This window comes from Streptomyces sp. DSM 118878 (assembly GCF_052936595.1).
The window spans coordinates 1145159-1201466 of sequence record NZ_CP193622.1 but is presented as its reverse complement, the minus strand read 5'-3'; the positions used below and the strand labels follow the sequence as shown (position 1 = coordinate 1201466).

Below are 56308 nucleotides of genomic sequence, written 5' to 3'. Positions count from 1 at the left end.
GTCTCCCCGGAGGACCTCGCGCGGCTGACGAACTACGTCGCCGACGGCGGGGTCGCCGCCAGCACGGCCGGCCCGGTTCCCGAGGACCCCGCCCGGGGAGTGCGCAGCGCGAACCTGTGGGTCCGCGGTGACGGAGCCCAGTTGGCCGAGCTGGTCGCCAAGGTGGATGCCGGCAAGCTCCGGCTCCACGTCGACGCCCACCGCCCGGTGGCCGAGCTGGCCGCCGTGCATGAGGATGCCGGTGCCGGGCGGCTGCCCGGCAAGGTGGTCGTGCTCGCTCCCTGACCGCACCCGACCGGGCCGGCCCGCCGTTCGCCCACCCGGTTCGCCCACCCGCCGGTGGGCCGCCCATTCGTGGCGCCAGCGCACCACGCGGGCCCCGGCGCGGACGGTCCGGTCCGGTCGGCTCCGGTCCGGTCCGGTCGCCGGCGGGCCCTGGCCGCAGGCGGCGGACAGCAAGCCCGCCGCAGGTCAGGCCGTAGTCGGCGCGGCCAGCAGATTACCCATCGCGGCCAGCACGGACGGCTCGACGCGGTAGTAGACCCAGGTGCCGCGCCGCTCGGAGGTCAGCAGTCCGGCCTCCTTGAGCTTCTTCAGGTGGTGGGACACGGTCGGCTGGGAGACGCCGACATCGGAGATGTCGCACACGCACGCCTCGCCGCCCTTGTGCGAGGCCACCGCGGAGAACAGCCGCAGGCGGACCGGGTCGCCGAGTGCCTTGAACATCCGCGCGGCCCGTTCGGCCTCTTCGGCGTTCATGGGGCGTTCGGTCAGCGGCGGGCAGCACGGCACCACACCCTGGACGTCGGGATCGAGCAGCGGCAACACCCTGGCATTCGACATACATCTATGTTGACACATGTCGAACCAGTCGAACCAGTAGGGGGGGCGGGAGTCCAGATGTGCGGCCGGACATGGTGAACACGCCCCAAGGAGGACGATAGAGATAGCACCCGTACCCGGACCCGTACACGGACGGACCGGTACACGGACCCGGATACGGACGCGGCTCTCGAAGGAGGTCACCGTGATGGCCGAATCCCTCTCCACCCCGCCGCGCGGGCTGGTCCTGGTGGTCGCGACGGCCGGTGCCGGACATGCCGTACTCACTCTTGGGGGAGATGTGGGGTCCGACTGCCTTCGTGAGCTGGAGGGGCGACTCTGCGCGCCGCCGGTGAGCGAGGCCGTCGAGTGGACCGTGGACATGAGCGGCGTCACCCGCTTCGACCTCGCCTGCGCGTATGCCCTGCTGCGCGCGGCCACCCTGCGGCCGCATACGGCAGTACTGAGAATCCGCGGGGCACGGCGCCCCGTTCAGCGCACCTTGCGGCACGCCGGGCTCGAAGCGGTGGCGGTGTTCGAAGGCTGATCCGGATGGTGACCGGCTGGGTGACCGGCTGGGTGGCGGGCTGGATGGCGGGCGGAGCCGGGGCGACGGGTGTCTGGCAGACGTAGACTCGGTACCCGATATCGGTTTCGTCACTGCCCGGAGGGGCGGGGAGGCGGGGTAAGGGTGCGGGAGTTCCAGCGGGGAGCGGTGCGGCTGCACATCCTGCATCACGCGGCCGAGGAGGAGATCCACGGCGCGTGGATGACCGAGGAGTTGGCCTCCCACGGCTACAAGATCAGCCCCGGCACCCTGTACCCGACGCTGCACCGCCTGGAGACGGACGGCCTGCTGACCTCCGAGCAGCGGGTGGTCGACGGCCGTACCCGGCGGGTCTACAAGGCGACCGAGGCCGGGAAGAAGGCCCTCGCCGAGGACCGTCAGGCGCTCAAGGAACTGGCCCGCGAAATCCTGGGCGGGCACGCCCTGTAGAGCGGCCGGGGCGCCACCCGCCCGGGGCCGGCGCGCGTCGGGTCTAGGAGCGCCGCGCGGCCACGGTGCGGCGCACCCCGTAGGCGGCGGCGCCGACGGCCAGGACCGCGATGCCCCAGACCACCGAGGACACCGGCAGGGCGAAGGCCAGGGCCAGGCAGCCCGCCAGCCCGACGACCGGGACGGCCCGGGCCGGGCGGCCCTCTTCGGGTGTGAGGGTCCAGGCGGAAGCATTGGCGACGGCGTAGTACGCGAGCACGCCGAAGGAGGAGAAGCCGATCATCCCGCGCACGTCCGTCGTCGCGGCCAGGACCGCTACCACGGCGCCCACCGCGAGTTCAGCACGGTGCGGCACCTTGAACTTCGGGTGGACCGCGGCCAGGGCGTGCGGCAGGTGCCGGTCGCGGGCCATGGCCAGCGTGGTGCGGGAGACGCCGAGGATCAGCGCGAGCAGCGAGCCGAGCGCGGCCAACGCCGCACCGACGCGCACCACCGGGGCGAGCCGGTCGGCGCCCGCCGCCCGGACCGCGTCGGACAAGGGTGCGGCACTCTCCGCCAGCCCCTTCGGGCCCAGCACCGTCAGCACGGAGACGGCGACGGCGGCGTAGACGACCAGGGTGATGCCGAGGGCGATGGGAATGGCCCTCGGGATGGTGCGCTGCGGGTCGCGTACCTCCTCGCCGAGGGTGGCGATGCGCGCGTACCCGGCGAAGGCGAAGAACAGCAGCCCCGCCGCCTGGAGCACTCCGCCGAAGCCGGCGTCGTCCCCGACGTCGAGCCGGGCCGCGTCCGATGCCGAGGAGGTGAGGGAGGCCACCGTCACGGCGGCGAGCACTGCCAGGACGACGGCCACGATCACCCGGGTCAGCAGCGCCGACTTCCGCACCCCCGAGTAGTTCACCGCCGTCAGCGCCACCACCGCGGCGACCGCGACGGCATGGGCCTGCCCGGGCCAGACGTACCAGCCGGCCGTGAGCGCCATCGCCGCGCAGGAGGCCGTCTTGCCGACCACGAAGGCCCAGCCCGCCAGGTAGCCCCAGAAGTCCCCCAGCCGCTCGCGGCCGTAGACGTACGTGCCGCCCGACGCCGGGTACCGGGCCGCGAGCCGGGCCGAGGAGGTGGCGTTGCAATACGCGACCACCGCGGCCAGGCCCAGGCCGATCAGCAGCCCGGAGCCTGCGGCGAGAGCCGCCGGGGCGAGCGCGGCGAAAATCCCGGCGCCGATCATCGACCCCAGACCGATCACCACGGCGTCGGACACCCCTAGCCGCCGCCGCAGCTCATCCGGCACCCCGGCGGCGATCGATGACTTGCCCATGGCCCCACTCCTCTGGCGGCACGCCCGCGCACCCTACGAAACTCGATATCGGCAGACGATACGGGACTGCGCGAACCGCTTCGACCGAACCTCGGCCGCCGCCCCCTCTCACGGGCAACCTCCTGGGCTGACCATCTCCCGGGTCGTCACGTAGCGCCGTCGGCTCCTGGGATGGCGCAACCTGGCCCAAGGTTTGCGGCCAAAGATTGTGGATTCAGTCTGTTTAGAGACATTCGATCAGCATGTAGGACGTGTGGGCGTTCCGTTCCCCCTACGTTGGAACCGTCAGACGGAGTATCTCTCCGCCTGAACAATCGAAGGAAGTAACACCATGCGCACCATGCGCACAACCACTGCCAGGACCTTCCTGATCGCGACGATCGCCGTAGCCGGCCTTACGGTGTCGCCCGCCCTCGCCTCCGCCCAACCGGGTACGGGCAGCGCCCGGGCCCACAGCGCTGCCGGGGCCCCCGGCAGTAACGGGACGAACGGCGTCGGGGTCCTCGGGGGTATCGGTGGCCTCGGCGGCACTGGTGGCGCCGCAGGTGCCAACGGCAACGGCGGCAACGGAGGGGCCGGAGGCAATGCCAGCGGCCTCGCAAGTGTCGGCGGACTCGGCGGCACGGGCGGGGCCGGCGGCGCCAACGGCAACGGCGGCAACGGCGGATACGGTGGCGGCGCCATGCTCGGTGGCACCGGCGGCGAGGGCGGCGTGGGCGGCGTCGGCAACGCCGGAGCCGGAATCAACGGCGGCAAGGGCGGCAACGGCGGCGCAGCCATCGTCAGTGGCGGCCACACAGGCGGCAAGGGCGGCGCCGGTGGCGCGGCCAGCCCGGTCTGCCCGGGTAAGCCCGGCGGCAATGGAACCGCGGCCACGATGTTCGCCGACGGCACCACCGGCGCCACGGGCGCTGCCGGCAAGACGACTCTTCCCTGCTGAACCTCCCGGTGAGCGGGTTGAGCGGGTTGAGCGGGTTGCAGTCAGCATCTCGCGCCACGATGGGCGGTGTGGCTGCACGCGGCGCCAGGTGTCCCGCAACCCGCGGAAGGTGCCACCACGCTCAGTGGGGACGCGTTCGCCAGGCCCGGGTGAAGAGTTCGGGCAGAGGGCCGGCGACGGGCCGTGAGTAGACCTTGGCCCCGATGACCCGGACTCCGAGCAGCTCGGCCTTCCAGGTCTCCATCGGAGGGTGGAACGTGTCCCCGCCCGCCCAGTCACCGGGCAGGAACACCCCCCGCCCGGCCCGGGCCCTGCGGTCGGCGACCACCAGACCGGCCTCGACGAGTTCGGCCACAACAGTCTTGTGGTGTGCGGGAGTCCACCGGTTGAAGCGGCGGATACGGCGATCGGTGGGCGCGGGCAGGGCGAGTAGCTGTAGATACAACGTGGCGGCGTCCGTATCCAGGCCGGTGGTGGCTGCCGCCTCCTTGACCACCTGTGGTGCGGACAGCCGCGGATCGCTCTCGTAGCCGCCCGGCGGCAGCGATCCCTCGGTTATGCGCTGCACGATCCGCTCGAACTCCGGACCGCGCAGCCGGCGGACCAGCGCCAGATGCGAGTCCTCCATGTCGACCACGGTCTCCAGGCGCCGCGAGCGCTCGTCGGTCCCGTAGCGGCCGGGCCGGAAGTACACACCGGGCGCCTCGCGTTCACCGCGCCGGTCGAACCCTGCCTCGGAGACGACGACCAGGCCGTCATCGAGCGTGGGGTGGGCGAGCGGCTCGGCGGCGTCCAAGTAGGGCAGGGCGCCGGGGAAGCCCGGCAGCAGTTCCGCCACGGTGCGGCCGCGCAGGCTGCGGCCGCGGGCGGAGAGCAGCAACTCCGGGTGGGCCAGACGTTCCCGCAGCAGCCGTACGGTCTCGGGGACACCCCGGCGTACGGGATCTCCTTCGGGAAGCTCGGCATACACCCAGTCGACGGCGTCGCACACCACGGCGAGCAGCTCTCTGAATCGGAAACCCTCGTCGCCCTCCCAGCCGCCGCCGCTGATGCTGTTCACCCGCAGCCGGGTGTCCGGGTCGCGGGTCAGCCGCGGCTCGCGCGCGGGATCGGCGAACACGGCGCACACGGCTGCCGGGGCCATCCGAACATCGCTGTGCTCGGCGGCGACGGCGAGCGTCGACTCGGGCACGGCGGGGCGTACGCCCTGTTGCCTGCGCCAGGCCCCGGCGATCCGCTCGGCGAGCGCCCGCTGCCCGCCCTCCAGCCACAGCTCCTCGGGGTCCGCGGGCAGCACGTCGGCCAGCAGGTCGAGGCGCTCGGCCACCGGCAGGGCCGCCAACTCCCGCTCACCGGCCTCGGCTTCGGACTGCTTGAGTCCCATCACCTTGCGCGCCTCGGCATCGAGGCCCCAATACCCGTACTTCACATCGGGCATTCCCGCGAGCAGCAGCGCGGCACCGGCACGGCTCAGCCCGGTCCGCTCGGCGAGCATCGCGGCCGCCGCGCGGTCCCAGGGTGCGGGGCCCTTCTGCCGTACGAGGTGCACGAGGCGCCGCAGCCGGTCAGGTGTGTCCCAACCAGCCGCGGGCACCGGCTCGGCGGCCGTGATCCGGCCTGGCGCCGGCGGCTGGGCGCTCCCGGTGCGCAACTCGACGAAGCGCTGCCCCTCCCGGCCGGCCCCGAGGCCGTGCAGAGCGACCACCGCGCCATCGCGGGTCCGAGCGGCACGTGTGTCCTTGTCGGCGAGTTCGAGGACGCCCGTACGCATCCGGACGCGAACCTCCGGTTCGGCGAAGGGAGTTTCCGCCCATACCTCCAGCATGGCCAGCTGGACCGCGCGCAGATGGTCCTGCACGTGGAAGGAGCTCGCCCGCAGGGCCACGGCGCCGCACCGGCCGATGAACCGGTACCAGTTCCAGCCCTGGTACCGCGCGGGCGCCTCCTCGCCGCTCCCGGTCAAGTAGCCGCCGACCTCGGTGAACACGGTGAGCGTGCCGGGCCCCCAGTGGCCGGAACCTTCGATGAAACCGTTGAGGGCCTGGGCGATCCACTTCTCGTCGAAGGGCTGTGCGGGACGTATCGCGGTGTGGGACATGCGGCCATCCTGCCGGATCACGTGCCTGCCTTTCGCCGCCGCCGGAGCACGCGCTTCACCCGGCTGACCCGGTACTCCCTCGGGGGAGGGCACACCGGCGACCGCGTGGCTCGCGACTCACCTTTTTCTGCTCCGCCCGCGCCTGCGGCCCGCACGACGTAACGTCGAGTCCATGATCGTATGGCTCAACGGCACCCATGGCTCGGGCAAGACGACGACCAGTGCTCTCGTGCAGCGGCTGATCCCGGACTCACGGGTGTTCGACGCCGAGAAGGTCGGCGAGACGCTCATGGACATCACGCCGCGGTTGCCCTGGACGGGCAACTTCCAGGACTGGCCGCCGTGGCGGCCGCTCGTGGTCGACACCGCCCGACGCGTCCTCGACTACACCGGCGGCACGCTGGTCGTTCCCATGACCGTCCTGGTCGAGGCGGGCGCATCGCGGGCGACACCGTTCTCGGCCCCGACTCCCCGTTCCGTCTGCGATACCTCAAGCCCTACGCCGAGGCGGCCGACACGTGGCTGCACGCCGAGGCCGAGGTCGTCGACACCACGCACCTCACACCCGCCCAGGCCGCCCAGCAGATCGCGGAGGCCGTCAAGACGTGACGATCGGGAAGCGGGTGTCGGGCCGGTCGGTGAGTGATCCGAAGGTGAGCAGGGTCCGTACGTCGCCCTCGACCGTGGCATCACCTCGGGCGATCGCGTCGGCGAAGGTGGTGGTCCTGCTCATCACGGCGTCGAGGACGGTTCGCGGCAGCCTCAGCGTCACATCCGGGTCCTCGCCGCGCGGTGCGCCGCCGCGCATCGGGGTGAGCGCGCCGTTGGACAGCAGAACGGTCCAGGTCTCGGCCGCGCTGGAACTTTCCGGCTGCGCGGGCTCCGGTGCGGTGATCTCCCAGCGCAGGAGCATCCGGCCGGCCGCCGCCGCTCGGGGGCCGTTGATCCGGACGGCCATGGACCGGAAGATCTGCTCGACCGTCAGGGCGGCGATGATGTCGGGTGCTCCTCGGGTGGGGGTGCCGCGTACGCCTTCACGCAGCTCCATGGCGCCCATGAGGTAGAAGTTGCGCCACGGACCGCACTCCGCCCCGTGGCCCAGGTGCTCGAAGGCCGAGGCCTGCAAGGCGCGGGCCGCCACGTGCCCGGGCTCGGCGAGCAGCACATGGCTGAGCACCTCCGCGGTCCAGCGCAGGTCACCGGCTTCGAACGACGCGCGGGCCTTGTCGACCACCGCGTCCGCCCCGCCCATGAACGCGACGTACCGCTCTGCCCCCTCCCGCGGCGGGTGCTGCCACAGGTGCGCGGGGTTGCCGTCGAACCAGCCCATGTACCGCTGGTAGACCGCTTTGGCGTTGTGGCTGAGCGAGCCGTAGTAGCCGCGGACGTGCCAGGCGCGCTCCAACGCGGGCGGGTAGCGCAGCTCCTCCGCGATCTCCGCGCCCGTACGGCCCGCGTTGATCAGCCGTACGCACTGGTCATGCAGGTAGGCGTAGGCGTCGCGTTGCTCCTCCAGGAACCGTACCGCCCGGTCCTGTCCCCAGGTGGGCCAGTGGTGGGAGGCGAACACCACGTCGGTGTCGTCGGCGAACAGGGCGAGCGTCTCGGTCAGATAGCGGGCCCAGGCGCTGGGGTCGCGGACCAGGGCGCCGCGCAGGGTCAGCACGTTGTGCAGGGTGTGGCAGGCGTTCTCCGCCACACACAGGACGCGCGGCCCGGGCAGGTGGAAGTTCATCTCGGCCGGGGCTTCGGTGCCGGGGGTGAGCTGGAAGACCAGGCGTACGCCGTCGACGGTCTCCGTCTGGCCGGTGGTGGTGATGTCGAGGGTGGGTGCGATCAGCGAGATGCTGCCGAGCGAGGTGGTCTGCCCGAGGCCGCAGCCGATCTGCCCCGCGGGCCCCTTGGGCAGAGCGGCCCCGTACATGTATCCGGACCGGCGTCCCATGGCCGGGCCCGTCATCACGTTCTCGCCGGCGGCGTGCTCCAGGAATCCGGCGGGCGCGATGACCGGTACCCGGCCGGAGGCGGCTTCGGCCGGGTCGATGATGCCGCGTACCCCGCCGAAGTGGTCCACGTGGCAGTGCGTGTAGATGACGCCCGTCACGGGGCGCTCACCCCGGTGGGTGCGGTACAGGGAGAGGGCGGCGGCGGCCACCTCCGTGCTGATCAGCGGGTCGACGACGATCACTCCGCGTCGTCCCTCGATGAAGGTGATGTTGGAGAGGTCCAGGCCCCGCACCTGGTAGACGCCCGGTACCACCTCGAACAGGCCCTGCCGGGCCACCAGCCCGCTCTGCCTCCACAGCGACGGGTGCGCCGTGGGCGGGCAGTCCTCCTTCAGGAAGGCATAGGCGTCGGCGTCCCAGACGAGGCGCCCGGCGGCGTCGTGAACGGTGCCCGGTTCGAGCCGGGCGATGAACCCCCGGGCGGCGTCCGCGAAGTCCTCCTCGTCGTCGGGGCCGTGGGAAGGGGAGGTGTGGTCCTGCGAGGCGTGGGTCATGGGTGCTGTCTCGTCTCGGTGCGGGGCCGGCTTCGGCCTCATCAGGCGAGCGTCACCAGCGACTTGGCGATGCCGTTGCGCTGGATCTCGGAGGTTCCGGTCAGGACACGGAACATGCGCATCTTGCGGAAGAGGTACTCGATCTCGTTGCCCTGGGTGAGCCCGTCCTTGCCGTGGATCTGGACGGCATGGTCAAGGATGCGGAACGCCGATTCCGCGACGAACAGCTTGCACATGAACGCTTCCGTGCGGACGTCGGATCCGCTGTCCAGGGCGCCGAGAGCGGCGTAGGTCATCGAACGGGCCGCGTAGAGATCGGTCGCCATGTCGGCCAGCTTGTGCTGGATGGACTGCATCTCCATCAGGAGCCGCCCGCCCGCGGCCTTGCGCGTCAGGGCCCGGTCGCGGGTCAGCTGGAGGGCGCGGCGGGCGGCGCCGATGGCGGTGGGACAGTGCAGCAGCCGGTTGTTCGTCACCCGGCCCAGCGCGATCTTCAGGCCCTGGCCTTCTTCCCCCAGGAGGTTGGCGGCCGGGACGTGGCAGTCTTCGAGGATGATGTCGCTCTCGATGTGCTCGCCGGACATCGGGGTGGCGCCCTCCACCACACGGCAACCGGGGCTGTCCAGGTCGACCAGGAACGCGGAGAAGGAGTTCTCCGTGCCTGCCGTCCGCGCCACGACGATCGCGAAGTCGGCGAAGGGCCCCGCCGAGCTGAACACCTTGTGGCCGGTCAGGCGGTATCCGTCGCCGTCCCCGTCCGGTGTGGCGGTGGTGGTCATGGACCGTACGTCGGAGCCGGCGTCGGCCTCGGTGAGGGAGAAGCAGCAGGCCCTTTCACCGCGTACGAGGGGCAGCAGATAGGTGGTGAGCTGGTGCTCCGTGGCGTACTTCAGGATGTCCCCGGCCCGGAGTGGTCCGCCCATGTCGCCGAGCACCGAGTGTCCGAGGACTCGTCCGCAGGCGCCGATCTCTTCCTTGAGCGCGGCGAGCCGGACGTTGCTGAGGGCCTGGCCCCCGTACTCCTCGGGGAGGTGGATGCCGTAGAAGCCCAGTTCGCGACTGCGCTGCCAGACGGGTTCGAGGTCGGCTCGGGTGAGGCGGGTCTCACGCGTGATGCCCCGTTCCCGCTCGTAGTCGGCGAGTTCACCGTCCAGGTAGGTGCGCAGCCGGTCGACGAGTCCGGCGAGGTGCGGGTCGTCGTAGGTGGGGCGGAACGAGAAAGTCATGTGCGGTCTCTCTTGATGAGCCTGATGAGGGTGGTGAGCCTGATGGGGGTGATGGGGTGATGGGGTGATGGGGTGATGGGGGTGTATCAGTGCACGCGTCGGTCGGCGCCGGCCCAGTAGGGCTCGCGCACGGCCTTGCGGTCGAGCTTGCCGTTGCGGTTGTGGGGGAGCGCGGTCACGAACTCCACCGAGCGGGGCTTCTTGAAGCGGTCGAGGCGCATGGCGCAGAAGTCGGCCAGTTCCTGTTCGCCGACGTGCTGTCCGGGGCGGGTCACGACGACGGCCTTGACCGCCTCGCCCCACTTCTCGTCGGGCACACCGACCACACAGGCCTCCTGTACGGCGGGATGCTCGTACAGGGCGGTCTCGACCTCGGTGCTGTAGATGTTGAAACCACCGGAGATGATCATGTCCTTCTTGCGGTCGACGAGGAACAGATAGCCGTCCTCGCGCATGAAGGCCAGGTCACCGGTGTGGACCCAGCCGTCGCGGAAGGTCTCCGCCGACAATTCGGGAGCGTGCCAGTACTCACGCACGCAGTCGGGGCCGCGCACGATGACCTCCCCGATCTCACGTGGCGGCAGTTCGCTGCCGCGCTCGTCGACGACACGGACCTCGGAGTCGTACGCGGGGCGCCCGCACGACCGGAGGAGTTCCTCGTCCTCGGTCACTCCCCGCAGGACCTCCGCGCTGGAGAGGCCGGCGACCACGCTGGTGGTCTCCGCGAGACCGTAGCCCTGGGCCACGACAGGACCGAACAGGGCGACGGCGTCGCGCAGCCGCTGAGGCGAGACCGGGGCCCCGCCGACGCGTACGCTCGCGAGGCTCGACAGGTCGCGCTCCGCCGCGCTCGGGTGGGCCAGCACCATGTTGAGCATGGCCGGCACGAGGAACGTGGCGGTGATCCGCTCCCGTTCGACGGCATCGAGGAAGGCCTCCGCGCTCCACGTCGGCAGGATGTGGGTGGTGGCGCCACCGAACACACCGGCCAACAGCACCATGCCGGTGGCGTGGGTGATGGGCCCGCAGGCCAGATAGCGGGTGTCGGGGCCGGGCCGGGACTCCTCGCTCATCAGGGTCTTCCGCATGTTCGCGAGGCGGTTGCCGAACGTCTGCACCGCCGCTTTGAGAGCGCCGGTCGAACCCGAGGTGAAGTTGAGTACGGCCGGGTCGTGTTCGGTGGTCTCGACGGCGACGACGCTGTCATCGCCCTCGGCCAGCAGGTCGGCGTACGGGACCGGCCGGGGCCCCGCGCCCGGTCCTTCCTCGGCCACGGTGTCGAGCAGCACGGGCAGGCAGCCGGTACCCGCCGCCTCGATGGCGGCCAAGGCGTCCTCGCGGTGCGCCGCGTCGAACACCAGGAAGCGGACGGGTGCGTCCCTGAGGATGTGCTCGATCTCCGCGCGGCCCAGCCGGGCGTTGACCGGCACCCGGATCAACCCTGCCTTGTACAGGGCGAATTCGACCTCCACGAGTTCGGCGCGGTTCCACGCGAGTGACGCCACGGCTTCCCCGGGACGCAGCCCGCGCCGCCGCAGCGCGGAGGCCAGCCGATTGGCGGCGGTCTCCAGCCGGTCGTACGACCAGGTCTGATCCCCGCATACGAGCGCGGGATGAGCGGGCCAGTGGCGGGCGCTGCGTGTGAGGTACGTACCGAGGTTCATCGGGCGGCTCCAGAGGGCCAGGTCACATGGGGGAGTGACGCGGGAGAGACGTACAGCGGGAGAGGCGTACAGCGGCAGGGCGGAGAGGCGGTAGCGCGCACAGTATCGACGGGTTGCAAATTTCCAGACAGTTTGTTCAGTAACGGTGAGGCTGTCAAGGCTTCCGTACACTGAGCTGTCTGAGCTGTCGCCCCACGTCAGGGGGCCACGGCACGGCAAGGAAATGGGGGACGGCGTTGGCCGAGGACAGGCGCGTCCGCAAGACGCGCAAGGCGCTGCGTGACGCTCTGGTGGACCTCGTGATCGAGCGGGGATTCACCGCTCTGAGCGTCGAGGACATCACTCAGCGGGCCGACGTGGGCCGCGCGACCTTCTACAGCCACTTCCGTGACAAGGACGAGCTCTTCGCCCGGGTGACCGCGGACCTCCTGGCCGAACTCGACGTCCGGCTCCGGCCGGCGGTGCAGGACAGCGCGGTGGGCTTCACCGGCAAACCCATCCTGCAGATGCTGCGCCACGCGCGGGAAGAGCGCGACCTCTACCGGATCGTGCTGCGCGGGGAGGGGGACGGCAAACCGCTGCGGATGTTCACGGATGCCTGCGCCCGCGTCGCCGCACAGGAGTTCCGCGGCCGGTCCGAGCGCAACGCGGTCGAACCGAGGATCGATCCCGATCTGCTGGCCAGGGCCTGGGTGGGCGAGCAGGTCGGAGTCCTGCAGTGGTGGGTGGAGCAGGACACGCCCCCCATGCCGGCCGAGGAGGTCGTACGCATGCTGCTCGACCTCGCCCTGCGCGGCCGCTACTGGGCCACGGGCTTCGACACACCCGCCTGACGAGGCGCCGGAACGGGCGGCCCCACGGGATTCAGCCTCCGGGCGTCCCGCTCGGGGTGGATGGCGACGATCGCCAGCAGCCCGCACACGGCCATGACGCCCGCCGACAGCAGGAACGCCACGGTGTAACCGGCCGCCTCCGTGGCCGCGTTGTCGACCAGGTGACCGGTCAGGTACGGCACGAAGAGGCCCGGCAGGGTCCCCGAAGCGGCCACGACACCGAAAACGGCGCCACGGCGGCCGTCCGGCACGACCGTCGCCGTGGTGACGTAGTGCAGCGGAAGGGCGACCGCGTGGCAGCCGAACGCCAACGCGATCAACAGGAGTTGCGCCGGCTCTCCCGCGGCGAAGGGCAGCAGGGCCAGCGCGCCGCCCGCGACCAGGACCGCCATACCCTGCGGGATGCCGTCCGCGCGCCTGCTGGACACGCCCCGGCGCTTGAGACGGTCGACATAGGCGGGCACGGACAGCAGGAGCACCAGGCTGACCACCGACACCCCGCTGACGACGGTCGAGGCGCCGGTCGCGGTCATGTCCATCTGCGTCTGCAGGTAGACCGGCAGCCACGCGCTGGACAGGGCCAGCGCCCAGTGGGACCCGAAGGCGCTGAGGATGCCGCCCGTCACGGTGCCGTTCGTGAGCAGGGCCCGCAGAGGCGGACCCGCCGCGCGCGGCGGACGGCCCGCTCCCCGAGCCGGCTTCCGCTCCCCGCCGTAGGGCCCGTCCTGCCCCACGAAAGGCCAGACCAGGCACCAGGCGGCGCTGATGAGCGTGAGGGCCACGAAAGCCGAACGCCAACCGTGGTCCACGATGAGCCAGGTCAGCAGCGGGGCGGAGACGGCGGTCCCGAGCGCGGCGCCACCGATCTGTAGCGCGGACGGCAGGCCCCGCCGCCCGGTCGGGAACCACTTGTACAGCGCGTGCATGGACATGGAGGCCGCGGGGCCCTCCGCCATGCCGAGCAGGACGCGCCCGGCGATCAGCGAGGGCACGGCGGCCACCAGCAGGACCGGGAGCTGGGCAACGGCCCAGAGCGCGGCCATGGCGAGGAGCAGGGCACGGCTGGAGATCCGTGCCGAGAAGAACCCGACGACGAGCCCGGACAGGCTGAACAGGACGTAGAAGGAACTGGAGATCAGCCCGTACGTGCTCTTGCCGATGCCCAGCTCCTCCATCAGCGGCACCGCCGCGAGGCCGAGGACGGCCTTGTCGGCGTAACTGATCATCATGAAGACCACGATCATCACGAGGACCACCCATGCCCGGCGTTCGGGGCGGGGCGGCACGTGTCCGGGCCGGGGCGACGATTCGGGGGGCGCGGTCTCGGTCTCGGTCTCGGTGGAGCGTGGCACGGGACTCCTTGCGGCGGGTGACGCGTAATCGCGTAACTGAACAACCTGTCTATTAACTTCCTATTGGTTCGGCAACGTAAACGGCTCGCGCGGGAAGGTCAACGGTTCCGACAGGAAGTCGGGGTGCCTGGCCGATGCGCCTTTCGGCGTCACACCCTGGGTCTGAGAAGGGTGATCTTCGAGGCGCCCTGTTCCGTGACGTACAGGGTGCCCTTGGCCGTGTCCTCCGTGACGTCCAGCGGCTGCTGGAATCCGGTGAACCCGGTGATGCCCGTCGTGGGCGCCGACAGCTTCCCCTGCGCGTCGACGCCGAACACCTCGATGTCCTGGCCACTGCTGTAACGGACCACCAGGAGCTTGCCCTTGAGCGCGCCGCCGAAGGCGTTGCCGCGATACTCGACGACCCCGTTGGCGGAGGCGTGCAGCCCGGCGTCGTACATCCCGGCCGCGTCCAGGTTGCGGTCGGGCCGGGTGCCCACCGGGTAGCCGGTGACCTCGAAGGGACTGGTGCCCGACGTGGGGTTGCCCCCGGCCAGCACCCACTCGCAGCGCGCCGGGTTCGGATGCCCGTAGTAGCGGTTCTTCTTCACGTCGAAGACGTAGTCGGTCTCCGCCACGGGGTTGGACGTGATCCCGGGCACGGTCGGACCGGTGTAGGCCCCGGCCGTCGCCGCGTCGATCCGGCGGGAGCAGGCGCCGGGCAGTGGCGTGGGCGTGGCGGGCGTATTGCCCCCGGCCGCTGACCCGTTGGTGGGTGTGTAGAGGTGACCGTTGGTGTGCCACACCAGGTCATAGGCGTTGCGTACACCCGTCGCGTACAGGGTCAGCGGTGCGTCGGCGGCGAACGGGTCGTACGTTCCCGGGCTCTCGGTCCGTACGTCGACGGCACCGGACGCCGGGAGCTTGGCCGGGTCGAGGCGCAGCACGGCGGCGTTGAGCAGGTGCTCGGGGCGGTTGCCCCACGTCGGGTCGGCGGCGCCCATGGCGTTGTTGGCGCCCTGCGACACGTAGAGGGCTCCGTCGGGGCCGAAGGCCAGGGAGTTGGTCTCGTGGTCCTTCACGGACCGGGGCAGACGGCTGATCACCTCGGTATATGTGCCGAGCCCTGGACCGCTCAGTCTGGCGATGCTGCTCGACCAGTCGGGCTCGTTCGGGGTGCCTCCGGCGTACATGGTGTTGGAGGTGATCCACAGGACCGGGGCGGCCGCCGTGGAGGAGGGGTCGAACGCCATCCCGATGACGGAGCGGTTGGGCGCTCCGGGCAGACCGCGGGCCGTCGCGTCCGTGCGTACGGTCGAGATCGTCTCCGCCCCGCTCAGGGTGCCGTCGGCGGCGATGGCGTACCGCAGGATGTATCCGTCGAGCGTGGACGCGTACAGCTTGCCGTCGGGACCCTTCACCACGGAGGCGAAACTCCGGCCCGTCGCCGACGTCGCCACCTTGTCGAAGGCGATGGCGCCAGTGCCGGTGCCCGCCCCGGTGGTGAACACCGAGCTCCATGGCGTGAAGCTCCGCCCGTCCAGGTCCCGGGCGCCGCTGGTGACCGAGAAGCGGTAGCGGGTGTTCGCCTTGAGACCCGTCGTCGGCGACAGGTTGATGACGTCGCCGCCGCCGCTGGTGATCACGCGGGCGGGCACGGCAGCCCCGGTCGCCGACTCCTTGAGGGTGACCGTGCCGCCGGTGAGGGTCGCGGCGTCGACGCCGGGACCCACCAGGCGGAGGTCCGCCACGACGCTGCCGGTCGGTGCCGCGCCGGTCGCCGTGTTCGCCGGGGTCACCGTCCTGACCTCCGGATGAACGGCGGAGTCGGCGAGCGGGGTGATGGTCACGTACGCGATCTTCGTGTTGCTGCCCCCGAGTGGACTGATCGTCAACCGGCCGTCAGCCACGGTCGGTTGCACGGTTCTGGTCTGATACTTGGTGGTGGACGACGTGGGGACGAATCCGTCGACCGCGTTCTGGTTCTCGACCTGGAGCGCGTGGGAGCTGTCCACGCTCGTGGCGTCGCCCACGGCGACCGTCACCGTGTACGTGCCGTCGGGCACGGCGATCTCCCACCGGCCCGGGGTCTTCACACCGGCCGACGAGGCGGGAAGCTGCATGTGCACGAGGGTGGCGAGGAGCCGGTCGGGCTCGGCGGTGCCTCTGTCCCGGCCGTTGCCCGTCAGGTCGAGCGGGGTGGTGTTGGTCAGCCCCACCCAGCCGTAGGTGAGGCCGGTGCCCTGGTCGGCGCCGGTACGGGCGCCGAAAGCCTGCCCGTGGTCGAGTGCGTGGCCGCTCACCGGCACGGTGGCGGCGGTGCCGAAGTCGATCTTCGCTGAGAAGGTGGTGTCCACCCGCGCCTGCGCGGGAGCCACCAGGACGGCCCCTATGAGGGACAGGGCCAGCAGGAAGCCTGCCGTGCGGGGCGATGGTCCGCTCCGTGAGTGACTGCGTCTTCGAAGGCGTAATACGGTCCGTAATACGGTCACGGTCTTCTCCCGTCGAGAGTCGAGCAGGGAACACGCCCCGGGACGTGGCGAACGGTGCCGGATCCGCCGTTGGGCCGGATCCCCCCGTTGGGTAGGCGCTGACCGAGAATGCCCGTCACCGCGCCCGGGGCCTTGCCGTGCCCATGATTGCCCTGGGCGCGGCGGTCCGAGCGGCGACCGCGCCGGGCCCAGGCCCGGTCGGCGGCGCACCTGCCGCGTGGACGCCCGCGACCTGCTGGGTTCCGCTGAACCTCTGCCTCCACAACCGCATGTGGAGTGCTGTGGGCACGACACCTATATGTGTGTCCCCTACTGACGAGGTATCAGTGCGCGTCAGCCTGTGTGCCGATCGGCGTGAGAACGTCCTTTACATCCCTGCACCCTATTGACATGGTCATGGCCATCATCTGCGCATCTGTCGCGCATCCCCGGGGGGACTCCGTGCTGACCCGTCTGTTCACATCCTTTCCGCATGGCAGACTCAGATCCACCGGCCTCATAGCCTTCGCGCTCGCCGCCGTCGTTGCCGCGCTGCTTCCGTTGACCGGAGGCGGCCCAGTCATCGCGGTCACCGGATCCGGCGCCGCCGGAGTTCCCGATCCTCGGCACCCGATGGCGGCGCCGCACGAGCCCGTGGTGCCGGCCGACGCCATGGAACCCACCGCTCCCGTCCTGCCCAGGGACGGCTGGACCGTGTCCGCGAGTGACGAGGAGACCGCGTCCGAGAACGGACGCGCCGTCAACGTGCTCGACGGCAGCAACGCCACCATCTGGCACAGCAAGTGGAGCGGCACCGCCGCGCCGCTGCCGCACACCCTCACCGTCGACATGCACCGAACGGCTGTCGTATCCGCACTCGTCTACCAGCCGCGCACCGACAGCGCCAACGGCAGGGTGGGTTCGTATGCCATCCATCTGAGCGCCGACGGTACGAGTTGGGGTTCCGCCGTCGCCTCCGGCACCCTCGGCGACGACGCGACCGCCAAGACCCTGAGTTTCGCCGCGCAGGGCGCCCGCTACGTGCGGCTCACCGCGACGAGCGAGGCCGGCAACCGCGGCCCCTGGTCGTCCGCGGCCGAGATCAACCTCCTCGGCGACCCCGGCTCACCCGCCTCCGTGGTCGACCTGTCACGGACCGGGTGGACGGCGACGGCGAGCGACGAGGAGGTGAGCGCCTCGGCGAACGCCGCCGCCAACGTCCTCGACGGCGATCCGGACACCCTCTGGCACAGCCGGTACTCCGGTACCGCCGTGCCCCTGCCGCACAGCATCACCATCGACATGAAGAGCGCCCGCGACGTCTCGGCTCTCACCTACCAGCCGCGCAGGTCCGGGGCCAACGGCCGGGTCGGCGCCTACACCGTCAGGACCAGCACGGACGGCACCACGTTCGGGGCGCCCGTCGCGAGCGGAACCTGGAAGGACGACGACACCGTCAAGGGGGCCACCTTCTCCCGCACCGTCAGCGCGCGTTACGTACGCCTGACGGCCACCACGGAGGCGGGCGGGCGCGGGCCCTGGTCCTCGGCGGCGGAGCTCCGTCTCAGCACTCCGGCGAACCCGGCGACCGCCGGCGCCTGGGGCCGGGTCACCGGATTCCCGCTGGTTCCGGTGGCCACCGCCGTGCTGCCGAACAACAAGCTGCTCGCCTGGTCCGCGTACGGCGTCGACCGCTTCGGGGGAAGCAACGGCTACACCCAGACCGCGATCATGGATCTCGGTACCGGAGCCGTCACCCAACGACGGATCGACAACACCCGGCACGACATGTTCTGCCCCGGCATCGCGGTCCTGAAGGACGGCCGGGTGCTGGTCACCGGCGGCAGCAACGCCGAACGGGCCAGTATCTACGATCCGGCCACCGACGCCTGGTCCGCGACCAGCGACATGAACATCGCCCGTGGCTACCAGGCCATGACCCTGCTCTCCAACGGCGACGCCTTCGTCCTCGGCGGCTCCTGGAGCGGCGCCCAGGGCGGCAAGAACGGCGAGGTCTGGTCGCCGTCCACCGGCACCTGGCGCAAGCTGCCCGGCGTGCCGGTGACCAACACCATGACAGCCGACCCGGCGGGCCCCTACCGGGCCGACAACCACCAGTGGCTGCACGCGACGTCGGGCGGCCGACTCCTCCAGCTGGGACCGAGCAGGCAGATGAACTGGATCTCCACCCAGGGGGACGGCTCCGTCACCGCCGCCGGAACGCGGGGCGACAGCGCGGACGCCATGAACGGCAACGCCGTCGCGTACGACATCGGCAAACTCCTCACACTGGGCGGTGCGACCGCGTACGAGAACACGACGGCCACCCGGCGCGCGTACACCGTCGACCTCAACGGGGGCGGAACCCCGGTGGCGGCGCGTACCGGCGACATGGACTTCACCCGCTCCTTCAGCAACAGCGTCGTCATGCCGGACGGCAAGGTCGCCGTGTTCGGCGGGCAGTCCTACCCGGTCCCGTTCAGCGACGCGACCTCCTCGCTCACACCGGAGATCTGGGATCCGGCGACGGGGCAGTTCACCCGCATGGCGAGCATGGCCGTCCCGCGCAACTACCACAGCGTGGCCAATCTGCTGCCCGACGGGCGCATCTTCTCCGGGGGCGGCGGCCTGTGCGGCGACTGCGCCACCAACCACGCCGACGGGTCCGTCTTCACACCGCCCTACCTGCTCAACGCCGACGGCACCGAGCGCACCCGGCCCGTCATCACCGGCACGGTGCCCGCCCACGTGGCCAACGGGGCGGCCGTCCCCGTGACCACCGACTCGGCGGTCACCTCGTTCGCCCTGGTGCGGGCGGGCGCCGCGACCCACTCCACGGACAACGACCAGCGGCGCGTACCGCTCACCTTCACCCGCGACAGCGCGACCTCGTACACCGTCAATATCCCCTCCGACCCGGGGGTGGCGCTGCCCGGCAGCTATCTGCTGTTCGCGCTCGACTCGGCCGGGGTGCCGAGCAAGGCCCGGATGGTCAGCGTGGGCTGACCACGCGCATGCCGAAGCCACCGTCGGATGTGACCCCCGGACAGCTGTTGGCTCTACGTCCACGTAGCGGTGTCCTGACGGGAACGACGCCGCCGTGGGAGGCGGTGTGTGCGTCAGGCGGGAAGAGGCTCGATGCGCGCGGGGACGTGCTTGTGCCAGGGGGTTCCGGCGATGGGATCACGCCAGGCGAGGTCGGTGAGGGTGTTCAGGGCGACGCCGGTACGTTCGGTGCCGCCGTCCTCGGTGGGCAGGTCGAGGCCGAACCCGTTGGGCAGGGCCGCGTGGCCGGGTTGCAGACGGTCGTCGATCTCGACGAGTGCCTGAGCCGTGCCTCGGGCCGTGGTGATCCGGGCGGGGGCGCCGTCGGACAGGCCGAGCCGTTCGGCGTCGTGGGGGCTGACGCGCAGGGCGCCCTGAGGGTCGCGCTTGCGCCAGGCGTTGTCGCGGAAGATCGTGTTCGCGGTGAACGCCCGGCGCTGGCCGGCGGCCAGGACGATCGGGAAGTCCTCGGTGGTATGGACGGCCGGGGTGGAGTCCAGGTCGGCGAGGAGACCGAGGAGTTCGGGGATCGGCAGCGGGATACGGCGGCCGGGATGGGCGACGTAGTTCCAGGCGTCGGCGTACTCGTCCTCGGTGAACGCGATCCCGGACCGGCCCTCCACCATCGCGTCGAACAGGGCGTCGGCGCTCGCGTGTCCGGCCCGGCGCATCGCGGCCGGGTACTCCTTGGCGATGCGCTGCGCGAGCGCCCACAGCACGGCGGCGGAGCGGGCCCCGTCGGGGAGGGTGGGGCCGAGGGTCTCGTACAGCAGGTGCGGGGCCATGGCGACGGTGGACTTGTCGAGGACGGCCAGGGCGGCGAAGGCGAGCTTGTACGGGGTGCGGCCCAGGCGTGCCGCCGCGCGCAGCGCGGTGAGCCTGCCGCGGGGGACGGCGTCCAGTTCACGGACGAGGCGGGCGTAGATCTCGGGCTCGGGCAGGGTGCCGGGCAGCGGGTCGAGGACCGGGGCGCGCAGGTGGAAGGTGTTGTGGGGGAACTCGAAGGTGAAGAACGTCGCCTCCCACTTCTCGAACTGGGAGGCGGCGGGAAGGACGTAGTCGGCCTGGCGGCCGGTCTCGGTCAGGGCGATGTCGATGACGACGACCAGGTCGAGCGAGGCGAGCGCCTTCGCGAAGGCGGCGGAGTCGGCCAGAGAGTGCGCGGGGTTGGACGACTCGATGACCATCGCGCGGAACCGGTCGGGGTGATCGGTGAGGATCTCCTCGGCGATGACGTTGCAGGGCACCAGGCCGCCGGGCATCCGCGCTCCGGTGACGGGAGTGCGGCGCGGCCTTGTGGAGTAGCGGGCCAGCGGGGCGATCCACGAGTGCGGCTGCATGGCGCCGGGCTTGGCGAAGTTCCCGGTCAGCAGCCAGGTCAGCTTGTTGAGGTAGGACACGAGCGTGCTGTTGGGGCCTTGCTGGACGCCCAGGTCCTCGTACGTCGAGACGCTGGAGGCGGTGCCGATGACGCGGGCCGTCCGGCGCAGCAGCTCCTCGTCCACGCCGCAGGTCCGCGCGCAGCGGGCGACGTCCACTGCCTTGAGCCCGGCGATGACGGTGTCGGCTCCGGTGGTGCGGGTGGTGAGGAAGGCGTGGTCGAGGAGGTCCTCCTGGACCAGGACGCCGAGGAGGCCGGCCAGGCACCAGGCGTCGGTGCCGGGCTTGACCTGGAGGTGGATGTCGGCGAGGTCGGCCGTCTCGGTGCGGACCGGGTCGACGACGATCATCGTGCGGGCGGGGTCCTTGGCGATGTCCTTGAGTACGGTGCGGGCTCGCGGGACGCCGTGCGACTGCCACGGGTTCTTGCCGAGGAAGAGCGAGACCTCGGCGCGGGTGAAATCGCCGGTGGTGTGCCCGCCGGTGAGGTGGGCGTCGACGTGTCCCTCGCCGGTCTTCTCCTGGGCGAGGGGATTGGAGCGGTAGCGGGCGCCGAGGGCGCGCAGCAGGGCGCCGCTGTAGGCGCCGCCGAGGTGGTTGCCCTGTCCGCCGCCGCCGTAGAAGAAGATCGACTGGCCGCCGTGGGTGTCGCGCACGGTCTTCAGCCGGGCGGCGATCTCGCGGACGGCGGTGTCCCAGTCGATGGGGGTGAAGCTGCCGTCCGCCTCCCGCCGCAGGGGGGTGGTGAGGCGGGCGCCGCCGTTTTGGTAGTGGTCCAGGCGCAGGGCCTTGTTGCAGGTGTAGCCGGCGGTGGCGACATGGTCCTTGTCGCCACGGATTTTGGTGAAGCGGCGGCCATCGGTCTGGATCTGGATGCCGCAGTTGTTCTCGCACAGGATGCACGCGCTCTTGTGCCAGGCGGTGTCGGTGGTCATCGGCCCTGTCTCCTCATTCGCTGGGCAACTGGGGCTGCCCCGCGCCCCGAAGGAGTGCATCCGGGGAGCGGGGAGGTGCTGGTCAGCCGAGCGGGTTGGTCGTGTCGCGCAGGGTGGCCAGGGCCGGGGCGTACATGCGGGCCTTGATGGTGCCCAGGGTGTCGCCGGCCTTGTTCACCTGTGCCTGGGCGATCTCGATCGCGGTGGAGCGCACAGCGTCCTCGGCGACGGCCTGGTCGACGATGCCGACGGCCGCGGCGTCGGTGCCGCCGTAGCGGTGGGCCGTGAGCATGGCCGTGTGCGCGGTCTGCGGAGCCAGCCGGGACTGGATGAGCGCGGCCATGCCGGGGGTGAAGGGGATGTTGATGTCCGCTTCGGGCAGGCACCAGTAGCCGCGGTCGGCACGCATCACGCGGAAGTCATGGGCCAGGGAGAACATCGCGCCGGCGGCAAAGGCGTGCCCTTGCAGCGCGGCCACCGTGACGACCGGCAGCGACAGCATCCGCGCGAACAGCTCGTGGACGGAGACGACATAGTCCCGGTGCTGGTCGGCGTGGGCGAACAGCCACTCCAGGTCGAGCCCGTTGGAGTAGAACTTGCCGGTGGCTGCGGTGACCAGGGCGCGAGGGCCTTCCGCCTTCTCCACCTCGTCGAGCGCCGCGCCGACGGCGGTGAGCCAGTCGGGGTGGAAGCGGTTTTCTCCGTCTCCGAGGTCGAGGACGAAGACGTTGTCGTGGCGGTCGAGCGAGGGCATGGTGACTCCTTCGTTAATGATCTGACGTGGGTCAAGGTCTGCGAGCTACACCTTGGGCCGGGGCCCGGATTCAGTGCCCGGGCGGTCACGCAGGGCGTAGAGGAGCAGGTCGTGGATCTCGTCGGCGGCTGCCTCGATCGGGGCGGTGCTCTGCTCGGCCCGGCACATGATCACCGCGCCTTCGACCGCGGCGATGATGAAGGCGCCGAGTCGGCGGCTGCGCTCCTCTGCCAGCCCGTGCCGGACGAGGAGTCCTGCGAGGGCTTCCTGCCAGCGGGCGAAGACGGCGGCGGCGGAGCGAGCGAGCTGAGGGGCGTCGTCGTTGGTCTCGACGGCGACCGCCACGATCGGACAGCCGGCCCGGAAACCGCTCTCGACCAGCCGCTCACGCCACAGCACGAAGAACGCGTCGACGGCCGCCACCGGATCGTCCGCCTGCAGCGCGGTGTCGATCAGGCCCGCGATGAAGTCCCCCGCCAGCGCCACCGCCTCGTCGATGAGCTGCGCCCGCCCACCAGGAAAGTGGTGATACACCGAGCCCCGGGGGGCTCCGCTGTGAGCGAGTACCCGGTCGATGCTGGTCGCGCTCGCCCCATACTCACGCAGCAGCGCGGCGGCGCTGAGGATCATCCGGTCACGGCTTTCACTCCTGCGCGGACTCACCTGCCCAGCACCTCCCGACGATGACGTGGCCTCCGCGAACGGATGGGCTACCTGTCGGTAACTTATGGGATCTGTCATAGAACATGCAAGGTGGCGTAGGCGTTCGCCCCGGTTCAGGGCCGGCTCGATGAGGTGGACCCTCATGGCCTCGACGTCACGGGCGAACTCGCTGCTTCTCGGTCGGGGCAGGGGGCAGTTCGCGCTGCTTCTCGGCACTCGGCGCCGGGTTCTTGCCGTGCGCGGCGGTGTCTGTGTCGTTGCGGGCGGTGGCGGCGAGGGCCACACACGCCGCGGCGGCGGCCAGGGAGCCGTTTCGGTGCCGGACCCGGTGCGGGAGTCCGAGCACCCGGCAGGCCGCACGCCAGTGGCGTGCGGCCTGTGGATTGCGGGACTGGTCAGGCTCGGCTCTGAACGGCACTTCCGGGGTCGGTATCAGTCCGCTGTGCCGGACTTGAGTCCGTCCAGGATGAGGTCGAGGAGGCGTTCGGCCTGCTCGCGCTGTTCGGGTTTCCCGGAGGCGAGGGCGACGCCGGTGAGGGCGGCGAACATGTCGGCTGGGCTGATGTCCGTCCGGATGGTCCCGGCGGCGGTCGCGGCGTCCAGGAGCGAGGTGAGGGCGGTCATCATCAGCTCGTGGCTGTGGGCGTAGGGGTTGACGCCGGAGTCGATGACGGCGCGAAGGGCCTCGGCCATCCCAAGTTTCGCGGTGGCGTAGTCGATGAAGCGTCCCATCCAGGCGCGAAGGGCCTCACGCGGCGGCATGGCTGCCAGGAGGTCGGGGGCCGCGTCGCACAGTCGGCTCAGTTCGTTGCGGTAGGCGGCCTCTATCAGCGCCTCCCGGGTCGGGAAGTTCCGGTAGAGGGTGCCGGAGCCTACGCCCGCTTCCTTGGCGATGCGTTCGAGGTGTGCCTCCAGCCCGTCCTCTGCGAAGACGCGCACGGCTGCGGAGAGGATTTTCTCCCGGTTGCGCCGCGCGTCGGCTCGCAGTGGTCGTCCGGTGTCTGTGGTCACGGGGTGGCCCCTTCCTGGGCAGGAGTTTGCCAAGTGGAGGAGCCTCCACTCTTGCTAAGTGGAGGCGTCCCCGCTTACAGTCGCAGAAGCGGCGATGCCTCCACTTACGAGTGTAGAGCAGATGCCGCCGTCGTCCGCATGGTGCGGGCAACTCATGCAGAGGGGAAAACGATGAGCCTCCCGCTCGAAGGTAAAGTCGCCGTGGTCACCGGAGGCGCGTCCGGCGTCGGCTTGGGGATCGCCCAGGAATTCGTGCACCAGGGCGCCCGCGTGGTCATCACCGACCTCCAGCAGAAGCCGCTGGACGAAGCGGTCGCCACGATCGGCCCGAACTCCTCGGGCATCGCGGCCGACGTCACCAAGCTCGCGGACATGGAAGCGGTCTACCGAGAGGTCGTCGCACGGCACGGACACCTTGATGCGGTCGTGGCCAACGCCGGCATCGGCGCGCACGCTCCGCTCGGCGCGATCACGGAAGAGCAGTTCGACCTGACCTTCGGCGTGAACGCGAAGGGCGTCCTGTTCACCGTCCAGCCGGCGATACCGCTGCTGCCGACCGGCGGCACGATCGTCATCATCGGCTCGACCGCGTCCATCCAGCCCCCGGCCGGCATGGGCCTGTACGGCGGCGCCAAGGCCGCGGTGCGCGCCTTCATCCGGTCCTGGATCCAGGACGTCAAGGGCTCCGGCATCCGTATGAATGTCCTCAGCCCCGGCGCCGTGGACACCGAGTCCCTGCGGCGCGCCCTCGGCATGGCGCAGGGCGCCGACGCCGTCCCCGCCGCGGTCCGGAAGATGGGCGAGGGCAATCCCACCGGGCGGATCGCCGACCCCCGCGAGATGGGCAAGGCCGCGGCGTTCCTGTCGAGCGACGCCTCCAGCTTCATCACCGGCGTCGAGCTCTTCGTCGACGGCGGCATGGCGCAGGTCTGAATAACCGGCGGTGGCAGGTGCGCCCAGCGACCGTGCTCGCTGGGCGTCCGGTCGCCCCCGCTGACACCACCACTGGCACCCCACTGACACCCCGCCCACACCCCCGCCCACACCCCCTCCCTCAGCCCGGCCTTGTCGACGCAGCCAGGATCGACCGTCGCTGCGCAGTTGCTCACCCTCTGTCGGCCCATCCAGGGGCCAGAAACAGGACCTCGCCATGTCCACACCTCGCAGCATCCCTGCCGCCCACCCGCAGACTGCGACCGCTGAGTTCCCCGCCAAGGCACTCCGGAATGCCCGCCGGGCGACGATCGGCATCATGATCGTGCTCGTCGCGCAGCTGATGCTCACCCTCGACGGCACCATCGTCAACGTGGCTCTGCCCCGCATCGGCGCCGACCTCGGCCTCGGCCCGGCCTCCCTGTCCTGGGTCGTCAACGCCTACACCCTCGCCTTCGGCGGTCTGATGCTGATGGGTGGCCGGCTCGGAGACACCTACGGCCGACGGCGTGTCTTCCTCATCGGCCTGACCGTCTTCACCGCGTCCTCACTGCTCGGTGGCTTCGCCCAAACCCCCGCAGTGCTGATCGCGGCCCGTGCGGCTCAGGGCATCGGAGCGGCACTCGCAGCACCCAGCGTCCTCGCCCTGGTCACCACCGGCGCCCGCGACGACGCGACACGCAACCGGGCCCTTGCCCTGTTCTCCGCCGTCGGTATCGGCGGCGGCACCCTCGGTCTCCTGCTCGGCGGCGTGGTCACCGAAGTCGGCTCCTGGCGCTGGACCCTGTTCATCAACGTCCCCATCGGCCTCGCCGTACTCGCCCTCGCCCCGCGGTTCGTCACCGAAACCCCGCGCAACCCCGGCCGCTTCGACCTCATCGGCGCGCTCTGCGCCACTGGCGCGGCCATGGCTGTCGTCTGGGCACTGATCGGCGTCCCCGACCACGGCTGGGTCTCCGCGCAGACCATCGGCCGGCTCGCGGGCGGCATTGCGCTCCTGGCCGCACTGGCCGTCACCGAACGCCGAGTCGCCAACCCGATGCTGCTGCCATCCCTGCTGCGTGACCGACGCCGCATCGGTGCTCTCGCCGTGACGACCCTTGTCTTCGGCTCCCAGATCGCGACTTTCTTCCTGGTCGTGCAGTACGTCCAGGGAGTGATGCGCTTCGGTCCCATCGCCGCCGGGGCCGCGTTCTTGCCGATGACCCTCGGCATCTTCGCCATGGCACGCATCGCCCCGAAGCTGGTGGCTCGCTTCGGACAGGCACCGCTGCTCATCACCGGCACCCTCGGCCTGACCGCGAGCTACGTCTGGCTCAGCAACGTCGGCACGACCAGCGGCTACGTTACCGCGGTCCTCGGCCCACTGTTGATCAACGGCGTCTCGGCCGGACTGACCTTCATGCCGGCCGCCTCCCTGGTGATGGGCGGAGTCGAGCCGAAGGACGCCGGATCGGCCTCCGGTCTGCTCCAGACGGTCCAGCAGTTGGGCGGCGCCATCGGACTCGCCGTCATCGTCGCGGTCTACGCCGCCGGGTCCATACCCGGCCAGTTCGTCCCCGGGGCCCGCGCCGCGTTCCTGACCACCGGAGCATTCACACTGCTGGCTTCCACCCTGGCAGCGCTCATGCTGCGGCCCCGTCGACCGGCCCACGCCAAGACCAACTGAAGCACCACACGACGAGTCGGCTTCCCACCATCGTGGGAAGCCGACTCGTCCGCTGTTCACCCGCCCACGGGACGGGCGGCACGGCCAGGGCGCGTGTCCATGCGCCCCTCAAGATCGTCGGCCGGGTCGCCTGGGTATGGCTTGCGAGCGCGCACTACTCCGTCGCCCCGCCGGTGGCCCGGCCGGATCCCGGTACGCCGGTTCCGTCCCGCTCAGTGATCGCTCGGTTCAGGACACTCTGTCGGTGCTCAGGCTGAACGGCCCCGGCCGGCGGGGCGTCGGCGCGTGCGTCGTAGGCCGCGCGGGCGGCGTCGATGTGCGCCAGGTGCTCGACGGTCCACCGCAGGAGCGGGGTAGTGGCTTCGTAGAGGGTCTTGCCCATGGGTGTGAGCCGGTAGGTGACGTGCGGCGGCATGACGTTGTGGACGGTTCGAGTCACGATGCCGTCCCGTTCCAGGCTGCGCAGGGTGACGGTGAGCATGCGCTGGCTGATCCCGTCGACGGCGCGCTTGAGTTCCGTGAAACGGCGGGGGCCCTGGTCGAGATGGCAGACAACCAGCAGGGACCATTTGTCCCCGACCATGCCCAGGACGACGCGGGCCCGGCCCGCATCTTGATGCGGGCGACCGCTGGACGCGGTCATCGTTACCTCCAGGGAACCGGGATACCAGAAAGTGCCTTATTGATCAGGGTGCGGCAGACGAGCCACGATACTCACGGTTCTCAAAGAGAACCAAGGCACGAGAGGGAACCGTGCCTTGCCATCCTGCCGTCCCGTTCCAGGAGCAGTCATGCGTGCCGTCCGTATCACCAGCCACGCCGGTCCCACCGCGGTAGAAGTTGTCGAGGTCGATGAACCGACAGCCGGAGCCGACTCGGTCGTCATCGATGTGCATGTCGCCGGCGTGTCCTACCCGGAGGTCGCGCAGAGCCGCGGGCAGTACCACCTGCGGCGAACGCTGCCCTTCGTCCCGGGTGCTGAGGTCGCGGGGATCGTACGGTCCGCGCCGTCGGACGCCGGCCTGACCGCCGGGCAGCGTGTCGCAGCCTTCCCAGGGGTCGGCGGGTATGCCGAGACGGTGACTGTGTCGCCGGCAGCGGTCTTCCCGCTTCCCGACGACGTTTCCTTCGACACGGGTGCAGCGCTGCCCATGAACTATCTGACCATGCACTTCGGTCTGGTGCGCCGGGGACGTCTGAAGCCGGGCGACACGGTCCTGGTGCACGGGGCCGCGGGCGGCGTCGGCACCGCTGCGGTGCAGTTGGCCGCCGCGCTCGGCGCCAGGGTGATCGCGGTCGTGTCCGGACCGGACAAGATGGATACGGTGAAAGCCTCCGGCAGCGACGAGGTGCTGCTGGCCGGTGACTTCGAGGAAGGCGTGCGGAAGCTGACCGGCGGGCGCGGTGTCGACCTCGTGGTGGACCCGGTCGGCGGCGACCGGCTCACCGGCTCGCTGAACAGCCTTGCCCGCGAGGGCCGCTATCTCGTCGTGGGCGCCGTCGGCGGAGATGTACCCCAGGTCAAGGTCGACAGCCTCATGCGCAAGAATCTCGATGTCTCAGGGATCGGATGGGGCGCGTTCTGGGCGGAGCAGCCCACCTTTCTGCGGGAGCAGTGGGCCGAACTGCTGCCGCTCCTGCTGGCCGGAAAGCTCTCGCCGATACTGGGGCGACGCTTCCCGCTCCATCAGGCATCGCAGGCGCTGCTCGAACTCGACCAGCGCCGGGCGCGCGGGAAGGTGCTACTGGACGTGCGGTGAGCTGAGTGACAGTTGGGCAGCACGGCGACGCTTGCCGTCGCATGCGCCCCGCACGCCCTCAACGAGGTTCCCAAGGGCGGGGTCCGGTGAGCCGCGCTTCGGCATGTCTACGGAAAGCGGTGACCAGGCGGTTGCGGTCGCCGGTGCGCACGGCGAGTACGACCTGGCTGGGTTCGATCCCGTGCAGCGGAATGGTGGTGAGGCTGGGGTGCAGGCCGGTGGCGTGGTCGAGGGGCGGTCCGATGGCCACGGCTTGTCCGGCGGCAATGAGTTCGTGTTTGTCCTCAAGGGCTTCGACCAGGGGGCCGTCGGGCGCGGGTCGCCCGTCGGGCCGGGGGTCGAGCCGCCAGTAGGCGTTGAGTAGCGGGTCGGACTGACGTACGTGGGGGATCGGCTCGTCGGCGATGTCGTCGAGGGTGGCCGACTCCTTGTCGGCCAGAGGGTGATCCCGCGGCACGACCAGCACGCGCGGCTCGTCGTAGAGGACGGTGATGTGCAACTGGTCGGTGGGGAACGGCAGTCGTGTCACCACCGCGTCGACGCGGTGATCCAGCAGCGCGGCGCGCGAGTCGTTCCAGGCGAGCAGGCGGGTGTGGACCTCGGCGTCGGGGGTGTCTTCGCGCAGGGCGCGCACGGCCGGCGTGATGATCAGCCCTCGGGTGTAGCCGATGGTGATGCTGCCGGGCCGGGCCGCGGCCCGGGTGCGGGCCATCGCCTCGACGGCGGCGCGCAGCAGTCCCTTGGCCTGGGGCAGGAAGATCTCGCCGGCCTCGCTGAGCCGGGTCCCGTGTGTCGTGCGGTCGAGTAGACGGGCGCCCACCTGCTGTTCCAGGCGGCGGATCTGCCGGCTCAGCGATGGCTGTGTGGTGTGCAGCGCCTCGGCGGCCCGGCCGAAGTGCTGGTGTTCGGCGACCACCGTGAAGGACTGCACCAGACGCAGGTCGAGGTCCACGGGCGCGGGGAAGGGATCGGACACGACCCCATTCTACCTGGCGTTATGCGCATCTCGTATGACGTGCTGCGCAAGATTCATTGGACCGCGAGCGCAGGGCGGCCGCACCGTGGCAATCATGACGACGAACAGCGTGACACCGTTTCACATCGACATCCCGGACAGCGCCCTTGAGGATCTGAAGGACCGAATCGTCCGGGTACGCCTCCCTGACTGGGAGACCGTGCCGGACAGCAGTCAGGGGGTGCGGCGGGAGCGCCTTGAGGAGCTGCTGGACTACTGGGCCACTCGCTACGACTGGCGCAAGCTCGAGCGGCAGCTCAACGAGCTGGGCCAGTTCCGTACGACCATCGACGGTCTCGGCATCCACTTCCTGCACGTGCGCTCGCCGCGCCCCGACGCCACTGCCCTGTTGCTGCTTCACGGGTGGCCGGGCTCGTTCCTGGAGTTCCTCAAGACCATCGGTCCGCTCACCGAGCACGGCTTCCACCTCGTCATCCCCTCGATGCCCGGCTACGGCTTCTCCGACCACCCCACCACCACCGGCTGGGGCCCGGACCGGATTGCCCGCGCGTACGGCGTGCTCATGCAGCGCCTCGGCTACGACTCCTACCTGGCCCAAGGCGGCGACTGGGGCGGTGTCGTGGCGACCCGTATGGGGGCGCAGCGCCCTGCGGGCCTGCGCGCGATCCACGTCAACTTCCCCGAATTCCTCGCCGCACCACCGGTCGGCGACGACCCGACCCCCGAGGAGAAGGCCGCGCTGGAACAGGGCGGCCGCTTCCTCGCCGTCCAGTCCGGATACCACGTCGTACAGCGCACCCGGCCGCAGACCATCGGCTACGCCCTGGCCGACTCCCCGGCCGGTCAGGCCGCGTGGATCTACGAGAAGTTCCTCGACTGGGCCAGGCCCGACACCCTCACCCGCGACGAGATCCTCGATCACATCTCCCTGTACTGGTTCACCGGCACCGCCGCTTCCGCCGCCCGCCTGTACTGGGAGCAGGCCCGGCAGCCGCTCACTGTGACGCGGCTGGACCTACCCGTGGGCGTCAGCGTCTTCCCCGACGAGCTGACCCGCACCCCGCGCGTCTGGGCCGAACGCGCCTACCGCGACCTGCGCTACTTCAACGAGGACATCCCCGCAGGCGGCCACTTCGCGGCTCTGGAGCAGCCGCAGCTGTTTGTCGAGGAGATCGTCAAGTTCGCGCGGACGGTGACCGCATGAAGAGCGTTGCGATCACCCGGCTTCGCGCGACCGGCAAACCCATGGACCCCCACGCCTCCTCCATCGCCGACGCACGAAGGCTCTACGCCTGTACCCGGGAGGTGTTTGCCCGATGAGGTGGGTCAGCTACCGATCCGCGGACGGCTCCACACGCTGCGGCGTGGTGCATGGCAACAAGATCCACGCCCTGGGTACGGACCTGCTGGAGCTGCTGCGCGCCGACGGCGGGCTTGCGTCCGCCGTATCCGGGGAACCGACCGATATCGTCGAGCTGGCCACGGCCCACCTGCTGGCACCGCTACAAGTGCCCCCGGCCGTCCGGAACTTCGCCGCGTTCGAGCGCCACGTCAGCAACGCGGGCAAGGCAGCCATCGGTGACGGCACGGTCAGCCCGGCCTGGTACGAGTCTCCGCGCTTCTTCTTCTCCAACCCGGCGGCGATCAAGGGGCCGCAGGACGACATCCCCGTCGCCCCGGGTGCGAAGTCGTGGGACTACGAGGTCGAGGTCGCCGCTGTGATCGCCAGTGATTGCTCGAACCTCGACGCCGCTACGGCCGAGCAGCACATCGCCGGCTACCTGGTCTACTGCGACTGGAGCGCACGCGACATCTCCGCAGGCGAGATGGGGTTCGTCTACGGCCCGTCCAAGAGCAAGGACGCCTCGACCAGCCTCGGCCCCTTCCTCATCACCCCCGACGAGCTGGAGACCCACCGCTCGGGCAAGGGCTACGCGCTGCGGATGGATGGATACGTCAACGGCGAGCATTACGGCGGCGGCAGCTGGGACGAGATCCACTGGTCGTTCGGCGAGCTGCTGGCACACGCCTCCCGCGGCACCGAGCTGCGCGCCGGCGACATCCTCGCCAGCGGGCCCGTGGGTACCGGTTGCATCCAGGAGCTTTCCGGCCGGCGCCCCTACCTGGCACCTGGAGACACGGTCCGTATCGAAGTGCAGGAACTCGGCGCCATCTACGCACGGATCACCGAGCCCGAGCAGCCCTGCCCCCCCCGCCCCGCGTGCCCGCGCCCACCCGACGTTGGTCCTTCGACCTGCGAGGAGACACTCAGCAATGCATCTCACCAGCACCCTTGGCCACACCGATAGGGACATGAACGCCGTCCGTGAGGTCAGCCTCACCATCAACGCGGCCCACCTCTTCATCTACTTCATCCCCGAGGCACCGGAAGAGGCCGCCGAACTCGGCGTGAGCGAGGACGGGCCGGCATACTTCGCGTTCCGCTCGGCCCCGATGGGTCCAGCCCCATGGCAGGTCACGCTCGCCGCCTTCTACAACTTCAGCCCACAGGCGGTGCGGGCCATGACAGGCGTGTGGGACACTGCAACGCCCCAGCAGTGGCAGGCCGCCCGCTTCGCAGCCGTCGAGCGTGCGGTGCAGCGCGTCGGCGTCGACCTCACCGCCGATCAGATCGCGGAGGCGCGGTCGCTGATCGACCCAGTCGTCGCGCGCGCCGACTACGCCGGGAAGACGATGGCCGCAGCCAACGCCTCGATCCCTCTCCCCTCCGATCCGCTCGTCGCACTCTGGCAGCAGCTCACAGTGGTGCGCGAGTGGCGTGGCGACGCGCATTTCACCGTGCTCGCCGCCAACGGCATCGGACCGTGCGACTGCAACGTACTACAGAGCGCGACAGGCCATTTCCCGGAAGCGATCGCACGTGCCACCCGGCTGTGGAACGACGAGGAGGTGGCCGCGTCAGTGACCCGTCTCGCCGAACGTGGCTGGCTCAACTCCGACGGCACCGCGACCGACGCGGGCATCGCGGCCCGCGAGCAGATGGAGACCGAGACCGACGAGCACTGCGCCGCACTGTGGACACCGATCGGTGAAGCGAACGTCCGCCGCCTGACCTCGCTCATCTTGCCCATCCATGACGCGTTCGTCGAAGTCGGGACGTACCCCTTCCACGTGGACACGGGAGCCACGCAGTAAGGCCTGTTGCGAAGAGATGAGGGTGGGTAGCGGGCCGACGGTCACCGCCTCCGCCCAGACCGACCACCCCGGTGGTGTCCTCCGGTCGACGAGGAGCCGTCTGCCGGCAGGCGTACTGCTCGCAGGACGGCGTCTTGGGTGTGGTGGGTGTCGGCGGGGGTCGGGGGGGGCACGAGGGCGGGTCTCACACGAGGGCTATCACTGGCTGTACGTCCTTCGGGGCCGCCTGCGCGTCGTGCTCGGCGACAACGACTTCATCCTCACCGACGGCGAAGTCGCCGAATTCGACACCCACCTCCCGCACTGGTTCGGCAACGCCGACGAACACCCTGTGGAATTCCTCAGCATCCTTGGACCCCAGGGCGAACGCGTCCACACCAAAGCCAGCTACCGCCGTTGACATCCGGCGGAGATCTGCCTGGGGTGAGCCTCGCCCCGTGCCCCATGGGGTACGTGCCTGCGGGTTGTTCAGAGGGGACTCGTGCGGCCACCGCACGATCTAGTGATCGAACAGAGTGACTACGCTCTGCGGTGCTTCCCGACCGAAGAAGATCTCCAGGTTCTTCGCCGAGCGGCCGGCGACGTCGCTGCTACGCAGGAACAACCGCTCTTCGTAGGCGGTGAGCGCGACCTCGATGTCGCGTTGCTCAACCAGCTTGCCCGCCAGGTCAGCGCCGTCGTACATGGCGAGGTTCGCACCCTCGCCGGCGAAGGGCGACATCAGATGCGCGGCGTCGCCGACGAGCGTCACGCCGGGCACCCTGTCCCATGTGAGGCCCACCGGCAGGGCATAGATGGGTCGGAGCCACGGTTCCGCGTCGCTCTGGGTCACCAAGGCGGTAAGCAGCGGCGACCAGCCATCGAACTCGTCGGCAAGCTGACGCAGGCCCGCGGACGGGTCGCCGAAGTCGATCGACCTCATCCATCCCTCGGGCTTGTTCAGCGCCACGTATCCGCGCACATGCCCGTCGGCGTAGCGATGGCCGATGATGCCTTTGCCCGGCGCGACCGCCATCAGCGTGCCGCCGCCGATCGCGGCCACGCTCTCCCGACATTCCTGGCGGCCCGGGGCGAGGGCGATCTCGATGAAGCAGGTTCCGCTGTAGAGAGGCTTGGCGGGGGTGAGCAGCGGACGCACCTTCGACCAGGCGCCGTCCGCGCCGATGACGATGTCTGCGCGCGTGGCGGAACCTTCCGCGAAGGTGAGGTCGTAGCCACCCTCCACACGGTGCCGGACCGAGGTGAGCTTGTGCCCCCACTTGATCGTCCCGGGCGCCAGCGAGTCGATGAGCAGGCGCCTGAGTTCGCCACGATCCACCTCTGGACGGGCCGAACCGGGGTCCGCGGGCATATCGAACAGGATCGTGCCGTGGCGGTCGACCACGCGCTTGGCGTCCTCGCCCGGGCGGACCAGAGTGAGGAACTCGTCGTAGAGACCGGCTGCGCGAAGCGCGACCTGTCCGGTCTCTACGTGAATGTCGAGCAGGCCGCCCTGCGCACGGGCCGTCGCCGAAGCCTCACCCTCGTAAATCGTCGTGGTGACACCGTGAGCCTGAAGCACCCGGGCGAGCGTCAGTCCGCCCAGTCCCGCTCCGACGATGACGATGGTCTTCTGCATGCTGAGATCCTTCGTCGCGCCGACGCGCGTCGGCGTCGGCGATGGTCAGCGCCAAGAGCGGACGGGACGTCCGATCTCGGCAAGAAGACGCTCAACGATCAGAACCATCTGCATCGATGTACGAGCGATGTCCGGCGGGTGGGCCCGCGGACATCGTTTTTCGCGACCTGGTGACTATACGCCACCAGGCAACAGCCCGACGGGGCCACTGGCGACGAACACCCCAACCGGCTCGGCTTTGACGGCGATGAACTGTGGACCAGCTGTGGTAGTTCTTTGGAGTGACGAAGAGCCGTGCGCGGGCTCGTAGTGTGCGATGAATGAGAGTGATTGACGACAGATGGCCCAGGTGGAGTGGTGATGCCGGGCTGGTCGTACTGACGTTCCTGCCGCCGCTGCTGTCGCAGCCGTACGTGGACGGTTCAGGACCGGCATGGGTGTCGCTGATGGGGTACGAGGCGGTCGGCGTGGTGGCCCTGACGCTGCGGCGGCGGCTGCCGTCCACCGCCTTCGTCGTGGGCTTCGGGGCCCTCATGGCGGCGCTGGTGGGGAGCGCGGGCGAGGGGGCCAAGCTGTCCCCGCTGGTCTTTCTTCCCCTTGCCGTGCTGCTCTACAACCTGGGTGGGCGGTGCGCCAGTGGGAAACGGACCGTGCTCGCGGTGGTCGGCGGCATCGTGCTGGCCGTGGCCGGTCTGTGGCTGAACCGAATGACGACCGATTCCGGGGAATTCCAGGGCGGTCTGGACGTCCTCGCCGCGCTGGCACCCATGCCCCTGGCGTGGGCGATGGGTTTCGCCGCACGTACCCGGCAGGCGCTGCTCGCCGCGGCGGAGCAGCGGGCGGCCGACGCGAGCCGGGCACGGGCCCTGGAGGCGGAGCAGGCGATCCAGCGGGAGCGGGCACGGATCGCGGGGGAGATGCACGACGTGGTCGCGCACTCGCTCACCCTGCTCGTCGTGCATGCGGAGATACTGCGGGCACGCGGCAACGAGTTGCCGGGTTGGGCCCGTACCCAGGTCGACGGGCTGGCGGCGGCGGCCCGGCAGAGCAGTGGTGAGCTGCGTGACCTGCTGCGGATGCTGCGTGACCCCGCGGAGACGGCCCCGCTCCAGCCGGTGCCCGGGTTCGGTGAGCTGGACGCGTTGCTGGACAGTCACCGTGCCGCGGGCGGAACGGTTGAGGTGCGGGCGGGGACCGGACTGGGGTCGTTGCCGGGGCCGGTGCAGTTGGCGGGCTACCGCGTCGTGCAGGAAGCGCTGGTCAACGCCCGCCGTCACGCGCCTGGGGCGCCGGTCTGGCTGACCCTCGACGCTGTCACCGGAGAGCTGCGGTGCGAGGTGGTGAACGGGCGCGGTACGCGGTGCGGCACGGCCGGTGCGGGGGTCGGGCTCGGCCTGATCAGCATGCGGGAACGGGTGGGTGCGCTGGGCGGAGAGCTCGCCGCAGGGACGACAGGTGACGGCGGTTTCCGCGTCGTGGCCACGATGCCGCTGGAGAACGCCGGTGCCTGAGCAGATCAGTGTGCTCGTCGTGGACGACGAGCCGGTCATCCGCGCCGGACTGAGCGCGATCCTGGCCAGTCAGGCCGACCTCGCTGTGGCAGGCACCGCCGCCGACGGCGAGGAGGCCGTCGACACGTGCGCGCGGTTGCGGCCGGACGTGCTGCTGCTGGACGTCCGTATGCCGCGCCGCGACGGACTGTGGGCGCTGGCCGAGCTGGGCCGCCGGGGACTGCTTGGGCCGGGGCGCAGCCGGGCTCTCATGCTCACGACGTTCGATCTGGATGAGTACGTCGATGACGCGCTGGCCGCCGGAGCCTCCGGATTCCTGCTGAAGAACAGTTCGTATGAAGAGCTGACCGGAGCCGTCCGTGCCGCGGCGGCAGGCCACAGCGCGCTGAGCCCCGCGGTGACCCGGCGGATCATCGAGGGCCACCTCAGCGGCCGGCGGCGGCCCAGTGACCAGGAACTGGCCCGGCTGGAAGGCCTCACCGAACGGGAACGTGATGTGCTGCGGCTGGTCGGGGGCGGGTTGAGCAATGCCGAGATCGCCGACCGGCTCGTCGTGAGCCTGCACACGGTGAAGACGCACGTCAGCCGCATGCTCATGAAGACCGGTTGCCACAGCCGGGCCCAGGCGGCGGTACTTGCCCGGAACACGCTGTCCTGATCGACGGCGGTGGACGGGGCAGCGGATCGCCGCAGCCGTCCCGGTCATTCCTTGGAGTGAGTCGGCGCCCGCGGGAAGCCCGCCATCGAGTGATGTGCCGGGCAGCTCTCGCTGGCTGAATGGTCGCTGTGCGCAGGTCCGGCCGGTACCCACACGACGGGTGAATGTCCGGGGCCCTCGATGCACGAAGCAACCGTCATGCGCCGAAGGGAACTGCCATGTCCGCATACGTCTTGTCCCACCGCCAACGAATCCAGCACAGAGCGCTGGCCGCGGGGTTGGCGGCCTGTATGGGTGCGGTACTCGTGGGCTGCTCGGAGCCGCAGTCGGACGCGGCCAAGCCCCCGACCGGGCAGAACTCGGCGAACGCGACGGCCGGCAAGGAGCTGACCGACCTTGCGCAAAAGGCGGCGGACACGGGCTCCCTGGGAGTGATCGTGCGCGTCGACACCGGCAGAGGGGAGGCCGTGGAGATCGCCCGGCAGGCCGCCTGGACGAAGGACGAGCACCGCCTCGCTGTCGGCGACCAGTTCAGGGTCGGCTCCAACACCAAGACCGTCACCGCCACGCTCGTCCTGCAACAGGTCGCCGACAACAGGATCGGCCTTGACGACTCGGTGGAGAAGTGGCTGCCCGGACTGGTCAAGGGCGGCCGGGACATCACCGTACGGATGTTGCTCAACCACACCAGCGGCCTGGGCGACTTCCTGCTGACGCCGGAGTTCCTGGGATCCCTCACGGGTCGGCAAAAGCGCACCTGGAAGCCGGAGGAACTCCTTGCCATCACCCCCGCGCAGGACCCGCCGGCCGAACCCGGTGAGAAGTATTCCTACAGCAACGCCAATTACGAGGCGCTCGGACTGATCCTGGAGAAGGCCACCGGCAACAGCCTGGCCGAGCTGATCGAGCAGAAGATCATCAAGCCACTCGGCATGAAGAACTCGTTCCTGGCCACGAACGCCGACTGGGAGGACGGCACGCAGCACGTGACCGGCTACGAGCCGAATGCCGAGCGTCTGAAGGCCCTCCTTTCTGGGACCGTGGACCTGCCCGAAGGCGTCGGATTCGTCGGCCCTGAACGTCCCAAGGGCAACATCGACACCGCCGCCATCGACCCGAGTTGGTCCTGGGCGGCAGGCGGCATGGTCTCCACCGCGCAGGACTGGCAGCGCTTCCTCACCGCGTTGGTGTCCGGTGAGCTCCTGCCCAAGGCCCAGATGAAGCAGATGCGCACCACCGTCGATGCCCCTGAGGAAGGGGGCGGATACGGACTGGGCCTGATGAAGGTGAACACCCCCTGCGGCACCGTGTGGGGCCACACCGGGGGCCTGCCCGGTTACTCCAGCGAGATCTACACCGATGTGAGCGGCCGCCGCAGCGTCGCCGTCCTGACGAGCACGAACTTCGGCATCAAGGAGGAGAGGGCCGCGACAGCGAACAAGGCCCTCGTCGAGGCCGGGATCTGCCACATGCTGGGCGAAACAAAGCCCTCGAAGAGCCCGACCGAGTGACGGCCGCGAACGGGAACCGCCGGACGTGGAGTCGCCGGAACCCAAGATCGCGGACCTAATCAGGCAGGAAGCGGATTCTGGACGCCGCGCTGGAGGTGCCGACCATGGAAAGGGTGACGGGGCGAGGCGTTCGGCGGTACGTCGCACGCCGAACCGCCGAGTACGAAGCCTCTTCACCCAGGTGGCGTCGCGCGAGGAAACGCGTGCGGCCACAGACCAGCGCCTCCCACCGGCCTGCGGGCACACCCGCGCCGACGGCGGCGTGGCTGCCGTCACGGGCCGCCCGGTGAGCCGGGACAAGGCGGGCACCATGGACGCCGACCTGCGCAAGGTTTCGGCAACCCGGCACCCGAGCTGTACCAGGCGGCTGGCGGCCACGATGTCTCGCCCGCGTCCACGCCGACATGGATCCGGGCGGTGACGTGGGCGAACTGGCGGCCGACAGCTCCGCTCGACGCGCAGTGGCTTCAGGCGGCACTGGAGGCCCGCGACGGCTAGCTTGGCGCACGGGCACTCAGTTGAAGATGACCGAGCGCACCTTCAGCCGCTCGGACGCTCCGCCGGTGTGTGGTCGGAGGCGGAAGGTGTCGCCTTCGCAGTCAGTGTCGGTGAAGACCGTCGCCCAGGCGTCGGTGCGGTTCTTCGGCGAATGGCCGGGCTGGGGGTTCTCCTGGCCGACACCGTGGAGATTGATGCACCGGCCGTTGGGCGGGTTGCGCAGGAAGCCGCTGGCCTCGTGGCCTTCGACGGTCTCGTAGGAGTAGCGGAACTGCCCGGTTGCCGCGGAAGCGGAACCAGGGACGGCGACCAGGAGCAGGGCGGCGCCGAGCACGGTGGGGAAGGCGGAGTGAAGACGCATCTACGGGTTCCTCTTCAGGTGGGAAGGTTGCCGCAGCTACCTCTGCCCGTCCCGGCGGACGCGCATCCGTCCATCACACTCACGGATGAAGGCAAAACGATCCTGCACTACCCTGAACGGCGCCAGCGGCTGGTTCGCCGAGTCTAGTCACTGAGCGTTAGCTCCTGCGGTGGGGTCTGGTGCCGTGCCGGGATCCAGGTTTCGCGCCAGTTGTGGGTGGTTTCGCCGACGAGACGGCGAGTCATGGGCTCGATCACCGCGAGCTGGTTCACGGTCCGCCCAAGCTCGCAGACCTAAGGGCTGTCCGCAAGCGACCTTCGAGGCCCGCAGTGGGCTATCCCATGACCGCTCGGGCCGCGTCGAGAAAGGCCAGTCTGTTGTCCTCCAGGTAGTCGCGCACGCTCTCACCGTCGGGCAAGCCTTCCCACACGGTCCGGTTGAGGTCGAGGAAGTACTTGCGTGCCGCGTCGTGCACGGGCAGCGGAAACTGGATACGGATCAGCCGTTCCGCGACCCAGAGTCTGTTCATGGTGTCTCGGGTCGTGAGGAACCAAGGGGTCGTGTCGTCCCACTCGTGCGGTCGGCTGAAGGCCGCGCGCTCCGCCTCGGCCCCCACCTCGACGAACCGCTCCAGCAGCGTAAGCCGCTCCGCACGCCGGGCCTCCGACAACTCGGTCTGCTGCCGCCGCTGCTCCGTTCGCTCCGCCGAACGCTGCGTCGTGAACTGGACGAGGAAGGACAGCGCGCCACCGAGCGCGACGCCGCCCAACGATATGAGTGACACCCACACTTGACCAGACATGGTGACTATCGTTCCACGCTGTCGATCTTTAAGTGCCGCCTCTTGGACGATCCTTGAGTCGCTGCGGACACGGTCAGTCGCTGGGTAGTTTGCTCGTCTATCCAGTGAGGGTGAGGTTGTGCAGCCGGGCGATGCCGAGCATGGCGTGGTGGACGCCGTCGCCCTTGAGGCGGCAGTCGCGGAGGATCTTCCATGTCTTCATGCGGGCGAAGGCGTGCTCTACACGGGCCCGGACCTGCTTGTGCGAACGGTTGTGGTCCTGCTTCCAGCCGGGCAGATCCTCACCGGCCCGGCGGCGGCGCGGCATCACGAGTCCGGTGCCCGGATAGCCGCCATCGGCGATCGTCATGGTCTTGCCGACGGCGGCCTTGGCCCCAGATTCCTGCCACGCCCTGCAGTCGTTCCGGTTGCCCGGCAACGGCTGGCCGACCACGACGACCAGACAGGTGTCGGCATCGATGACGACCTGGTGGTTGGTGGAGTGTCGATAGTTCCTGGACTGTTCGGCGATCGTGTGGTCGCGGGTAGGGACGAGGGTGCCGTCCACGATGAGCACCGTGTCCTTGCGGAACCGCTTGCAGGGCCGGAGCGCGAGCGACGGCCCGAGATGGTCGATGATGCGGTCGGCCGCGGACTTCGAGATGCCGAACAGCGGGGCCAGCCGGCGCAGCGTCAAGTCCGTGCGTCGGTACGCCGTCACCAGCAGTACGCGGTCCTCCAGTGGCAGGCTCCAGGGGCGGCCTTTGCGCACCGGCTCCGCGCCTTCGCGGCGCAACGCGGTGATCAGCTTGCGGAAGCAGGACGGGCTCAGCCCGGAGAACGGGGTTATCCAGGAGGGCTCCGACGCCGTGATCACACCAGCCACGGCAAGATCGTCTCACCCGCCGTCCCGCCTCACGGAGGTGCCGGGAAATCCCCGGCCGCGCGTCGCTGCCCGGGCCACAGGTCGTCATACGCAGCGTCCATGAACTGCACCTGCGGACCCCGTAGTGCCGACACGTCGGCTATCTCGCCTCGGGCAGCCTCAGCGAGACGCGCCGCGTAACGATACGTAGCGCCCCGCAGGGGCTCGCTTCTGGCCGCCAGGTCGATCTCCGCCTGCGCAAGCCACAGGTCATCGACGAACTGATCGAGCACGGGATCCGCTGCGGTCCCGCCATTGGACGGGCGCGTGAACGCGGCCTTCTCCACCTGCGAGGCGATGCTCAGGAACTTCAGGATCACGTTCTTCAACTCCGCACGGTGCGCGGCCGACTCCTGTATCTCAAGCTGCCGCGCGCTCGCTCGTGACACCAGGTACTGGCCAAATAGTGACCCGCCCGCGCCGAGCGCAACGCCTGCCAGAGACAGCAGCGCCGGCCCCAAGGTTCCCCAAGATCCCATGAAAGGAGTCTCTCAACTCACCGCTTGAGAGCGACGGGCTACCCATGGACCACCCACGCCGGGGCAGTTACGGGACGGCCCTTAAAGGGTGTTGCAGAAGGCCGTGAACTGGGCATATCCGTTGTATGGCTGGGGTGTTGAGGGCCGAGCGGGTGTGGGTGGAGACGTTCACTGGTCTGCGGGTCGATCAGTTCGGTCGGCTGTTGAGGGCGGTTCGGGAGCGCGGTGGCGAGGGATGTGGCTGGGGTCGTCCGTGGCGGCTTCCGCTGGCCGAGCGGGTCCTGCTGGTGGCCGTGTACTACCGCACGAACCTCACCATGCGGCAGCTCGCCCCGCTGTTCGGCGTTTCGCCGGCGACCGTGTGCCGGGTGATCCAGCGGCTCGGCCCGCTGCTCGCACTCGAGCCGGCCCGTGCCTGCGCCGATGCCACCGACCGGTTGTGGATCGTGGACGGCACCCTCGTCCCGGTCCGCGACCGCAAGGTCGGTGCGTCCTCCCGTAACTACCGGTTCTCGGCGAACGTGCAGGTCATCGTGGACGCGGAGACCCGCCTGGTGGTGGCTGCGGCCCGTCCGGTGCCCGGCAACACGGCGGACGCGAAGGCCTGGCGGGACTCCGGCCTGGCCGAGCACTGCGAGGGCGTGACGGTTCTCGGTGACGGCGCCTACATCAACACTGGCCTGATCGTCCCGCACCGCAAACGCCCCGGACGCCCGCTACTCAAGGGCGAGGAGGAGGACAACGCGCAGCATCGCAAGGTCCGCGCCCGCGTCGAGCACACCTTCTCCCGCATGAAGAACTACAAGATCCTCCGCGACTGCCGGCAGCGCGGCGACGGACTCCACCACGCCGTCCAGGCCGTCGCCCGCATGCACAACCTCGCCCTCGCCGCATGACCGCACAGCCCCAGGCTCCCGCTCCGACCTGCCTGATCACGGCCTTCTGCAACACCCTTTAAATGGACCCGTTGAGCAAGCATTCGGGGAGCGGTCGTTGCGACCGTTCCCCGAAGGGAACTGCCGTGCCTCGTGCGACATGAGCGGTAGAACGACCCGGCGGCGATGTTCGGCGGAAGAAGGTGAGCCAGAGCTCCAGCTCACCTCCACAGCCCACCGCTTGCCGGGCTTGCTGCCGTTCGGGGCAGTCGAGGTCTCCCGGCAGCTCTCGAACGCCGAGGCCTCGCGGGGGCGGTGTCCGGCGCCCCCGCGAAGGACAAGACCGGCCCGGCCCCGCAGAAGCCGCGTAGCCGTCGCAAGAACCCCACCTTCCACCCGCCAGAACGGAAAAGCGTATTCCTCTTTCTCCGGCGAAAGCCTCTGAACTGAACTAAAGCGATATGCCCGATGATCCAGAAAAAAAGTATGTGTACGGCTCTATGCTGACAGGTAGTCAGTCTGTCTATATTGCGAACTCATCCGGATGGCACCGGTGCCGCTGAACAGGGAAGATCTTCCACTGGGGGCGGGTTCCTCTCGTCCGGGCCGCATGCAGGGAGCGACGTGGTTGCGGCCCGTGCGCAGAGGTATGGCCCGCCGGGACTTGAGAGGAAGCCTCATGGCTGACATTGATCTCGGACTGGCGTCGGACTGGGACGAGGGCGACACCCACGGCCGCATCAAATTGCGGCCGAACCAGGTCTACCAGAATTCCCCCAAGAAGGATGTGATGATCAGCTCGCCGGTGAGCATCGAGCTCGCCGTGAACACGAACATGTCCACCTCTCAGGAGGCGGACAAGGTCTACTTCACGACCTACCACGGCCGGACGAAGAAGATCATCGCGGTGCTCGACTCCGACGGCAACCTGCGCATCGCCGGCCGCCTGATCACCGAGCAGAAGGATCTCTCCTACTAGGCCGACCAGCACGTCGGGGCTACGGCCGCAGACGTACGCAGCAGCGGCCACGTTGCCTGACAACATGCAGATCCCGGCGTTGCGCGCGGCCCTGAAGTGGCAGCCTGCACGCAGCCGGCCAGAGCGCCTCAGCGCGCAGCGGCAATGACTGACGACGACCTCCGCTACGTCTTGGGGTGCAGGCCGGGCCGGGTAGGTCTGCGATTTTCGAAGCACTTCCACGCGTCAGGCCCCCGGCCGCACCGCCGGGGGCCTGCTCTGGTGTCTACCGGCCGAGTTCTGACGGGTAGACACCGGTTGGCTTGTTCGGCGCAGGTCAGAGCACTGATGGGCACTACGGTGGCGCGTACTCCGCACTTCCGAACGCAGGGGATGTCATAGAGGGGCCCGCTTTGTCGGCGTGAGGCACGATGCCGGAGAGTCGGCATCGTCCGGCGCGTCACGCCATTCCCCGCACTGTGACGAACGGGAGTAGCCGACCCGGATGAGTCGGGAAGCTGCATAGGTTTCCGATGATGCGTCATGTGGAGTGCATGGCGATTCTGGAGCCTGCTGGCAAGGGGCCCTGACCTGCGTTTTTTGTGTCTGCGAATGCGTGGGCGAGGTGCTCGCACAGGTGACGCCTCTGGAGGTCCTTGACGCTCGGATGTCGCTCGTATCGGAGGTCTCTGCTGCGCTTCCGTAGTGGTGGCGCGAGTGTCCATCCCGACCGTTCCTACCTCGGAGGCCGTGTGGTGGAGGAGCCAGGCCGTGGTGGTACAGGCGATGCGGCGGTGCCGGACGGTGAGGACGTCACCGACGCGAAGAGTGGCGATGCCGCCTTCGCCTCAGCCGGACGTGGAGTCGGTGTCGGCCTTCCCGAAGGGGAGCGGGGTGGCGGCGAAGACGGAATCCGGGTCGAACGCAGACTTCAGTGCCAGCAGGCGCTGGGTGTTCGGCCCGTAGGAGTTCGCAACCTGGTCGGGAGTCTCCGGCCCCAGGAAATTCACGTAGCCGCCCGGCAATGAGAACGGTTCGAGCGCCGCGTGCAGCTCTTCCAGCCAGCGCAGGTGGGGTGAGCTGCCGACGGCGCGTCCTGCGTGGTCGTTGCTCTCGCCGCTCTCCCACATGGAGATCAGCTCGACCATCAGGTGCGGTTCGCGTCGGCCGAAAGCCGTCGAGCCGAGAGGCGGGCGGGCGGCGGCACCATGGAACTGGTGCCACACGATCGCGGAGAACGGTGAGGTGAACTCCTGGGCGGCTCGGTCCAGGACGGTCGCGACGGAGCTGGAGACGCTCTGGACGGTTCGCGTGCGGATCGCGCCCATCCGCCCGGGTGGGAACATGGCGTCCGTCGCGGCCAGCGTCGCGGAACGGGCGACAGGTCCCACCTCGGCGAGCACGGGTGTACCGAGCCTGGCCAGCGCACGCACCGGCCCGTTCTCGGCGTTCCCCACCTCAAGCTCCCCCGACCAGGTCGGCGCGACGTACACCGTCGGCTTGCCGTCCGGACCGGGAAGGAACCCCACGTCTACGGTCAGCTCGTCCGGACTGTCCTGAAGGATCCCACCGAGGTCGGCCAGGACGCCCGCGCTCTGGGCGACCGGATACAAGATGGTTCCCGACACCACTGTCGGCACCGGGTGCAGACGGATCCGCGCCGAGGTCACGACACCGAAGTTGCCGCCGCCGCCGCGCAACGCCCAGAAGAGGTCCGGATGATGTTCGGCGTCGGTGTTCACCCGTGAACCGTCGGCCAGGACGACTTCGGCGCCGAGCAGGTTGTCGGCTGCGAGTCCGAACTGCCCGAGGAGGGGACCGTACCCGCCGCCGAGCGTGAGGCCGACCATTCCGACGGAGCCCGCCGTTCCGGTGACGGCAGTCAGGCCCGCCCGCTCGGCGGCCGAGACGACGTCGGACGAGAGCGCCCCGCCACCCACCGTCGCGTAACGGTGGTTGACGTCGACCTGTACTTCCCTCATGTCGGTCAGATCGAGAACCAGCCCCCCGGGACGGAACGCCCGGCCCCAGAAGTCGTGACCCCCGCCGCGCACGGACAGCGGTACCCCATGGTTACGAGACGCGCGTACTCCGGCCTGCACGTCGGCGGTGGTCGCGCACCGCACGACGACAGATGGGCGGACATCCACCGCCGCGTTGAACAGCGCCACGGCTCGTGCGTACTCCGGTCCGTCGGTGAGTACACGGTCCGGTGATATACGGGACCGCAGCTCGGTCAGCAAGGCGGTGCTGACTTCGTCGTGGGCGTCGGTACCGGCAGGCGTCTGCATGGTCGCTCCTGTGTGTCGTGGTGGGAGATGGAGTTCGGTGCCCTGGACGGATCAGGATGGATCAGGACGGCAGGTTCCGTCACCACGCGCATGCCGCCGGTGCCGTCGGTGATCTGGTGGGCGAAGGTCAGCACGATGAAGCTGCCGGTCTCCGCGGGAATCAGTACGGCGCGTATCAGTGGGCCGGGCTCCGGCGCCATGGGGCGCGACTGCTCGCCGGCGACAACCGCCTGCCAGGGAGTTCCCTCGGCGGTGGTTTCGATCCTGACCGGGCCCTCCGCCCAGCGGTATCGGGCCTGGGGAGCTCGGCGGTCGACCGAGACGCGAAGCAGCGGGTGCAGTGCCTGCACACCCCGCAGTGCCCGCGCCAGCGTCTGCCGGGACACCTTCCGGTTGATCTCGGCGACCAGGGAGAACTGGACGGGGTTTCGGTGCATATAGAGATCGATGGTCCGCTCGAAGGCTCCGAGTTCCCTCACCGTCTCCGCGTGCGTATGGCCGATCGACATCCAGAGGCCCTTTCTTCGCTGAGGGGATATGACGGCTCGCTACCTGAACACGTCGTGGCGAGGCGGGAGTCAGGCCTCCTGCTGAGCGATCGTCTCGGCCGGTCGGCCGGGCACCAGGCGCTTCGACGTTGTGCGGAAGGCCCAGGCGACGACCAGCGCGGCCACCACGGTGAGGGGGGTGCCCATGGCTATCTTCGCGAAGGCGAGCCAGCCGGTGGCGTCGTGCACGTAGAGCCACTGCTTCACCACGAACCGGGCTCCGAGGACGCTTGCCGCTGCGAGGGTGGCGATGTCGTGTGCCCGCAGAACCTGACGGTCCTCGCGCCAGGCGTGCGCTCCCCCGTGCAGGAGGTTCCACGCCACGCCGCTCAGGGGGTGGCGGAAAAGGAACGAACCGAAGGTGGCGAGGAAACCGGCGAAGGCCACCCAAATACCCAGCAGGAAGAAGTCCTTGGCGGAACCGGTGAGCGCGACGATGCCTGCCGCGACCAGAACGCCGGTCAGGCTGCCGGAGGCGGCGAGGAGGCGTTCCCCGCGCACCAGCCGGGCCAGGGTAAGCACCGCGCCGGTCGCGACGGCCGCGATCAAGGCCGCCTTCGTCGACAGCAAAGCGAGTGCGATCACGAACACCGCGACCGGGACGGTCGAGTGGACGAAGCCCGCCGCGCCGCCCATGGACTCGAGCATGGGCGGCCGCGGGGCGGGAGGCGGCGTGTTCCCGGGGTTCCTGCCTTTGGTCGAGGAGGGGCCGTGCTCGCCTTGGGGATGGGACATCGATCACTCCTGATCACGTGTTGCGGTCGCAGCTTTCCTGGGGCGTTTCTCGTCGCGGTGGCACTTCGATTCAGGCGCTCCAGCCGCCTCCCACGGCCCGGCTCGCGAGATAGGAGTCGCGCAGCGCCTTGCGAAGGCCGGGGACGAAGGCGTCGAACCGCGCCGCATGCGCAGTGAGGCCGGCCTTGTGGGCCCGGCGGTCTTCCTTGCTCCACACGGTGGCCAGTTCCAGCTCCACGGCCAGGACCGCCATGGCGAGTTCGTCCGTCAGGTCCTCGGCGGGAGGGTTGTCGAAGACGGTCGCGCGCACCCGGGCCTGGAGAGCGCGCACCAGGTCCGGTCGCACCACGGAGACCCGGTCGATGGAGATGGCCCCCAGCTTCTTCTCCCGCGTCATGACGATGTCCCCGGAGGCGAGCAACTGGTCGCGAATCGGGGTCTCGGCAGTGTGGGCCTTGTTGTGCAGGAACTTGAGCCAGCCCCTGGGCTTGTCCTGAGGCAGGTCGTACCAGACTGCGGTGGTGAACGGGTCCTCCGGCGGGTTGCCGGGGAGTCGCCGGACCTTCCCCCCGGTGGCATCCAGCAATCCGTCGCGGGCCAGCTCGGTCATCGCTCCGGCCCGTAATAGTTGGCCGCGCCCCTGAATATTGTCGAGCTGGAACTTCTCCTTCTTGACGGTGTAGCAGAGCAGGTACAGCTTCTGGGCGAGAGTCATGGGCATGGTGGTTCACCTATAGGTCAGTCGTAGCAGGGTGGGGGAATTCTTGTGACGCGGAAAGAAACAGCAGGCAATTTCCCCCCTCACCTTTCACCCGCAGTCTTCCCCAAATCGCTTTCATGGCATAGAAGACGCAGACGGCCAGGCGTTCACCACTCCGGTGTATGTCAGTGAGCGAATTCCCTGCTGCTTTGCCTTCCTGTTGTGACTACTACCTTCGGTTCGAGCCGTGAAACTGGTGACGTTACGGCACACTTCTGAGGGCCTAGTCGTACACGGGTGAGACCGGCCGCGACTCAATGGTTCGCGGAGACAAGAGGGCGGGTGGTGGCGGGCGTGTCCGTCTTGCATACGGTGCCGTCGGCGGGGTGGGTGCCGTAGATGAGGGCGGCGTCAACTGCGCTATCGACACACGAGTTGGTGCCGTAGGAGCCGTGTCCGACTCCCTCATGCGTGAGCAGGGCCGTAGAGTCCAGGGTTCGCGTCATGTTCTCGGCCCAGTGGTGGGGAGTGACCGGAGCCAGTCGGCCCGCGACCACCAGTGCCGGGGGCGTACCAGCGCCTGTGAGCGGCTTGGTGACGCGGTCCTTGTTCGGCGCGGGCCACCGGGAGCAGTTCAGGGCGGAGTAGGCGGCCCGGGTCCCGACACGCCTGGCCTCAGCGACGGCCTTGGTGGCTGCGGTCGTGTGGGCGGCGATGCCGACCGGGGTATGCCCACACGGCAGTTGCTGGTCGCCGGCCAGGGCTCGGGTGGCATCGAGGGCCATGGTGCCGTCGAGTTCACCGCCCGGGGTAGCGCTTTTGGCGGGTGCGATGTTCAGTGGCTTCGCTTCCAGGGTGTCGATCAGTTGTCGCTTGCAACGGCGACGTCGTGCTGGAAGGGGAGGGAGTTGCCGAACCACTGGTTCGTGTCGACGGGCGCGTCGAGCACCATCTGGCGGACGCGGTGAGGCAACAAGGTGGCGTACATGGGGCCGACCACGGTGCCGTAGGACAAGCCGTAGTACGTGATCTTGTCCTCGCCGAGCGCGGAGCGAACCTGGCCGATGTCGCGGGCCACGTTGTCGGTGGACAAGCTGGCCAGGAACGCCTTGCCCTGGTGTCTGACGCGGCCGTCGGTGAACGCGGCGGCATCGCTCAGCAGTCGCGGCAGGGGTTTGCCCCCGGGGGCGGCCGGGTCGAAGGCGGTGCCGGCGGCGTCGGCTCGCTGCTCGTCGGTCAGGCAGCGAACGGCCTGTGATCCGGAACGGACTCTCGGTCGAACGCGCCCTGCCCACCCGCGAATCCGTCCTCATCGCCGAGACCGAGACCCTCGACGCCGCCGTCGACCACGTCCTCTCCACCGGCCCCACACCACCCGCCGGGCCGACTCGGCCGTGAACCGAACCGTCCAACACTCTCCACGACCTGCTGCGGGAGCGCGCTCTCCCCTGCGCGGGCCTGCCGTTGCGTCATGGTTTTCAATGGGCCCACGGCGCGACCGCGCCGACTGCACCGGACGGTGAGGGAGACATCGATCATGGCGTGGAGCACCCGGGAGATGGCGGAGCTGGCCGGCACCAGCCTCAGGGCCGTACGGCACTACCACGCCATCGGCCTGCTTGACGAGCCGGAGCGCCGCTCCAACGGGTACAAGCAGTACGGCGTCCAACATCTCGTCCGACTCCTCCGGATCAAGCGCCTCGCCGCTCTGGGGTTCTCCCTCTCCCAGATCGCGGAGATGCGTGACGGCCCGGGGTCCGACCCGGACCCGCGTGATCTACGGGCTCTCGACGAGGAGTTGGCCGCCACCATCGAACGTCTGCAACACGCCCGCGCCGAGGTCGGCGCCCTCATGCGCAGAACGGCCACGGCCGATCTTCCCCTCCGCCTCGCCTCCCTGGACGAGACAGCAGAGCTCCCTGACCCCGACCGCTCTTTCGTCACTGTCCTCGGTACGGTCCTCGGCCCCAGTGGGATGGACGCCTACGCGGACTTGCTCCATGAGGAGCCGCAGCCGGTGGCACGCGAATTGGACGAGCTTCCCGCCGATGCGGACGAGCAGGCACGCCAGAGTCTCGCCGAGCGTCTCGTGCCTTACGTCCGAGGTCTCCGGGTCAAGCATCCCGGGCTGAGCGACCTCGCCTCGGACGCTCCGCGCGGTCGGCAGCACACCGCTCGCACCATCGGCACAGCCATTACCGATCTCTACAATCCGGCCCAGGTCGACGTGATGCGGCGTCTCCACACACTTCTGTCCGATACGGGCGACCCACGTTGACGGCCCTCGGGGGCCCAGGACGTACACGCCGTGCCCGCTGTCGTCGACGCTGACCAGCCGCGCCCGGTCGTCGAACTTCTCGCGCAGCGTCTTCCCGCCTCGGTGCGGGGTCGACGCGTCCCGCCGGTTCTGCAGGAGCAGCACGTTTCGGAGGCCCTCGGCGTCGATCTTCACCGGCGGTTCGGCGGGGGTGTGCGGCCAGAAGGCGCACGGTGTGATGTCGGCGGTGGCGGCGCCGTACAGCAGGTAGCGTTCGCGCTCCTCGGCGCACCCCGGCGCCGGGCCACCGACCCGCGCCCTACGGTGGCCGCTTCGCCCGCCCGGCGCGCCCGCTGTGGCACTTCCAGCGCTCGGTTGGCTGGGGTGAGTTTGATGGCGCCCTCATCGAGGCGGTGGGAGATTCCCGGCCGCCGCGTCGTCACTTCGCTGGCCTGTGCAAGCGGTTCCTGATACGTACGGTGCGTGCCGAGCGGACACACGTACGTGACCGCGCGTCCCCGAGTGCCGGAGGTCCGTCATGGGCAAGCGTTTCACGCGGCAGCACCTCGGCCCGGTGGCCCTGATCACCCTGATCGCCACCGCCCTGCTCGGGGCGGGCCTGGCTCCGGCCGCTTCGGGGACAGTGGAGAGTGGGCGCCCCGGTACCGATTCCGGCGCCGTCACGGGGGCCACTTCCGGCAGCGGGTCCGCAACCGCCCCCACGGCCGACGGTATACCTCGCCTCACTGACGCCCGCGGACGCACACTCACCCTGCGCGGCTGGAACGTCGAGGACAAGATCCACCACGGCCCGGACGCCCTCAGCGCGATCACCGAGCGGCACTTCGCCGACTTGCGGGCCCACGGCTTCAACTTCGCCCGCCTGCTGGTCTTCTGGGACGACCTGGAGCCGCGGCGGGGGCGCTACAGCGAGTCGTACCTGCGCAAGATCCGGCGCATCCTCGACTGGGCGCACGAGCACGGTGTCCACGTCGTCATCGACGCCCACCAGGACGTGTTCGGGCCCGCGTTCGGCCACCGCGGGATCCCGGCGTGGGCGACGCGGGCCGACGGGCTGCCGTTCACCCCGCACCCCGGCGACTGGTTCGCCGAGTACTTCGAACCCGCCGTCCAGCGCGCCTTCACCCATCTCTACGAGGACGCGGACCTGCGGCGCGCGCAGGCTCGCATGTGGCGCCTGCTGGCGGACCGCTTCGGCGGGCACCCCGCGGTGTTCGGCTACGACCTGATCAACGAGCCGATGGGGGAACTGCGCACGGGCGAGGACCTGGCGAGTGCCGCACGCCGCATCGAGGCGACACAGCTCACCCCGATGTACCGGCGCCTGGCCGCCGCCATCCGCACCCGGGACCGCTCGAACCACCTGTTCATCGAGCCGACCCCGATCGTCGGCGAAGGCGTGCCCACCGGCCTGGGCCGCATCCCCGACGAACGCGTCGTCTACGCCCCGCACTTCTACAACACCCCGATGGAGGCGGGCGCCGACTACGACCCGGCGGCCGGCTGGATCACGGCGTACGAGAACGCCGTCACCGCATACCCGCGCGAGCACTCGGTTCCCGTCGTGGTGGGAGAGTGGGGCCCGCTGAACAGCGGCCTGCCGAACATGCGCCGCTTTCACGACGACGCGCTCGCCTCCTTCACCCGCTACTCCTCGGGCTGGGCCGCCTACGTCTGGTGCTACGGCGGCGGCTACTGCGCCCTCGACCGCGACGGCCGCTTCCGTACGAACAAGGAGCGCACTGTCACGCCGTACGCCCCGGCGGTCGCGGGCACCGTGCGCGCCGACACCCACGACCCGGCCCGCGCGACGTACCGCCTCGCCTACCGGTCGACTCGCCGTCCCGGCACCACCGTGCTGTCCCTGCCGCCGAACACCACCGGCTGGCGGATCGAGGTGTCGGGCCGCACGGCACACCCCAGCGCCCGACGTGTGCCGCCCGGGCAGGCACGACAGGTGCGCGTGTGGGCGTCCGACGGGACGGAGGTGCAGGTGACGGTGCGGCCGGGCTCCGGCCGCCGGGGCTGAGACCTGGGGCGTCCTACTAGACCCCAATTCTTGTGGCGTGATCGTTCGCTGAACCGTGTATGACAAACCTGGTTGAGCGCAGGCCGACCATCGACATGAGGCAGCCTGTTGCTTGCCTGGAGTGACTCCGGCGTTCGACGGCGGGATGAACGCGACCGCATCCGCGCGGCCAGCCACCGCATCCTCACCGGCTGCCCAGAGCGCTCCAATGGAGCCCTGGCCGTCGTCGTCCTCGCCATTGAGGCCGACGTCCCCCGAAACGCCCTCACCCAACGCCACACCGAAACTGCGAAGCCGATGTGCGGGTTGATTTCTGTGGTTCAGATGGGGGTGTTCTCGTCGGGGACGAAGGGCTCTCCGTGTCCGGGGACGATCAGTGCGGGCTTGAGGGCGAGGATCTTGCGGCGGGAGGCGCGCAGCCCCTCGTGGTCGTCGGAGGTGGGGTCTTCGGCGGGGCCGTGGACGCTCCACCAGGCGTGGGTGAGGACGACGGTGCCTTCGGCGGTTTCCGCGACGGTGGAGATGTCCTGGGGGGTGTGGCCGGGCGTTTCGATCAGGCGGATCGAGGGGGAGAGCTGGTATCCGTCGGCAGGCCGGTCGTACCAGAGGTGGTTGTGGTACGCGGCCCAGACGTCGTGGGCGCGCGCGTGGGGGAAGAGGGCGGCGTTGAGGGTGTGATCGGGGTGGTGGTGGCTGAAGACCACGTCGGTCACCTGCTCGGGGCTGATTCCGGCGGCGGCGAGCGGGTCGAGGATGAGTTTGCGGTCCTCGACCATGCCGGGGTCGACAACGACGATCGTGTCGCCGTCGCGCAGAAGGCCGACGGTCGAGGCGACGTGCCACGGCTTCTCGCGGCCGTCGCGGTCCGCGTTACGTGCGTCGAGGCTGTCGTAGCCGGTGGTCAGCAGGGTGAATGTGGCCGTCATGAGAGGTGATGGTCCTTCGTCGATCGTGGGAATGACCGGATGGAGGGCGAGGTGTCGCCGTCCATGCCGGGGGTCGAGGGCGTGCGAAGCCACGCCCCGGCGCGAGTCCGGTGAACCGGCGGCGGGGCGGGGGTGGCCGAACTCAGTCGGCGGTGGCCTGCGTGCGGCGGGCGTAGGCGCGGGCGGCGCGGGCCCGGTCGCCGCAGCGGACCGAGCACCAGTGGCGGCGCCCGGCACGGAGCAGATAGCGGTTGCAGGGGGAGGAGGGGCAGGCTGTCAGCCGTTCGGCGTCGGGCCCGGTGAGCAGGTCGGCGGCATCGGCGGCGAGGATGCCCAGGGCCTGGTCGACGATCTGGTCGATCGGGTGCGGGGCGGTGCGGTGCATGCCGCGGACCGCGTCCCAGCCGAGCGGGGAGGCGGTGGGGACCCGGGTGAGGGCATCGTTGACGGCAGCCATCGCGGTGGCGGGGGCGGGGTGACCGCCGACCTGGGCAGCTAGCAAGACCCGTACCTGTTCGCGCAGGGAACGCAGACGAGCCGCGCAGATCTCCTGCAAGCCGGCGTCCGCAGGGGCCAGGTCGTGGTCGACCAGCCACTGGTTGGCGCCCGAAGGCGTACCCAATGAGTCGAGGAACTGGCCGCCCGGCAGAGCGACGGCGCTGTTGACGAGGTCGAGCGCGGGGTAGCGCTCAGCGCCCGGTGCCGGCGGGAGCCCGGGGCCGGCGGTCTCGACGGCGGCGGGGGAATCGGTCTCAGTCACGCTCCTCACGTTACAGCTTGCCTTCATCCGTGACAAACGCCTACAGTCACGGATGTAGGCCAATCTATCCGTGAGGTGATGTCGTCATGGCAATAACCAGCACGTCCAGCGCGCAGGTCCCCGTCCGTGTCTTCGGCGGTCCGACCGCGCTCATCGAGTACGGCGGGCTGCGGTTCCTGACCGACCCGACCTTCGACGCCCCCGGCACCTACCCCTCGGGGCTGGCCAAGACCGCGCCCGCCTCTGCCACGCCCGCCGACCTGGGCCGCATCGATGTGGTGCTGCTGTCGCACGACGAGCACGACGACAACCTCGACGCCTCTGGCCGGGCCCTGCTCGCCGGTGTCCCCCTGACCCTGACCACGCCCAGTGGCGCGGGCCGGCTGGGCGGCACATCACGCCCCCTGAAGGACTGGGAGTCCATTGAGTTGGAGCGCCCCGGGGGCGGCACGATCACCGTCACCGGCGTCCCGGCCCTGCATGGCCCCGGAGCACGCGTGGACCTCGAGCCCGTCGTCGGCGAGGTCGTCGGATTCGTCCTGAGCGGTGACGGCCTGCCCACCGTCTACGTCAGCGGCGACAACGCCCAGCTCTCCCTCGTCCAGGAGATCGCCGACCGATTCGGCGCGGTGGACACCGCCGTGCTGTTCGCCGGCGCGGTCCGCACCCCCGTCCTGGACCGCGCGCTGCTCACCCTCGACAGCGCTCAGGCCGCCGAGGCCGCCCGCATCCTGGGCGCCCGCCGCATCGTGCCCGTCCACTTCGACAGCTGGGCCCACTTCACCGAGGGCCGCGACGAGCTCGTCGCCGCCTTTGCCGCCGTGGGCCTCACCGATCGCGTCGACTTCGGCGTCCGCGGCTGAACCACCTGCGTCGCACGCGTACGCCGGACAGCCGGGCATCGGCCGACAGGAACTGCCACCGCTGTCGGCCGGCGCCCCCACGCGCCGCACACCTCGAAACCAAAGGACCGCACCACCATGACCGACCCCATCCGCGGCACCCGCCATGGCTCCGCCCCCGCCGCCCTGTCCGTACTGGACTCCGCCATGACCGGCACCGGCCAGAGTGCCGCCGAGGCGCTGGCCGGCAGCATCGAACTCGCCCGGCTCGCCGACCGGCGCGGCTTCACCCGCTACTGGATGAACGAGCACCACGCCATGCCCGGCGTCTCCACCTCCAGCCCACCCGTCCTGCTGGCCCGCCTCACCGCGGAGACCAGCAGACTGCGCCTCGGCGCCGGCGGGATCATGCTGCCCAACCATCCGCCCCTGGTCGTCGCCGAACAGTTCGGCATGCTCAACGCCCTCGCCCCCGGCCGCATCGACCTGGGCCTCGGCCGCGCGCCAGGCACCGACCACGCCACGGCCGAAGCCCTGCGCCGCGGCGCGAGCAGTGCCGAGGACTTCCCCCGGCAGGTCACCGAACTCCTGCACTTCCTGGGCGACGACTTCCCCGCCGAGCACCCCTACGCCGACCGCGTCTACGCCGTGCCCGGGCCCGCCCAGGACCGGCTCAACGGCCTCACCCCCTCCACCGGCCGCCTGCCGGTGTGGCTCCTCGGCTCGTCCGGCTACTCGGCACAGCTCGCAGCCCGGCTCGGCCTGCCGTTCGCCTTCGCCGCGCACTTCAACCCCCGCGATGTCGTGGCCGCCCTGCGCCTGTACCGCGAGCAGTTCACGCCGTCCGAGGCCCTGGCCGAGCCGTACGCACTGGTCAGCTTCACCGTCGCGGCGTCCACCGACGAGCGGGAGGCCCGCCGCCAGGCCGGCACCCTCGCGCACGCCATGCTCCGCATGTTCCAGCGCAAGTCCTACCTGCTGCCGTCCCCCGAAGAAGTGGGCGCCTACACCTACGACGCCCAGGAACGCCAGGCCGTCGACAGCTGGCTGACCCACGTCCCGCACGGCACTGCCGAGCAGGTCACCGCCCACCTCAACCAGGTCCAGCGGGACTCCGGCGCCGACGAACTCATGATCGGCGGTGTCGGCCACTCCATCTCGGCCCGGCTGCGCTCCATCGAGCTGATCGCCGACGCCTACGGCATGCCCGACAGCCCGCGCTGACGCGGGACGGCGGCCACAACACCCCGGACCTGCGGGCCCGCGGACACCGATCACCCTTCACCGCCAAGTCCCCCTGATCCTCCGGAAGTTTTCGAGGTGTACCCATGGCCACCGTCCTCGCCCTGTCCGGCAGTCCCTCCCGTGCGTCCCGTACCGCCTTCCTGGCCGAGCACACCACCGCGGACCTGCGGGCCCGCGGACACCGGGCCCACGTACTGGCCCTGCGCGACCTGCCTGCGGCACCGCTGCTCGCGGCGGATATCCACGACCCGTCTCTCGCCCGCGCCGTGAGCCGGGTTGCCGAGGCCGATGCCCTCGTCGTGGCCACCCCCATCTACAACGCCGCCTACTCCGGCCTGCTCAAGACCTTCCTCGACCTGCTGCCCCAGCACGCGTTCGACGGGAAGCCGGTGCTTCCCCTGGCCACCGGCGGCAGCCCGGCCCACGTCCTGGCCCTCGACTACGCCCTGCGCCCGGTCCTCACCGCGCTCGGCGCCCAGGTCTGTCAGGGCCGGTTCGTCCTGGACCGGCACATCACGACCGCCCCGGACGGCGCGATGGCCCTCGACCACGACAATGAGCGGCAACTGGCTCAGATCACCGCTCACTTCGCCTGTGCTCTGCCGACCCGGGCCCACCTGGCCGCCGCCTGACAACCACAGGACCCTCCCGCCCGGTAACCCGCCGCCCCGGTATCCCGAAAGTACAGAGCACATGGCCCACCTGTCTTCCGGACCCCCATCCGCGCTCCGCCCACTGCCGCTCTCCCTCCCGCCATATCCGAGGTGCAGAAGCACACCCTGACCGTGCTGCTCGCCCCCCCCAGATCCTCAGCGGTCTCGGCCCGCCACCGCCGACACCTACGCCCCGCCGACCTCACCGGCTCCCGTGTCCGCTCACCGACACGGACCGCCCGTCGGGCAGCGCCGGCCAGGCAGCACGTCACGCACACCCCGCCCACCACCGCTGGGCCCGTATCGGAGACACCATGCACCACACCACGGCCACGCCACCCAGCGGGCCGACAGACACCCCATCGGCCCCTCCTGGTCCTTCGCTACCTGAGACGCAAAAGCGCATCCTGGCCATCCTGCTGGCGTCCCAGGTCCTCAGCGGCGTGGGCCTCGCGGCCGGTGTCACCGTTGCCGCCCTGCTGGCTCAGGACATGCTCCACTCCACCACCCTGGCCGGCCTGCCCAGCGCCATACTCACCGCAGGCTCCGCCCTCGCCGCCGTCACCATCGGCCGCATCTCCCAGACCCGCGGGCGCCGCCCCGGCCTCGCCGCCGGCTACCTCGCAGGCGCAATCGGCGGTGCC

52 protein-coding genes and 3 pseudogenes (2 of these 55 cut by a window edge) are annotated in these 56308 nt (G+C 70.0%); 26 read left to right on the top strand and 29 right to left on the bottom strand.

Annotated features, from left to right (window positions below):
- Positions 1-285: the 3' end of an NADP-dependent oxidoreductase gene (locus ACRAKF_RS05015; protein WP_447035593.1), read on the top strand. The gene continues 651 nt to the left of window position 1, outside the view; only the last 285 of its 936 coding nucleotides appear in the window; its start codon lies off the left edge, out of view; it ends in the stop codon at positions 283-285.
- A 186-nt stretch (positions 286-471) separates the two neighbouring features.
- Here ACRAKF_RS05015 and ACRAKF_RS05010 read toward each other — a convergent pair whose 3' ends face one another.
- Positions 472-843 carry an ArsR/SmtB family transcription factor gene (locus ACRAKF_RS05010; protein ID WP_447035591.1) on the bottom strand — a complete coding sequence of 124 codons (372 nt, stop codon included), beginning with the start codon at positions 841-843 and terminating at the stop codon, positions 472-474.
- 187 nt (positions 844-1030) lie between these two features.
- Here ACRAKF_RS05010 and ACRAKF_RS05005 point away from each other — a divergent pair, with 187 nt between their 5' ends.
- Both ACRAKF_RS05005 and ACRAKF_RS05000 read left to right on the top strand, forming a co-directional pair.
- Complete coding sequence (locus ACRAKF_RS05005) at positions 1031-1369, top strand: STAS domain-containing protein (RefSeq protein WP_447041815.1); 339 nt, start codon at positions 1031-1033, stop codon at positions 1367-1369.
- A gap of 144 nt (positions 1370-1513) precedes the next feature.
- Complete coding sequence (locus ACRAKF_RS05000) at positions 1514-1819, top strand: PadR family transcriptional regulator (protein WP_447035590.1); 306 nt, start codon at positions 1514-1516, stop codon at positions 1817-1819.
- A gap of 43 nt (positions 1820-1862) precedes the next feature.
- Here ACRAKF_RS05000 and ACRAKF_RS04995 read toward each other — a convergent pair whose 3' ends face one another.
- A complete protein-coding gene (locus ACRAKF_RS04995) occupies positions 1863-3137 on the bottom strand; it encodes an APC family permease (RefSeq protein WP_447035588.1) in 1275 nt (424 codons plus the stop codon).
- 340 nt (positions 3138-3477) lie between these two features.
- Here ACRAKF_RS04995 and ACRAKF_RS04990 point away from each other — a divergent pair, with 340 nt between their 5' ends.
- Positions 3478-4077, top strand: a complete 600-nt coding sequence (locus tag ACRAKF_RS04990) for a hypothetical protein (RefSeq protein WP_447035586.1) — start codon at positions 3478-3480, stop codon at positions 4075-4077.
- Between the two features lie 121 nt (positions 4078-4198).
- Here the strand turns inward: ACRAKF_RS04990 and ACRAKF_RS04985 are convergent, their stop codons facing one another.
- The gene (locus tag ACRAKF_RS04985; RefSeq protein WP_447035585.1) at positions 4199-6175 is read right to left on the bottom strand and encodes a hypothetical protein; all 1977 of its coding nucleotides are present in this window, start codon (positions 6173-6175) and stop codon (positions 4199-4201) included.
- Positions 6176-6347: 172 nt separating this feature from the next.
- Here ACRAKF_RS04985 and ACRAKF_RS04980 point away from each other — a divergent pair.
- Positions 6348-6784: pseudogene (locus tag ACRAKF_RS04980) on the top strand (ATP-binding protein).
- On the opposite strand, the gene ACRAKF_RS04975 reads toward ACRAKF_RS04980, so the two are convergent.
- The 3 genes from ACRAKF_RS04975 to ACRAKF_RS04965 all read right to left on the bottom strand — a co-directional run bounded on the left by ACRAKF_RS04975 (position 6774) and on the right by ACRAKF_RS04965 (position 11565).
- Positions 6774-8675 (bottom strand): alkyl/aryl-sulfatase, encoded by a 1902-nt coding sequence (locus ACRAKF_RS04975; RefSeq protein ID WP_447035584.1) that lies wholly within the window; start codon positions 8673-8675, stop codon positions 6774-6776. The pseudogene ACRAKF_RS04980 and the gene ACRAKF_RS04975 overlap by 11 nt on opposite strands.
- 41 nt (positions 8676-8716) lie before the next feature.
- On the bottom strand, positions 8717-9901 hold the full coding sequence (locus ACRAKF_RS04970; RefSeq protein WP_447035582.1) for an acyl-CoA dehydrogenase family protein: 1185 nt from the start codon (positions 9899-9901) through the stop codon (positions 8717-8719).
- An 86-nt stretch (positions 9902-9987) separates the two neighbouring features.
- A complete protein-coding gene (locus ACRAKF_RS04965; RefSeq protein WP_447035580.1) occupies positions 9988-11565 on the bottom strand; it encodes a class I adenylate-forming enzyme family protein in 1578 nt (525 codons plus the stop codon).
- 236 nt (positions 11566-11801) lie between these two features.
- On the opposite strand from ACRAKF_RS04965, the gene ACRAKF_RS04960 reads away from it, so the two are divergent.
- Positions 11802-12398, top strand: a complete 597-nt coding sequence (locus ACRAKF_RS04960; protein WP_447035579.1) for a TetR/AcrR family transcriptional regulator — start codon at positions 11802-11804, stop codon at positions 12396-12398.
- On the opposite strand, the gene ACRAKF_RS04955 is transcribed toward ACRAKF_RS04960, so the two are convergent.
- Both ACRAKF_RS04955 and ACRAKF_RS04950 read right to left on the bottom strand, forming a co-directional pair.
- The gene (locus ACRAKF_RS04955; protein ID WP_447035578.1) at positions 12365-13750 is read right to left on the bottom strand and encodes an MFS transporter; all 1386 of its coding nucleotides are present in this window, start codon (positions 13748-13750) and stop codon (positions 12365-12367) included. The two genes, ACRAKF_RS04960 and ACRAKF_RS04955, sit on opposite strands and share 34 nt — an antisense overlap.
- 149 nt (positions 13751-13899) lie before the next feature.
- Complete coding sequence (locus ACRAKF_RS04950; RefSeq protein ID WP_447035577.1) at positions 13900-16107, bottom strand: Ig-like domain-containing protein; 2208 nt, start codon at positions 16105-16107, stop codon at positions 13900-13902.
- Positions 16108-16833: 726 nt separating this feature from the next.
- Here ACRAKF_RS04950 and ACRAKF_RS04945 point away from each other — a divergent pair.
- A complete protein-coding gene (locus tag ACRAKF_RS04945) occupies positions 16834-19206 on the top strand; it encodes a discoidin domain-containing protein (RefSeq protein WP_447035576.1) in 2373 nt (790 codons plus the stop codon).
- Between the two features lie 113 nt (positions 19207-19319).
- Here ACRAKF_RS04945 and ACRAKF_RS04940 read toward each other — a convergent pair whose 3' ends face one another.
- The 5 genes from ACRAKF_RS04940 to ACRAKF_RS04920 all read right to left on the bottom strand — a co-directional run bounded on the left by ACRAKF_RS04940 (position 19320) and on the right by ACRAKF_RS04920 (position 23988).
- Positions 19320-21560, bottom strand: a complete 2241-nt coding sequence (locus ACRAKF_RS04940) for a molybdopterin-dependent oxidoreductase (RefSeq protein ID WP_447035575.1) — start codon at positions 21558-21560, stop codon at positions 19320-19322.
- A gap of 82 nt (positions 21561-21642) precedes the next feature.
- Positions 21643-22314 (bottom strand): enoyl-CoA hydratase-related protein, encoded by a 672-nt coding sequence (locus ACRAKF_RS04935; protein WP_447035573.1) that lies wholly within the window; start codon positions 22312-22314, stop codon positions 21643-21645.
- A 45-nt stretch (positions 22315-22359) separates the two neighbouring features.
- Positions 22360-22977 carry a TetR/AcrR family transcriptional regulator gene (locus tag ACRAKF_RS04930; RefSeq protein ID WP_447035572.1) on the bottom strand — a complete coding sequence of 206 codons (618 nt, stop codon included), beginning with the start codon at positions 22975-22977 and terminating at the stop codon, positions 22360-22362.
- A gap of 154 nt (positions 22978-23131) precedes the next feature.
- Positions 23132-23395 carry a hypothetical protein gene (locus ACRAKF_RS04925; RefSeq protein WP_447035571.1) on the bottom strand — a complete coding sequence of 88 codons (264 nt, stop codon included), beginning with the start codon at positions 23393-23395 and terminating at the stop codon, positions 23132-23134.
- A gap of 14 nt (positions 23396-23409) precedes the next feature.
- Positions 23410-23988 carry a TetR/AcrR family transcriptional regulator gene (locus ACRAKF_RS04920; RefSeq protein ID WP_447035570.1) on the bottom strand — a complete coding sequence of 193 codons (579 nt, stop codon included), beginning with the start codon at positions 23986-23988 and terminating at the stop codon, positions 23410-23412.
- 171 nt (positions 23989-24159) lie between these two features.
- Between ACRAKF_RS04920 and ACRAKF_RS04915 the strand changes: the two genes are divergently transcribed.
- Complete coding sequence (locus tag ACRAKF_RS04915; RefSeq protein ID WP_447035568.1) at positions 24160-24921, top strand: SDR family NAD(P)-dependent oxidoreductase; 762 nt, start codon at positions 24160-24162, stop codon at positions 24919-24921.
- 217 nt (positions 24922-25138) lie between these two features.
- Positions 25139-26590: an MFS transporter gene (locus ACRAKF_RS04910; protein WP_447035567.1), complete on the top strand. Its 1452-nt coding sequence runs from the start codon at positions 25139-25141 to the stop codon at positions 26588-26590.
- 265 nt (positions 26591-26855) lie between these two features.
- Here ACRAKF_RS04910 and ACRAKF_RS04905 read toward each other — a convergent pair.
- A pseudogene (locus ACRAKF_RS04905) lies at positions 26856-27233 on the bottom strand (winged helix-turn-helix transcriptional regulator); the annotation flags it as partial.
- 148 nt (positions 27234-27381) lie between these two features.
- On the opposite strand from ACRAKF_RS04905, the gene ACRAKF_RS04900 reads away from it, so the two are divergent.
- Entirely contained in the window at positions 27382-28350 is a 969-nt protein-coding gene (locus ACRAKF_RS04900; RefSeq protein ID WP_447035566.1) for an NADPH:quinone oxidoreductase family protein, read from the top strand.
- A gap of 58 nt (positions 28351-28408) precedes the next feature.
- Here ACRAKF_RS04900 and ACRAKF_RS04895 read toward each other — a convergent pair whose 3' ends face one another.
- Complete coding sequence (locus ACRAKF_RS04895; protein WP_447035564.1) at positions 28409-29326, bottom strand: LysR family transcriptional regulator; 918 nt, start codon at positions 29324-29326, stop codon at positions 28409-28411.
- Between the two features lie 94 nt (positions 29327-29420).
- On the opposite strand from ACRAKF_RS04895, the gene ACRAKF_RS04890 reads away from it, so the two are divergent.
- From ACRAKF_RS04890 to ACRAKF_RS04875, 4 genes are all read left to right on the top strand, one after another.
- The gene (locus tag ACRAKF_RS04890; RefSeq protein ID WP_447035562.1) at positions 29421-30530 is read left to right on the top strand and encodes an epoxide hydrolase family protein; all 1110 of its coding nucleotides are present in this window, start codon (positions 29421-29423) and stop codon (positions 30528-30530) included.
- A 112-nt stretch (positions 30531-30642) separates the two neighbouring features.
- The gene (locus tag ACRAKF_RS04885) at positions 30643-31635 is read left to right on the top strand and encodes a fumarylacetoacetate hydrolase family protein (protein WP_447035561.1); all 993 of its coding nucleotides are present in this window, start codon (positions 30643-30645) and stop codon (positions 31633-31635) included.
- A complete protein-coding gene (locus ACRAKF_RS04880; protein ID WP_447035560.1) occupies positions 31601-32482 on the top strand; it encodes an SCO6745 family protein in 882 nt (293 codons plus the stop codon). The genes ACRAKF_RS04885 and ACRAKF_RS04880 overlap by 35 nt, the downstream gene beginning before the upstream one ends.
- On the top strand, positions 32421-32882 hold the full coding sequence (locus ACRAKF_RS04875; protein ID WP_447035559.1) for a cupin domain-containing protein: 462 nt from the start codon (positions 32421-32423) through the stop codon (positions 32880-32882). The genes ACRAKF_RS04880 and ACRAKF_RS04875 overlap by 62 nt, the downstream gene beginning before the upstream one ends.
- 99 nt (positions 32883-32981) lie before the next feature.
- On the opposite strand, the gene ACRAKF_RS04870 is transcribed toward ACRAKF_RS04875, so the two are convergent.
- Positions 32982-34100 (bottom strand): FAD-dependent oxidoreductase, encoded by a 1119-nt coding sequence (locus tag ACRAKF_RS04870; RefSeq protein ID WP_447035558.1) that lies wholly within the window; start codon positions 34098-34100, stop codon positions 32982-32984.
- A 329-nt stretch (positions 34101-34429) separates the two neighbouring features.
- Here ACRAKF_RS04870 and ACRAKF_RS04865 point away from each other — a divergent pair, with 329 nt between their 5' ends.
- From ACRAKF_RS04865 to ACRAKF_RS04855, 3 genes are all read left to right on the top strand, one after another.
- A complete protein-coding gene (locus tag ACRAKF_RS04865) occupies positions 34430-35611 on the top strand; it encodes a sensor histidine kinase (RefSeq protein ID WP_447041813.1) in 1182 nt (393 codons plus the stop codon).
- Entirely contained in the window at positions 35604-36269 is a 666-nt protein-coding gene (locus ACRAKF_RS04860; RefSeq protein ID WP_447035557.1) for a response regulator, read from the top strand. The genes ACRAKF_RS04865 and ACRAKF_RS04860 overlap by 8 nt, the downstream gene beginning before the upstream one ends.
- Positions 36270-36487: 218 nt before the next feature.
- Positions 36488-37780, top strand: coding sequence for a serine hydrolase domain-containing protein (locus tag ACRAKF_RS04855; RefSeq protein ID WP_447035556.1), 1293 nt, complete (start codon positions 36488-36490; stop codon positions 37778-37780).
- Positions 37781-38294: 514 nt separating this feature from the next.
- Here ACRAKF_RS04855 and ACRAKF_RS04850 read toward each other — a convergent pair.
- The 4 genes from ACRAKF_RS04850 to ACRAKF_RS04835 form a co-directional block, all read right to left on the bottom strand.
- Positions 38295-38639, bottom strand: coding sequence for a hypothetical protein (locus tag ACRAKF_RS04850; protein WP_447035555.1), 345 nt, complete (start codon positions 38637-38639; stop codon positions 38295-38297).
- Positions 38640-38973: 334 nt separating this feature from the next.
- Positions 38974-39441 (bottom strand): hypothetical protein, encoded by a 468-nt coding sequence (locus ACRAKF_RS04845; protein ID WP_447035553.1) that lies wholly within the window; start codon positions 39439-39441, stop codon positions 38974-38976.
- Positions 39442-39538: 97 nt separating this feature from the next.
- Positions 39539-40306 (bottom strand): transposase, encoded by a 768-nt coding sequence (locus ACRAKF_RS04840; RefSeq protein WP_447035552.1) that lies wholly within the window; start codon positions 40304-40306, stop codon positions 39539-39541.
- A 29-nt stretch (positions 40307-40335) separates the two neighbouring features.
- Entirely contained in the window at positions 40336-40824 is a 489-nt protein-coding gene (locus ACRAKF_RS04835) for a hypothetical protein (protein ID WP_447035551.1), read from the bottom strand.
- A 125-nt stretch (positions 40825-40949) separates the two neighbouring features.
- On the opposite strand from ACRAKF_RS04835, the gene ACRAKF_RS04830 reads away from it, so the two are divergent.
- Positions 40950-41720, top strand: coding sequence for a transposase family protein (locus ACRAKF_RS04830; protein WP_431330040.1), 771 nt, complete (start codon positions 40950-40952; stop codon positions 41718-41720).
- A gap of 658 nt (positions 41721-42378) precedes the next feature.
- Positions 42379-42678, top strand: coding sequence for a DUF6342 family protein (locus ACRAKF_RS04825; RefSeq protein ID WP_404752185.1), 300 nt, complete (start codon positions 42379-42381; stop codon positions 42676-42678).
- Positions 42679-43505: 827 nt separating this feature from the next.
- Here ACRAKF_RS04825 and ACRAKF_RS04820 read toward each other — a convergent pair.
- From ACRAKF_RS04820 to ACRAKF_RS04795, 6 genes are all read right to left on the bottom strand, one after another.
- Positions 43506-44948 carry an FAD-binding oxidoreductase gene (locus tag ACRAKF_RS04820; protein ID WP_447035550.1) on the bottom strand — a complete coding sequence of 481 codons (1443 nt, stop codon included), beginning with the start codon at positions 44946-44948 and terminating at the stop codon, positions 43506-43508.
- A complete protein-coding gene (locus ACRAKF_RS04815; protein ID WP_447035549.1) occupies positions 44894-45457 on the bottom strand; it encodes a hypothetical protein in 564 nt (187 codons plus the stop codon). Before ACRAKF_RS04815 ends, ACRAKF_RS04820 begins: the two co-directional genes overlap by 55 nt.
- Before the next feature lie 69 nt (positions 45458-45526).
- Positions 45527-46132: a DUF3159 domain-containing protein gene (locus tag ACRAKF_RS04810; protein WP_447035548.1), complete on the bottom strand. Its 606-nt coding sequence runs from the start codon at positions 46130-46132 to the stop codon at positions 45527-45529.
- A gap of 169 nt (positions 46133-46301) precedes the next feature.
- Positions 46302-46952 (bottom strand): GOLPH3/VPS74 family protein, encoded by a 651-nt coding sequence (locus tag ACRAKF_RS04805; RefSeq protein ID WP_447035547.1) that lies wholly within the window; start codon positions 46950-46952, stop codon positions 46302-46304.
- Between the two features lie 293 nt (positions 46953-47245).
- Complete coding sequence (locus ACRAKF_RS04800; RefSeq protein WP_447035546.1) at positions 47246-47716, bottom strand: alpha/beta hydrolase; 471 nt, start codon at positions 47714-47716, stop codon at positions 47246-47248.
- A 77-nt stretch (positions 47717-47793) separates the two neighbouring features.
- On the bottom strand, positions 47794-48024 hold the full coding sequence (locus tag ACRAKF_RS04795; protein ID WP_447035545.1) for an alpha/beta fold hydrolase: 231 nt from the start codon (positions 48022-48024) through the stop codon (positions 47794-47796).
- A 161-nt stretch (positions 48025-48185) separates the two neighbouring features.
- Here ACRAKF_RS04795 and ACRAKF_RS04790 point away from each other — a divergent pair, with 161 nt between their 5' ends.
- Both ACRAKF_RS04790 and ACRAKF_RS04785 read left to right on the top strand, forming a co-directional pair.
- Positions 48186-48329 carry a hypothetical protein gene (locus tag ACRAKF_RS04790; protein ID WP_447035543.1) on the top strand — a complete coding sequence of 48 codons (144 nt, stop codon included), beginning with the start codon at positions 48186-48188 and terminating at the stop codon, positions 48327-48329.
- Positions 48330-48468: 139 nt separating this feature from the next.
- Positions 48469-49209 carry a MerR family transcriptional regulator gene (locus ACRAKF_RS04785; RefSeq protein WP_447035542.1) on the top strand — a complete coding sequence of 247 codons (741 nt, stop codon included), beginning with the start codon at positions 48469-48471 and terminating at the stop codon, positions 49207-49209.
- A gap of 30 nt (positions 49210-49239) precedes the next feature.
- Here the strand turns inward: ACRAKF_RS04785 and ACRAKF_RS04780 are convergent.
- Positions 49240-49428 (bottom strand): annotated as a pseudogene (locus ACRAKF_RS04780) (alpha/beta hydrolase); the annotation flags it as partial.
- Positions 49429-49726: 298 nt separating this feature from the next.
- Between ACRAKF_RS04780 and ACRAKF_RS04775 the strand changes: the two are divergent.
- Positions 49727-51238 carry a cellulase family glycosylhydrolase gene (locus ACRAKF_RS04775; protein WP_447035541.1) on the top strand — a complete coding sequence of 504 codons (1512 nt, stop codon included), beginning with the start codon at positions 49727-49729 and terminating at the stop codon, positions 51236-51238.
- A gap of 320 nt (positions 51239-51558) precedes the next feature.
- On the opposite strand, the gene ACRAKF_RS04770 is transcribed toward ACRAKF_RS04775, so the two are convergent.
- Both ACRAKF_RS04770 and ACRAKF_RS04765 read right to left on the bottom strand, forming a co-directional pair.
- The gene (locus tag ACRAKF_RS04770; RefSeq protein ID WP_447035540.1) at positions 51559-52164 is read right to left on the bottom strand and encodes an MBL fold metallo-hydrolase; all 606 of its coding nucleotides are present in this window, start codon (positions 52162-52164) and stop codon (positions 51559-51561) included.
- A gap of 142 nt (positions 52165-52306) precedes the next feature.
- Complete coding sequence (locus tag ACRAKF_RS04765) at positions 52307-52924, bottom strand: CGNR zinc finger domain-containing protein (protein ID WP_447035539.1); 618 nt, start codon at positions 52922-52924, stop codon at positions 52307-52309.
- A gap of 86 nt (positions 52925-53010) precedes the next feature.
- Between ACRAKF_RS04765 and ACRAKF_RS04760 the strand changes: the two genes are divergently transcribed.
- The 4 genes from ACRAKF_RS04760 to ACRAKF_RS04745 all read left to right on the top strand — a co-directional run.
- Positions 53011-53787: an MBL fold metallo-hydrolase gene (locus ACRAKF_RS04760; RefSeq protein ID WP_447035538.1), complete on the top strand. Its 777-nt coding sequence runs from the start codon at positions 53011-53013 to the stop codon at positions 53785-53787.
- Positions 53788-53904: 117 nt separating this feature from the next.
- Positions 53905-54990, top strand: coding sequence for an LLM class flavin-dependent oxidoreductase (locus ACRAKF_RS04755; protein WP_447035537.1), 1086 nt, complete (start codon positions 53905-53907; stop codon positions 54988-54990).
- 104 nt (positions 54991-55094) lie between these two features.
- Entirely contained in the window at positions 55095-55643 is a 549-nt protein-coding gene (gene ssuE / locus ACRAKF_RS04750) for an NADPH-dependent FMN reductase (protein ID WP_447035536.1), read from the top strand.
- Between the two features lie 335 nt (positions 55644-55978).
- A protein-coding gene (locus ACRAKF_RS04745) for an MFS transporter (protein WP_447035535.1) crosses the window boundary here: on the top strand, positions 55979-56308 show its 5' end (the start). The gene runs 1008 nt beyond the window's last position; the window shows 330 of its 1338 coding nt (coding positions 1-330); it begins with the start codon at positions 55979-55981; the stop codon falls past the right edge of the window.

Excerpts from the sequence above, each read along its gene's own strand:
- ACRAKF_RS05010 (WP_447035591.1), bottom strand. The coding sequence starts at position 843 with ATGTCGAATGCCAGGGTGTTGCCGCTGCTCGATCCCGACGTCCAGGGT.
- ACRAKF_RS05005 (WP_447041815.1), top strand. The coding sequence starts at position 1,031 with ATGGCCGAATCCCTCTCCACCCCGCCGCGCGGGCTGGTCCTGGTGGTC.
- ACRAKF_RS04995 (WP_447035588.1), bottom strand. The coding sequence starts at position 3,137 with ATGGGCAAGTCATCGATCGCCGCCGGGGTGCCGGATGAGCTGCGGCGG.
- ACRAKF_RS04990 (WP_447035586.1), top strand. The coding sequence starts at position 3,478 with ATGCGCACAACCACTGCCAGGACCTTCCTGATCGCGACGATCGCCGTA.
- ACRAKF_RS04985 (WP_447035585.1), bottom strand. The coding sequence starts at position 6,175 with ATGTCCCACACCGCGATACGTCCCGCACAGCCCTTCGACGAGAAGTGG.
- ACRAKF_RS04975 (WP_447035584.1), bottom strand. The coding sequence starts at position 8,675 with ATGACCCACGCCTCGCAGGACCACACCTCCCCTTCCCACGGCCCCGAC.
- ACRAKF_RS04970 (WP_447035582.1), bottom strand. The coding sequence starts at position 9,901 with ATGACTTTCTCGTTCCGCCCCACCTACGACGACCCGCACCTCGCCGGA.
- ACRAKF_RS04965 (WP_447035580.1), bottom strand. The coding sequence starts at position 11,565 with ATGAACCTCGGTACGTACCTCACACGCAGCGCCCGCCACTGGCCCGCT.
- ACRAKF_RS04945 (WP_447035576.1), top strand. The coding sequence starts at position 16,834 with ATGGCGGCGCCGCACGAGCCCGTGGTGCCGGCCGACGCCATGGAACCC.
- ACRAKF_RS04940 (WP_447035575.1), bottom strand. The coding sequence starts at position 21,560 with ATGACCACCGACACCGCCTGGCACAAGAGCGCGTGCATCCTGTGCGAG.
- ACRAKF_RS04935 (WP_447035573.1), bottom strand. The coding sequence starts at position 22,314 with ATGCCCTCGCTCGACCGCCACGACAACGTCTTCGTCCTCGACCTCGGA.
- ACRAKF_RS04915 (WP_447035568.1), top strand. The coding sequence starts at position 24,160 with ATGAGCCTCCCGCTCGAAGGTAAAGTCGCCGTGGTCACCGGAGGCGCG.
- ACRAKF_RS04910 (WP_447035567.1), top strand. The coding sequence starts at position 25,139 with ATGTCCACACCTCGCAGCATCCCTGCCGCCCACCCGCAGACTGCGACC.
- ACRAKF_RS04900 (WP_447035566.1), top strand. The coding sequence starts at position 27,382 with ATGCGTGCCGTCCGTATCACCAGCCACGCCGGTCCCACCGCGGTAGAA.
- ACRAKF_RS04890 (WP_447035562.1), top strand. The coding sequence starts at position 29,421 with ATGACGACGAACAGCGTGACACCGTTTCACATCGACATCCCGGACAGC.
- ACRAKF_RS04885 (WP_447035561.1), top strand. The coding sequence starts at position 30,643 with ATGAGGTGGGTCAGCTACCGATCCGCGGACGGCTCCACACGCTGCGGC.
- ACRAKF_RS04880 (WP_447035560.1), top strand. The coding sequence starts at position 31,601 with ATGCATCTCACCAGCACCCTTGGCCACACCGATAGGGACATGAACGCC.
- ACRAKF_RS04875 (WP_447035559.1), top strand. The coding sequence starts at position 32,421 with ATGACGCGTTCGTCGAAGTCGGGACGTACCCCTTCCACGTGGACACGG.
- ACRAKF_RS04870 (WP_447035558.1), bottom strand. The coding sequence starts at position 34,100 with ATGCAGAAGACCATCGTCATCGTCGGAGCGGGACTGGGCGGACTGACG.
- ACRAKF_RS04855 (WP_447035556.1), top strand. The coding sequence starts at position 36,488 with ATGTCCGCATACGTCTTGTCCCACCGCCAACGAATCCAGCACAGAGCG.
- ACRAKF_RS04850 (WP_447035555.1), bottom strand. The coding sequence starts at position 38,639 with ATGCGTCTTCACTCCGCCTTCCCCACCGTGCTCGGCGCCGCCCTGCTC.
- ACRAKF_RS04845 (WP_447035553.1), bottom strand. The coding sequence starts at position 39,441 with ATGTCTGGTCAAGTGTGGGTGTCACTCATATCGTTGGGCGGCGTCGCG.
- ACRAKF_RS04835 (WP_447035551.1), bottom strand. The coding sequence starts at position 40,824 with ATGGGATCTTGGGGAACCTTGGGGCCGGCGCTGCTGTCTCTGGCAGGC.
- ACRAKF_RS04830 (WP_431330040.1), top strand. The coding sequence starts at position 40,950 with ATGGCTGGGGTGTTGAGGGCCGAGCGGGTGTGGGTGGAGACGTTCACT.
- ACRAKF_RS04825 (WP_404752185.1), top strand. The coding sequence starts at position 42,379 with ATGGCTGACATTGATCTCGGACTGGCGTCGGACTGGGACGAGGGCGAC.
- ACRAKF_RS04820 (WP_447035550.1), bottom strand. The coding sequence starts at position 44,948 with ATGCAGACGCCTGCCGGTACCGACGCCCACGACGAAGTCAGCACCGCC.
- ACRAKF_RS04815 (WP_447035549.1), bottom strand. The coding sequence starts at position 45,457 with ATGTCGATCGGCCATACGCACGCGGAGACGGTGAGGGAACTCGGAGCC.
- ACRAKF_RS04810 (WP_447035548.1), bottom strand. The coding sequence starts at position 46,132 with ATGGGCGGCGCGGCGGGCTTCGTCCACTCGACCGTCCCGGTCGCGGTG.
- ACRAKF_RS04805 (WP_447035547.1), bottom strand. The coding sequence starts at position 46,952 with ATGCCCATGACTCTCGCCCAGAAGCTGTACCTGCTCTGCTACACCGTC.
- ACRAKF_RS04800 (WP_447035546.1), bottom strand. The coding sequence starts at position 47,716 with ATGGCCCTCGATGCCACCCGAGCCCTGGCCGGCGACCAGCAACTGCCG.
- ACRAKF_RS04785 (WP_447035542.1), top strand. The coding sequence starts at position 48,469 with ATGGCGTGGAGCACCCGGGAGATGGCGGAGCTGGCCGGCACCAGCCTC.
- ACRAKF_RS04775 (WP_447035541.1), top strand. The coding sequence starts at position 49,727 with ATGGGCAAGCGTTTCACGCGGCAGCACCTCGGCCCGGTGGCCCTGATC.
- ACRAKF_RS04770 (WP_447035540.1), bottom strand. The coding sequence starts at position 52,164 with ATGACGGCCACATTCACCCTGCTGACCACCGGCTACGACAGCCTCGAC.
- ACRAKF_RS04760 (WP_447035538.1), top strand. The coding sequence starts at position 53,011 with ATGGCAATAACCAGCACGTCCAGCGCGCAGGTCCCCGTCCGTGTCTTC.
- ACRAKF_RS04755 (WP_447035537.1), top strand. The coding sequence starts at position 53,905 with ATGACCGACCCCATCCGCGGCACCCGCCATGGCTCCGCCCCCGCCGCC.
- ssuE (WP_447035536.1), top strand. The coding sequence starts at position 55,095 with ATGGCCACCGTCCTCGCCCTGTCCGGCAGTCCCTCCCGTGCGTCCCGT.